Source organism: Pseudomonas sp. RT6P73 (assembly GCF_054897715.1).
This window is the reverse complement of the sequence record NZ_JBUBUV010000002.1, coordinates 228,023-285,693: the sequence shown is the minus strand read 5'-3', so window position 1 is coordinate 285,693 and position 57,671 is coordinate 228,023. Positions and strand designations below refer to the sequence as shown.

43 protein-coding genes, 1 other RNA gene and 4 pseudogenes (2 of these 48 running past the window's edge) are annotated in these 57,671 nt (G+C 58.6%); 25 read left to right on the top strand and 23 right to left on the bottom strand.

Annotated elements, in window-relative coordinates; genetic code table 11:
- The 3 genes from ssrA to ACYZT6_RS01480 form a co-directional block, all read left to right on the top strand.
- Positions 1-216, top strand: a transfer-messenger RNA (tmRNA) gene (gene ssrA / locus ACYZT6_RS01490); it begins 182 nt to the left of the window's first position.
- 115 nt (positions 217-331) lie between these two features.
- Positions 332-535 (top strand): hypothetical protein, encoded by a 204-nt coding sequence (locus ACYZT6_RS01485; RefSeq protein ID WP_462025436.1) that lies wholly within the window; start codon positions 332-334, stop codon positions 533-535.
- Positions 536-917: 382 nt separating this feature from the next.
- Complete coding sequence (locus tag ACYZT6_RS01480; protein WP_462025435.1) at positions 918-1,295, top strand: DUF6124 family protein; 378 nt, start codon at positions 918-920, stop codon at positions 1,293-1,295.
- A 119-nt stretch (positions 1,296-1,414) separates the two neighbouring features.
- Here the strand turns inward: ACYZT6_RS01480 and ACYZT6_RS01475 are convergent, their stop codons facing one another.
- From ACYZT6_RS01475 to ACYZT6_RS01435, 9 genes are all read right to left on the bottom strand, one after another.
- Complete coding sequence (locus ACYZT6_RS01475; protein ID WP_461979365.1) at positions 1,415-1,837, bottom strand: organic hydroperoxide resistance protein; 423 nt, start codon at positions 1,835-1,837, stop codon at positions 1,415-1,417.
- Positions 1,838-1,986: 149 nt separating this feature from the next.
- Positions 1,987-3,357 carry an exopolysaccharide Pel transporter PelG gene (gene pelG, locus ACYZT6_RS01470; RefSeq protein ID WP_462025434.1) on the bottom strand — a complete coding sequence of 457 codons (1,371 nt, stop codon included), beginning with the start codon at positions 3,355-3,357 and terminating at the stop codon, positions 1,987-1,989.
- Positions 3,358-4,872: a GT4 family glycosyltransferase PelF gene (gene pelF, locus ACYZT6_RS01465; RefSeq protein WP_462025433.1), complete on the bottom strand. Its 1,515-nt coding sequence runs from the start codon at positions 4,870-4,872 to the stop codon at positions 3,358-3,360.
- On the bottom strand, positions 4,869-5,858 hold the full coding sequence (locus ACYZT6_RS01460) for a HEAT repeat domain-containing protein (RefSeq protein WP_131060810.1): 990 nt from the start codon (positions 5,856-5,858) through the stop codon (positions 4,869-4,871). Before ACYZT6_RS01460 ends, pelF begins: the two co-directional genes overlap by 4 nt.
- Positions 5,836-7,203 carry a PelD GGDEF domain-containing protein gene (locus ACYZT6_RS01455; protein ID WP_462025432.1) on the bottom strand — a complete coding sequence of 456 codons (1,368 nt, stop codon included), beginning with the start codon at positions 7,201-7,203 and terminating at the stop codon, positions 5,836-5,838. The genes ACYZT6_RS01460 and ACYZT6_RS01455 overlap by 23 nt, the downstream gene beginning before the upstream one ends.
- Before the next feature lie 5 nt (positions 7,204-7,208).
- Positions 7,209-7,727: a penicillin-binding protein activator LpoB gene (locus tag ACYZT6_RS01450; RefSeq protein ID WP_462025431.1), complete on the bottom strand. Its 519-nt coding sequence runs from the start codon at positions 7,725-7,727 to the stop codon at positions 7,209-7,211.
- Positions 7,728-7,755: 28 nt separating this feature from the next.
- Positions 7,756-11,349 (bottom strand): tetratricopeptide repeat protein, encoded by a 3,594-nt coding sequence (locus tag ACYZT6_RS01445; RefSeq protein WP_462025430.1) that lies wholly within the window; start codon positions 11,347-11,349, stop codon positions 7,756-7,758.
- Positions 11,327-14,140, bottom strand: a complete 2,814-nt coding sequence (locus ACYZT6_RS01440; RefSeq protein WP_462025429.1) for a bifunctional glycoside hydrolase 114/ polysaccharide deacetylase family protein — start codon at positions 14,138-14,140, stop codon at positions 11,327-11,329. Before ACYZT6_RS01440 ends, ACYZT6_RS01445 begins: the two co-directional genes overlap by 23 nt.
- Positions 14,141-14,202: 62 nt before the next feature.
- On the bottom strand, positions 14,203-15,135 hold the full coding sequence (locus ACYZT6_RS01435) for an NAD-dependent epimerase/dehydratase family protein (protein WP_462025428.1): 933 nt from the start codon (positions 15,133-15,135) through the stop codon (positions 14,203-14,205).
- 307 nt (positions 15,136-15,442) lie between these two features.
- Between ACYZT6_RS01435 and ACYZT6_RS01430 the strand changes: the two are divergent.
- From ACYZT6_RS01430 to ACYZT6_RS01405, 6 genes and pseudogenes are all read left to right on the top strand, one after another.
- Positions 15,443-15,597 (top strand): annotated as a pseudogene (locus tag ACYZT6_RS01430) (hydrolase); the annotation flags it as partial.
- Positions 15,598-15,703: 106 nt separating this feature from the next.
- On the top strand, positions 15,704-16,627 hold the full coding sequence (locus ACYZT6_RS01425; RefSeq protein ID WP_462025427.1) for a hypothetical protein: 924 nt from the start codon (positions 15,704-15,706) through the stop codon (positions 16,625-16,627).
- A 592-nt stretch (positions 16,628-17,219) separates the two neighbouring features.
- Positions 17,220-17,603 (top strand): DUF6124 family protein, encoded by a 384-nt coding sequence (locus ACYZT6_RS01420; protein WP_462025426.1) that lies wholly within the window; start codon positions 17,220-17,222, stop codon positions 17,601-17,603.
- Between the two features lie 35 nt (positions 17,604-17,638).
- Positions 17,639-17,896 (top strand): hypothetical protein, encoded by a 258-nt coding sequence (locus ACYZT6_RS01415; RefSeq protein ID WP_208670081.1) that lies wholly within the window; start codon positions 17,639-17,641, stop codon positions 17,894-17,896.
- Positions 17,897-18,230: 334 nt separating this feature from the next.
- Positions 18,231-18,923 carry a DUF433 domain-containing protein gene (locus tag ACYZT6_RS01410; RefSeq protein WP_462025425.1) on the top strand — a complete coding sequence of 231 codons (693 nt, stop codon included), beginning with the start codon at positions 18,231-18,233 and terminating at the stop codon, positions 18,921-18,923.
- Positions 18,920-19,003 (top strand): annotated as a pseudogene (locus ACYZT6_RS01405) (PIN-like domain-containing protein); the annotation flags it as partial. The gene ACYZT6_RS01410 and the pseudogene ACYZT6_RS01405, both read left to right, overlap by 4 nt.
- A 76-nt stretch (positions 19,004-19,079) precedes the next feature.
- Here the strand turns inward: ACYZT6_RS01405 and istB are convergent.
- Entirely contained in the window at positions 19,080-19,868 is a 789-nt protein-coding gene (gene istB, locus ACYZT6_RS01400; protein WP_461987631.1) for an IS21-like element helper ATPase IstB, read from the bottom strand.
- Positions 19,865-20,887: an IS21 family transposase gene (gene istA / locus ACYZT6_RS01395; RefSeq protein ID WP_462025424.1), complete on the bottom strand. Its 1,023-nt coding sequence runs from the start codon at positions 20,885-20,887 to the stop codon at positions 19,865-19,867. Before istA ends, istB begins: the two co-directional genes overlap by 4 nt.
- 84 nt (positions 20,888-20,971) lie before the next feature.
- On the opposite strand from istA, the pseudogene ACYZT6_RS01390 reads away from it, so the two are divergent.
- Positions 20,972-21,297 (top strand): annotated as a pseudogene (locus ACYZT6_RS01390) (PIN-like domain-containing protein); the annotation flags it as partial.
- A gap of 85 nt (positions 21,298-21,382) precedes the next feature.
- On the opposite strand, the gene ACYZT6_RS01385 reads toward ACYZT6_RS01390, so the two are convergent.
- Positions 21,383-22,312 carry a YeeE/YedE thiosulfate transporter family protein gene (locus ACYZT6_RS01385; RefSeq protein ID WP_462025423.1) on the bottom strand — a complete coding sequence of 310 codons (930 nt, stop codon included), beginning with the start codon at positions 22,310-22,312 and terminating at the stop codon, positions 21,383-21,385.
- Between the two features lie 139 nt (positions 22,313-22,451).
- Between ACYZT6_RS01385 and ACYZT6_RS01380 the strand changes: the two genes are divergently transcribed.
- The 6 genes from ACYZT6_RS01380 (at position 22,452) to ACYZT6_RS01355 (ending at position 29,191) form a co-directional block, all read left to right on the top strand.
- Positions 22,452-23,858: a DUF2252 domain-containing protein gene (locus ACYZT6_RS01380; protein ID WP_462025422.1), complete on the top strand. Its 1,407-nt coding sequence runs from the start codon at positions 22,452-22,454 to the stop codon at positions 23,856-23,858.
- Positions 23,859-24,100: 242 nt separating this feature from the next.
- Positions 24,101-24,535: a hypothetical protein gene (locus ACYZT6_RS01375; protein WP_462025421.1), complete on the top strand. Its 435-nt coding sequence runs from the start codon at positions 24,101-24,103 to the stop codon at positions 24,533-24,535.
- Positions 24,532-25,989, top strand: a complete 1,458-nt coding sequence (locus ACYZT6_RS01370; RefSeq protein WP_462025420.1) for an ATPase domain-containing protein — start codon at positions 24,532-24,534, stop codon at positions 25,987-25,989. The genes ACYZT6_RS01375 and ACYZT6_RS01370 overlap by 4 nt, the downstream gene beginning before the upstream one ends.
- Positions 25,990-25,998: 9 nt before the next feature.
- Positions 25,999-27,021: an ATP-binding protein gene (locus ACYZT6_RS01365; protein ID WP_462025419.1), complete on the top strand. Its 1,023-nt coding sequence runs from the start codon at positions 25,999-26,001 to the stop codon at positions 27,019-27,021.
- Positions 27,022-27,078: 57 nt separating this feature from the next.
- On the top strand, positions 27,079-27,666 hold the full coding sequence (rimJ, locus tag ACYZT6_RS01360; RefSeq protein ID WP_462025418.1) for a ribosomal protein S5-alanine N-acetyltransferase: 588 nt from the start codon (positions 27,079-27,081) through the stop codon (positions 27,664-27,666).
- Between the two features lie 85 nt (positions 27,667-27,751).
- A complete protein-coding gene (locus tag ACYZT6_RS01355) occupies positions 27,752-29,191 on the top strand; it encodes an ArnT family glycosyltransferase (protein ID WP_462025417.1) in 1,440 nt (479 codons plus the stop codon).
- Here ACYZT6_RS01355 and ACYZT6_RS01350 read toward each other — a convergent pair.
- Together ACYZT6_RS01350 and pmrG are read right to left on the bottom strand one after the other, a co-directional pair.
- A complete protein-coding gene (locus ACYZT6_RS01350) occupies positions 29,142-30,005 on the bottom strand; it encodes a phosphatase PAP2 family protein (RefSeq protein ID WP_462025416.1) in 864 nt (287 codons plus the stop codon). The genes ACYZT6_RS01355 and ACYZT6_RS01350 overlap by 50 nt on opposite strands.
- Positions 30,006-30,031: 26 nt before the next feature.
- Positions 30,032-30,703, bottom strand: coding sequence for a lipopolysaccharide core heptose(II)-phosphate phosphatase PmrG (pmrG, locus tag ACYZT6_RS01345; RefSeq protein WP_462025415.1), 672 nt, complete (start codon positions 30,701-30,703; stop codon positions 30,032-30,034).
- Between the two features lie 260 nt (positions 30,704-30,963).
- On the opposite strand from pmrG, the pseudogene ACYZT6_RS01340 reads away from it, so the two are divergent.
- The 8 genes and pseudogenes from ACYZT6_RS01340 to ACYZT6_RS01305 all read left to right on the top strand — a co-directional run.
- Positions 30,964-32,025, top strand: a pseudogene (locus tag ACYZT6_RS01340) (methyl-accepting chemotaxis protein); the annotation flags it as partial.
- Entirely contained in the window at positions 32,020-32,883 is an 864-nt protein-coding gene (locus ACYZT6_RS01335; protein WP_462029895.1) for a methyl-accepting chemotaxis protein, read from the top strand. The pseudogene ACYZT6_RS01340 and the gene ACYZT6_RS01335, both read left to right, overlap by 6 nt.
- Before the next feature lie 55 nt (positions 32,884-32,938).
- Complete coding sequence (locus ACYZT6_RS01330; protein ID WP_462025414.1) at positions 32,939-33,370, top strand: hypothetical protein; 432 nt, start codon at positions 32,939-32,941, stop codon at positions 33,368-33,370.
- 71 nt (positions 33,371-33,441) lie between these two features.
- Positions 33,442-36,849, top strand: coding sequence for a Tc toxin subunit A (locus tag ACYZT6_RS01325; RefSeq protein WP_462025413.1), 3,408 nt, complete (start codon positions 33,442-33,444; stop codon positions 36,847-36,849).
- A gap of 27 nt (positions 36,850-36,876) precedes the next feature.
- Positions 36,877-39,081: a neuraminidase-like domain-containing protein gene (locus tag ACYZT6_RS01320; RefSeq protein WP_462025412.1), complete on the top strand. Its 2,205-nt coding sequence runs from the start codon at positions 36,877-36,879 to the stop codon at positions 39,079-39,081.
- Complete coding sequence (locus ACYZT6_RS01315) at positions 38,985-40,691, top strand: Tc toxin subunit A-related protein (protein ID WP_462025411.1); 1,707 nt, start codon at positions 38,985-38,987, stop codon at positions 40,689-40,691. The genes ACYZT6_RS01320 and ACYZT6_RS01315 overlap by 97 nt, the downstream gene beginning before the upstream one ends.
- Entirely contained in the window at positions 40,688-45,205 is a 4,518-nt protein-coding gene (locus ACYZT6_RS01310; RefSeq protein WP_462025410.1) for a SpvB/TcaC N-terminal domain-containing protein, read from the top strand. Before ACYZT6_RS01315 ends, ACYZT6_RS01310 begins: the two co-directional genes overlap by 4 nt.
- Positions 45,202-47,994: an RHS repeat-associated core domain-containing protein gene (locus ACYZT6_RS01305; protein ID WP_462025409.1), complete on the top strand. Its 2,793-nt coding sequence runs from the start codon at positions 45,202-45,204 to the stop codon at positions 47,992-47,994. Before ACYZT6_RS01310 ends, ACYZT6_RS01305 begins: the two co-directional genes overlap by 4 nt.
- Before the next feature lie 12 nt (positions 47,995-48,006).
- Here the strand turns inward: ACYZT6_RS01305 and ACYZT6_RS01300 are convergent, their stop codons facing one another.
- From ACYZT6_RS01300 to ACYZT6_RS01265, 8 genes are all read right to left on the bottom strand, one after another.
- Positions 48,007-48,375 (bottom strand): glyoxalase superfamily protein, encoded by a 369-nt coding sequence (locus tag ACYZT6_RS01300; RefSeq protein ID WP_461984060.1) that lies wholly within the window; start codon positions 48,373-48,375, stop codon positions 48,007-48,009.
- Positions 48,376-48,532: 157 nt separating this feature from the next.
- A complete protein-coding gene (locus ACYZT6_RS01295) occupies positions 48,533-50,008 on the bottom strand; it encodes an N-acyl-D-amino-acid deacylase family protein (protein ID WP_462025408.1) in 1,476 nt (491 codons plus the stop codon).
- A 1-nt stretch (position 50,009) separates the two neighbouring features.
- On the bottom strand, positions 50,010-50,870 hold the full coding sequence (locus ACYZT6_RS01290) for a MurR/RpiR family transcriptional regulator (protein ID WP_462025407.1): 861 nt from the start codon (positions 50,868-50,870) through the stop codon (positions 50,010-50,012).
- 15 nt (positions 50,871-50,885) lie between these two features.
- The gene (locus ACYZT6_RS01285; RefSeq protein ID WP_462025406.1) at positions 50,886-52,235 is read right to left on the bottom strand and encodes a GntT/GntP/DsdX family permease; all 1,350 of its coding nucleotides are present in this window, start codon (positions 52,233-52,235) and stop codon (positions 50,886-50,888) included.
- Positions 52,236-52,510: 275 nt separating this feature from the next.
- On the bottom strand, positions 52,511-53,956 hold the full coding sequence (locus tag ACYZT6_RS01280; protein WP_462025405.1) for a SulP family inorganic anion transporter: 1,446 nt from the start codon (positions 53,954-53,956) through the stop codon (positions 52,511-52,513).
- Between the two features lie 203 nt (positions 53,957-54,159).
- On the bottom strand, positions 54,160-55,053 hold the full coding sequence (locus ACYZT6_RS01275; RefSeq protein WP_462025404.1) for an NAD-dependent epimerase/dehydratase family protein: 894 nt from the start codon (positions 55,051-55,053) through the stop codon (positions 54,160-54,162).
- 103 nt (positions 55,054-55,156) lie between these two features.
- Positions 55,157-56,068, bottom strand: a complete 912-nt coding sequence (locus tag ACYZT6_RS01270) for a LysR substrate-binding domain-containing protein (protein WP_462025403.1) — start codon at positions 56,066-56,068, stop codon at positions 55,157-55,159.
- A gap of 240 nt (positions 56,069-56,308) precedes the next feature.
- Positions 56,309-56,899 (bottom strand): NAD(P)H-dependent oxidoreductase, encoded by a 591-nt coding sequence (locus tag ACYZT6_RS01265; RefSeq protein WP_462025402.1) that lies wholly within the window; start codon positions 56,897-56,899, stop codon positions 56,309-56,311.
- Positions 56,900-57,059: 160 nt separating this feature from the next.
- Between ACYZT6_RS01265 and ACYZT6_RS01260 the strand changes: the two genes are divergently transcribed.
- Positions 57,060-57,374: a putative quinol monooxygenase gene (locus ACYZT6_RS01260; RefSeq protein ID WP_462025401.1), complete on the top strand. Its 315-nt coding sequence runs from the start codon at positions 57,060-57,062 to the stop codon at positions 57,372-57,374.
- On the opposite strand, the gene ACYZT6_RS01255 is transcribed toward ACYZT6_RS01260, so the two are convergent.
- Positions 57,364-57,671 carry the end of a sulfite exporter TauE/SafE family protein gene (locus ACYZT6_RS01255; protein WP_462025400.1) on the bottom strand. The gene runs 457 nt beyond the window's last position, so only the last 308 of its 765 coding nucleotides appear in the window; its start codon lies off the right edge, out of view; it ends in the stop codon at positions 57,364-57,366. The two genes, ACYZT6_RS01260 and ACYZT6_RS01255, sit on opposite strands and share 11 nt — an antisense overlap.

Genomic DNA, 57,671 nt, shown 5'->3' with positions numbered 1-57,671 from the left:
AATCACCAGGGGATGTCTGTAAACCCAAAGTGATTGTCATATAGAACAGAATCGCCGTGCAGTACGTTGTGGACGAAGCGGCTAAAACTTACACAACTCGCCCAAAGCACCCTGCCCTTCGGGTCGCTGAGGGTTAACTTAATAGAAACGGCTACGCATGTAGTACCGACAGCGGAGTACTGGCGGACGGGGGTTCAAATCCCCCCGGCTCCACCAAATACGAAGCAAGACAAAACCCGCCAAGTGCGGGTTTTGTTGCATCTGGGGGTTGGTGATTTGTGGTTAAACACAACCAGACCTATGCTGGCGATCTACCCGCAAGGATGCCGTCATGAAATTCAAAGTATTGATTGCCGCGTTTACCCTTTCCCTGACGTCCGGTTGTGCGCACTACAACGACCGCACCACTGACACCAACAAGACCGGGCGGATTGCCTGCGATGCAGAGCCCAAAAATCAGGCTGGCTGCTATACGAAGCAGTCGAAGGACTGGAATTGGGGTGGGTTGAAGTTTGGGGTTGGGCCTTCGAACTAGGTTCGGGATTCGCAGAAACCGCTGACTTTGGAAGCATTTTTAAACAAAAAATCTCGCTCTGATCCTACAGACGCTGTGAATCTTGGGGATGTTTCCGACAGGTTCCGGCGGTTGTCGGGTAGGAAGATGAGTGGATAGGCTTTGTCGGTCGCTGCACATCAGCGACCGGGCCTGGAAACCCGAGGTATTGAAGGCGTTACAGCTCAACAAATGGGATACTGCGGCGATTTTTTGATCGCAGTTCTCCATTATGGCGGCTGTGCGTGGGAGACCTTCGGGTCTGCCGGGCTCCTTCTGCCTCGGTTTCCAGCCCGCGCATAGCTGCCACCCTTTCGCTTGGAACGAAAGATTGGTAGCTCCATCTCGCAGAAGGAATTACGCCATGATCAAAGAAACCCCAAACCCGCCCGCCCCGGACGACGTTTCCCCCTACGAATCCATCGATTCAAAAAAACTCCACGAAGCCGCCGACCGCGCGCTCGATCACTACCTCAACCCCTCCGCCCTGAAATCACCCGTTGCCCGCAAACCGAGCACGATGTTTCTCGTTGCACCGGACATCAAGGACGAAGACCTGCTCGCCCATACCTGTGAATCATTGGCCCAGGCCAGTGTGATGGCGAGTGATTTTGCGGGGTATCTGGAAGGGCCGCATCGACACACGGCGATGGCGATTCAGCAGATTGTGATGCTGGCGGAACTGGCTGCCAATCGAATGCTGGATAACGTTGTCGTGCCGAAATCTGCGCCACGTAGTTGATTCATTGTGGGAGCGGGCCTGCTCGCGAAGGCGGTGTGTCAGTCGACAAACCTGTTGAGTGAACAACCGCTATCGCGAGCAGGCTCGCTCCCACATTAGTTCGGTGTATGGCTGGGGGTTTAGAGGACTTTTAAATCCACCGACACATGCCCACGCGTCATCCGCGAATACGGGCAGATCTGGTGCGCAGCCTCGGCCAGTTCCCGTTTCACGCCCTCCTCCAACCCGGGAATGTTGACGTTCAACCTGACCGCCAGCTGAAAGTCCCCGCTACCGATCTTGCCCAAATCTACCTCGGCATCCACCGACGTGTCTTCCGGCAGTTTGATTTTCATCTTGCCCGCCACCACCTGGATCGCGCCGATGAAGCAGGCGGAATAACCCAGTGCAAACAGTTGCTCAGGATTGGTGCCGGGTTTACCCGATCCCGGCGAGCTGAATTTGACATCTAGCTCCCCATCGCTGGATTTGCCAGTGCCTGTACGGCCGCCGACGGTGTGGGTTTTTGCGGTGTATAGAACGGTTTCCAGTGCAGTGCTCATGATCGTGACTCCTGATGGGAAGCAACAGATGATGGGGCCGGGAGTTCAAGCCTAGCAGCGCAACCCAGACTGACAAGTGACGTCAGTCGGACGAAAAAAAGGCACTGAGCGATAACCGCCAGTGCCTTTTTTCACGTCTGAAAGAACGATCAGCGCGACAACATAAACGTGTCGTACTCCAGATCTTCCAGCGCCGTTGTAAGCCTGTGTAAACCCAGCAATACACAAATCAGCAACGACAACGTAAACCCGTACCCGAAGAAGCTTGGCCCGAGATACATGCTGAACAGCGTCAACATGGCGTTCAACACCGCGAACAGCACGCACAGTTCCAGCACCACCGTGCGCTTGTCGAGGTAGAAGAACACGTTGAGCAACGCCATGAACACCACTTGAATGCTCACACCGATCAGGTCGATGTAGAACAGCGGCAGGTAATAACTGGAGATGCCCAGCCATTCCAGCAGGCGTGGTGCGAACAGGAACAACAGCACCGCCGTCAGCCCCTGGACCTTGCAGATTTCCAGCAGACCCTGGCGGATCGACAAGATCATTTCGGTTTTCAGCTGCCCGATGTGTTGCAGGGTTTCGCCTTCGCGGATCGCCCGGAACAGGCGGTCGTACCACTCGGCAAAGTCGGTCTCGATGCGCACCAGAAACACCGCCATGCCGGGGATGATCGCCAGGTACGCGAGGAAGATCGGCAAGTCGTAAAGGATCGAGGCGCGCAGCGGGCCGACGATTTCGTTGGAGGTGCCGGGGTTGAACCAGAACAGGAACTTGTCGATCCAGATGCCCAGGTTGTAGAAAAAACCGGTGGCCAGCAGGCTGAGGAAAACGTTGCGCCGGTCGAGGAAATCGAAGGCGATCAGTTTCTCGGCGCGGTACTCGCGCAGGATGTCGTAGAGGAACAGAAACAGCAGCGTGCTGTGCCCGATCAACAGCGCCAACAGCAAGCCCGGCATCTGCAGAAAGCTCAGCACGTAGGCACTCGCGACCATCAGCGTGTAACCCACCAGCATCACCAGCAGGATACGGTTATAGGCCTTCATCCCTGAGAGGAAGATGATCACCAGCCACAAATTGCACAACACCACGAAGTTCGCCAACACCAGCACGCGGTAAATCAGCGGCTCGTCGAACAACAAGCCCAGCACCACAATGCCCAACAACCCGGCGCCGAGGGTGACCAGCAACAACACGCCCAACAGGTTGGGCAGGATTTGATCGTACTTGTGTTCGAACAAGCGGTCGGACACGAAGCGCGTGAAGAACAACTGCAAGCCACCCGTCAGGATCAACGAGGTGGCCATCAGGTACGTCACCGTCACCAGGAACTGTCCGACCAGCATGTTTGGCAGTAGCAGGCCGATGCTGATGATGCCCACCAGCATCACGCTGATGATCGACAACACCCACGGGCCGGAACTGATCAGCCCGGCGTAGACGTAGGCGTGCAAAGTCGCCGTGTAGGAATCGCGCGAAAGGATTTTTCGCAGTTCAAAGCCAATACCGGCCATTCAGCTGTTCTCCATGGCGGCTTGATACAGGTCGCGGTAACGCTGCAGCATCAAGGCTTCGGTGTAATAACGAGTGACCCGCAACAAGCCGCTGGCCTGGGCGGCCTGCCAGCGTCGCGGGCTGCGCAACAGTTCAAGGATCGCGGCGCTCGTGGCTTGTGGATCGGCAATCGCCACCACTTTGCCGGCGTGCCCGAGATCACGGTCTTCAGCGCTGCCGCCTTCGATCAATTCGCGGCACGAACCCACGTCGCTGCTGACCACCGGCGTACCGGCGGCCCAAGCTTCAAGGATCACCAGCGGCTGTGCTTCACTGATCGAGGTCAGCACCATCAGGCCGAGTTTCGGCAGGATGTCCTGAATGCGCTGGAAGCCAAGGAAATGCACCTTGCCCTCCAGACCCAGACTGGCCATTAAGCTACGGCATTCGCTGACGTATTCCGGGTCTTCCTCTTCGGGGCCGACGATCCAGCCTTCGGCGTGCGGCATGGCGCTGATCACGCCGCGCATCGCCCGCAGAAAGGTTTTCACGTCCTTGATCGGCACCACACGCCCGATCAAACCGACCACGGGCGCAATCCCGTGAGCGCGGGATTCCAGCGCCGCGGTCCACACCGGCAGGTCGATGCCGTTCGGAATGACTTGGGTGCGGGCCGCGAGGGCGCCGTCCTTGATCTGGCGCTGACGGTTGCCGTCGTAGAGGGCGATGATGTTGTCGGCGCTGTTGTACGTCAGCTGGCCGATGCGCTCGAAGAAACGCACCCACAACGTGCGGATGTAACCCGAGCCGGCGTCGAGGCTGCGGTTCAGCGCCTGGCCGGAACTCTCGGCGATCCAGCTGGCCTGGGCCAGGTCGATCTTGCGTTCCTTGGTGTAGATCCCGTGTTCGCTGAGCAGGTAAGTGCAGTTCCAGCGTTGCTTGAGGATGCAGCCCAGAAAGCCCGCATACCCGGTTGAAATCGAATGCAGCACCCGCGCTTTCGGCATCCGTTGCGCGGCTTCAGCCAACATCAACAACGGCGACTGCATCGCGCGCAGGGTCCAGAAATAATTGACGAAGGACGGGTCGGCGCAATGCTGACGATAGCCTTCGCTCAACGACTCCCAACTGGCGCGGCTGCGCAGTACGTCGTCGAGGGTCATGCGGCCCTGGGCGATGCAGTCGAGCAAGCGTTCGCCCAGTGCAGGGTCCGGCGCATCCGGGTGATGCAGGAAGCGATACAAATCCTGCAACTGCTGTTCGTCAGCCTTGCGTGGCTCCACCAGCCTGTCGGTCGGATGGGTCGCATCTTCGAGAAATACTTCTTCGATGTGCAGCACGTTCGCCGGCACTTCGTAACGCCGGGTCGGATAGGCCTGGCGCTGGCCGCCGATGAACATCACCGAAAAGGTCAGTTCCGGCAGGCCGAGAATCATCTGGTGAATCCAGCTGGAAACGCCGCCGCGCACGTAAGGCCAAGTGCCTTCGAGCAGCAGACAGATGTCGGCAACCGGTGCCTGTTCCTTGTGACTCATGTCCAGCTCCTGACCAATGCGGCGAACGGCGGCCGCTGACGGGTTTCCTCGGGAAGGCGTGCGAGCAGTGCGGGAATTTCGTGGTAACGACCGGCCTCGAACGCCAGCTCGGCGCGAAACGGCAGCACTTGCGCGGCGCCCATGCCGTTTTCCTGAGCCTGACTCAGCAACACCTCGGCACGCTCGACGTCACCACGCTCCAGCGCGATGCGCCCGGCCAGCAGCACCAGCTCACCGCCCTCGCCCGCGGCCAGGCCAAGCTCGGCATGTTCGCTGGCTTGATTGAGCACGTGGTCGAGCACGCTGCCTTGGGCCAGGCCCAGATACGCCAGCTCCCAATACCAACGCGCCAGCCTGCCGTGCAGCGCACCCGCCGCTTTGGCATTGGCGTCGACCAGTTCGCCAAGCGCGATCTGGATGTGCAGGTTGATGTCGCTTTCCTGCTTGTCGAGCATCGAATACGCCAGCAGCCGCACATCGTCACTCGGGTCACCGAGGGCCAGTTTGAGGATCGGCACCGCCTCTTTGCCGGGCATGCGCCGAGTGGCCAGCAGGGCGGCCAGACGTTGATCCGGATCCGGCGCATGACGCAACACGTCCTGCAAACCGCCATCGGCATAGATCGGCGAGTGCAGTTGCACCTGCGCCCGAAACGGCAGTTTCGGGATGCCCACCGCTTGCCACGCTTGCTTGTCGCGTTTGCGCGGCAGGTACAGCGCCGGGAAGATCGCCGCCACCACGCCGACCGCGCCGAGCACCGGCACGAAGAACGCCAGGCTGAAGATAAACAGCGGGCTCCACGGCAGCGGCGAACGGTAGCGCGCCGGCAGCAACAGCCACACGGCCGCACACAACATCACGCAGGCCAGGCCATGGCTGAGGGTGAACACCAGCAATTGTTGTAACTCGGGCGCCGCGAGCCACAAACTGGCCCAACTGCCCGCCTCTAACAACAAGGCTCCGCTAAACAGCCACTTGCTGATCATTCAGGCCACACTCGTTGAACAGGAAATTACGCAGCCCGTTGCGTTCACAGCCGGGCTCCAGGTTGAACGGCAACACGCGCACGCCGAGGCTGTCGAGGCTGCTTTCAATGCCAAAGTGTTCGTGCAGCATCAGGTTCATCCGCGCCAGATAGCCTTCGGTGCCTTGCGGACTGGTCAACGGCAACAGCACCAGCAACAGCTGATGATCGCGGTTGTTACGCAGCGGCAATTGCAGATCGAGGCCACGCTGGCTGCGTTCGAACAGTCGCGACAGCTCATCGTTGGGACGGGTGATTTCAAAGGCGAAAAGACCGGCCGCCAGTTTGTGCTGCTCGACGTCCACCAGCGAACGCTTGAGTTGCAGCGTGAACTGCTGTGCATCGGCGTCGGCCAATTGCAGCACTTGCGGGTCGCGGCGCAGCAGGTCGGCGATGTGCCCGGCGAGCAACGACAACAGGCTCAGCGTGCGATCCTGGAAAGCGAAGAACGGCATCTGCCGCACCGCCAGAATCGCCAACAAACGCCCTTCGGCATCGATCAGCGGAATGCAGGCCTGCAACGACGAGAACTGCGCCGAGCTGCCGGCATCAATCAGTTCCTGCCGCACGCTGACCAGTTCGCCACGTTCCAGGCACAGCTTGACCAGACCGTCTTCGGTGCCCAACGGCCCCATGACGCCGATGGTCGCCAAGGCCTCGGGCAACACGTTTTCTTCACGCTCATCGACGCGGTACAGCCCGGCCACGCGCAACGTGCCGTACTGGCCGAGCATGGTCACGATCGGATCGGCCAGCGCGGCCAGTGCATCGCCTTCGTCCGGCATCACTCGGAGTTTTTCGCGCAAGCCCAGCAACGAACTGCGCAAGCTCTGATCGCTGCCCGCCACGCGCTGCTCCAGCAGGTCGTGGGAGACCCGCAGAATCTGGTGCGCGCGGGTGAATTCGTCGAGTCGGTACTGGCGGTAATCGTTGGCCATCTGCAGCCGCTGCAAGCGCCGCTCCCACAGATCACGAACCTCGCCAACCAGCATGCCGCTGACCAGCACGCCGACAATGAAGGACGGATCGAGCTGGGCGTAGGCTTCATGCCCGATGTAACGCAGCGCAAACAGTGCCGCCACCAACAGACCGGCGCTGAGCAAGCCGCGCACGAAACCGTAGCGCACGCCTAACAACAACGGCGCCAACACTGGCCAGGGAAAACCGGCGTGCATTTGCAACGGGTCTTCGGGGGTCAGCCACAAGCCCAGGCCAATCGCCGCGCCGGTGACCAACAGCGTTTCCAGCCAAGACACCGGACCGCTGGCACGCGGCGCGAGGCTGTAATCCATGTGAGGAGAGTTCATTGCATTCACTCGAACCGAAGGGCGCCAACAAGTGTGTCGAGCACCGTTTGCGCGGTGCCGGCGAGGCTTTCACGGGACCAGCCCGCGCGCGCGCCGCTTTTGCTCCAGAGCACACGACCGCTGCTGGCTTCGAGCACGCGCAGGCTGATGCCCACCGCCGGCTCGCCGTCCAGACCGTTCTTGTACTGCCACTCTTCAACGCTGCCGGCGACCACGTAATCAAGCTTCTGATCCCGTGCCCAGTCGAGGGCGCCAGCCAGGCGTTCGTTGTCATCCATCAGCGCTTGTTCGCCCTGCGTGCTGACCGGGTAAACCCGTGGTTGCAGACCATGGCTGCTGAGCACGCTGAGCAGGATCTGCTCGGCGCGTTCACCGGCCTGCGGGGTTTGCGAATAGTTGATCATCGGCACGGTGCCCCACTTCGCAGTACGCGGAAGATTCGGGCTGGTGTCGCCGGTGAAGTTGGCGCAACCGGCGACGAACAGGACTGCCAGAGCCAGGCTCAGATTACGAATTGCTTGCATCAGTTTTTCTCCTGTAAACATTTCATGATCAGCGTCCGAATCGCACGCCGTAGCTCACACCCAGTGTGCCGCCTGCCTGACCGTCCCCGCCCTGTGGGGCGGATTGGTAGCCGACGGTGAGGGCCAATTCGTCACCGCCCAGCACTTCGACGCCGATCCCGGTGTTGATGCCGTAGTTGAAGGTTTGATCCAGCCATTGCCAGCCCGCCGTCACGTCCACTAGCCAGGTGTATTGCGGGCGAGTGCGCACCAGCGCGCCCGGCAAACCGCGACGCCAGGAGCTGCCGACATACAGTTGGCCGTAACGGCTTTGCAGTAGATCGTCGGCCGTCACGACCGTGGGGTCGTCCGAGTCATCAACGCTTTTCACCGGGCCGCCGTTGGCGCTGGACAGGTAATCCAGGGTGCGGTCCTTGACGTTGTTGTGCTGATAATCGACGCCGCTGCGCACGGTCCAGTTAGGCCCCGCAAATTCCAGCGTGTGGTTGTATTCCATCTTCAGCGCCTGGCCGTTGCCCAGAGAATCACCCGCCCGCGTGGAGAAAGATTTCTGTGCCACTTCCCAGCTGATCTGATCCCGCGCCGAGAGCCCGTGACGACCGCCGACCCACACACTGTCGTGCTGGCCGAAAGCGCGCATCAGGCCGCTGTCTTCGCTTTTGCGATGCCAGTCCAGGCCGGTCTCGATCTGATCACTGGCGCTCAACTGCCAGGTCCGGGACACGCCCAGGCCGGTGCGGTCATCGTCATCGCGCTGACTGGTGTCGGCGAACAGTTTGTAGCCGCCGTCCTCCACCGAACGTTGCAGGGTCAGCGCGGCATTGCGCTCATCACCCATGCGCGATTCGATCAGTTGATCGCTGTTGTACTTACCGTTCTCCAGTTCAAGATTGGCGTACCACTGAGCGCCAAGGTTGTGCGCAATTTGCAGACGCGGGGCGTTGAATTCCAGGCCACCGAAATCCTGCTGATGCCAGGACAGCTGCGCGCCTTGCGGTGTCAGTTCCTGGAGTTCCACGGCCTGACGGCGCAGTTGCTCGCGCACGGCGGCCGGCTGATCGTCACCCAGTGCCGATTGGCTGAGGTCGAGGGCTTCATCGAAGCGGCCGAGACGACTGAGGGCCTGAGCACGTTGCGCCGGGTTCAGATCGCTACTGGCCAACAGCGTTTCGACTTGCGCCTTGTTACGGCTGCGCAAGGCTTGCTGAATGTCTTCGTAACGCTGGACCTTCAAGCCCTGGCTCCGCGCCCACTCAAGCCATTGGTCTTTCTGCGATTCCTGGTTCGTTGCGTCGAGACGCGCCAGCAACCGCTCGAACCACAATTGCAGCATTGCCGGCGAGCCGTCCTTCCACTTCGCCACTTCCTGCTGCGCCTTGGCCGGCGAGTAACTGCTGGCCATCAAACGCAACCAGATTGCGTAACGCCGGGACGATGGCTGAATGTTTTCGCCTTCGGGGCTGCGCAGCAGCTTCAGGCGCAACCGTTGCGCCGCGTCCTGATAACCCGCACTTTCGAGGGCATCGGCATACGCCGCGCGCACCAGCCAATCCTGCGGACTGCTCTTGAGGTACAGGCGGTACCAGGCCAACGCTTCGGCATCGCGACCGAGCATCTGACTGGCACTGGCGAACGGCAGCCACAGGATTCGATCCTGACGCGCCTGGGGTTTCCATTCCGTCAGCAAGGGCTTGAGCGCGGCAGTGTTGCCTTGATCGACGTACAGCCACATCAGGCGCTCGCGGAACAGGTTGTCATCCGGGAAGCGCGACAAGCCCAAGAGGTACAGACGCTGAGCTTCGTCGACGTTGCCCTGCTGAACCGCCAAGGCACCGCGTACCGCCAGCACTTGTGCCTGTTCGTTGGCGTCCGGGTATTGCTCGGCGTCTTTGAGCAGTGCGACTACTTGCGGCCAGTCCTGCAATTCCTGGGCTTGCTGCAAGGATTCAACCAGACGCTGCGGATCACGACTGCGATTCCAACTGCCGACCATCATGGTCAGGGCACGCTTCGGATCGCTGCTGCGATACATCGTGATCAGCTGACTCTCGTCGCCACTGTTGAGCGAACCCTTGAGCGCGAGGAGTCTTTCCAGGGAAATCTGCAGCTCGTTGTCGAGCTCCAGGTCCCACGCCAAGGCAGCACGCAGGCGCCAGTAACCCTCATCGGTGATCTTGCGGTTATCGACCCGCAACACGTCCCACGCCGCCTGATTATCAAACAGCTTCAGGTCAGTATTGGCCCAGTCAATGCGCTCGGTCGTGGTCAGTGCGAAGCGTTTCGAGTAGCGCTTGTAGACTTCGGTTTTCTGCGCGAACTGCCCAGTGTTTTCGAGGTTTTGCAGCAGGCGCGTCCAGGCCAGACGATGCGCCGGGTACTTGCGCAAGTAAGCGCGCAACCAGGCTTCGGCTTGGGTCGGTGTGCCGCGGGATTCGTGACCGTAGATCAACGCATCGAGTTCGACGTCGGTCAGCGCGCGCTGCTCCATGATCTCGGCGAGCAGGGGAATCGACCGGTCAAAGTCGTACTGCTGACTCGCCAGACGCCAGGCGTGTTCACGGGTTTGCGGATCTTCGTGCAGTTTCAGCAGACGAATCCAATAGCCGAGGGCGGCCTGACTGTCGCCAAGCCATTCACCCAGATGCCCCATCTGCTCGAGCAACGTCAGGTCATCCGGGTGTTCAGCCACGAGCTGCTGACCACTGTCCCACGCACCGGACAGGTCGCCGAGGGCCAGGCGCATGCTGAATTCTTTCCGGAGGATTTGCGGGTTGTCCGGCTGCAATACGCGCCACTGATCAAGAAAACGCTGGGCCAGATCGAAGCGCTTGCTGCCGACAGCGACGTCGACACCCTGCTCCAGCCATGCCGAATCGGTTTGCGGATTCTTGAGCTGATCCAGCTCATCGGCCAGTACGCGCGCGGCTTGATCACCACGGCCGGCCGCCAACAGACTGTTGAACGCCAGTTGCGCGTATTCACGACGCTCAGACGCTTGTTGGCTGTCTTGCTTGAGCAGCAGATAAATGTCGGCGGCACGGCCAGGTTGCTCACCCGCCAGGTACCACTGCGCGGCGGACTTGAGCGCAGCGATGCGCTGAGCCGGATCGCGATCGGCGATTTCTTCGTAGACGCTGGCAGCGAACGCCGGCGCCTGTAACGTCAATGCCAACTTGGCCAGGTTTTGCAATTGCGGCAGCGGCAGCATACGGTGATCAAAGCTTTGCAGGCGTTCGATCAAGGCTTTCTGCGCAACCGGATCGTCGGCTTTCGCCGCTTCCAATGCATCGAGTTCCAGCCGGTAATAGGCCTGCAACTCGAGTTCTGGTTTCGGCCAGCTCTCAAGGTGCTGACGCGCCTTCGGGTAGTCGCCGAGACGGATCAACAGATCGACCAATTGCAAGCGCAGGTGATCGTCATCCGGGTGCGCCGCCAACAGCAATTCGGCGTAGTTGGCCGAGACCGCATCTGGCTCGCGGCCATCGGGCTGGAACACTTCTTCGCGCTGGAACGTTACCCACAGCAGGCCGCCCACGGCCACCGCCACCACCGCCAATGCCCAGGGATTGAGCAGGCGGCTGCCTTTAGTTGCCGAGGAGTTAGATGCAGTAGAGCTGACCATGACTCACCTGCTTCATTGGTAATTGAAAAACCCACAGGCCTGCGGATGCCTTGCCTGCAAATTGCTGCCCGTCCACTTCAACCCGGCAGCTGCTCGCCGAACGCACGGAGAAGGTCAGGTCGACCTGACCGGCAAACGAAAAGCTCACGTGCTTTTCGTCCACATATTTCCAGTCGACCAGCGGCAGATTGGCCTCCTCCAGTGCCGGCCGTTCATCCCGGTCGGGGCGCAACACCAGCAACGCCTGGTCGCTGCTCAACGCCACGTATCGGCCCTGCGGCAAGTCGCGAACACCGGCGACGCCTTGCGAACGCAGCAGATCCGGCCAGCCCATTTGCGGGTCGAGTCGCAGGGTGCGCAGCGCGTCCATCCCGCGAACCTGCCAGTCGCCTTCGGCGGTGCGCGCCAGACTGGCCTGATACAAACCGTGCACACGATCGAGGTAGTCGCTCATCCACAGCGACATCGGTTGCTGGTCCTTCATGTAGCCGTAGATCTCGTTCATCGCCTTGATCGAGGCCTGCTTGGTGCTCGAGTAGAAGTGGTAATACAGGTGCAGACCGCGCAAGCGCCGTGGGCTGTCGGTGAGTTCGAAGGTGTCGATCACATCGCGGAAGCCGTAATACGGCCCCTTCCACAAGTTGGTGTAGAGGTTCTCGTTGATGATCGGCGCGTAGTACTGCAAGCCGCCTTCGGTGGGGCGCAGTAACGGGTTGAGGCCGGTCAGCGACGGGTTGGCCTTGGTCAGCATGGTCTCGGCGCCGTTGACGTTTTTCAGACCCGCGTCGTAGGCCAGCTTCAGCGTGGCGGCCGAGGGCAAGGCATCGCCCGGCCAGAAGATCAGCTTCACCGGTTTTTCCGGGGTGGTGAGCTGCTGGTTGATGTAGTCGCGCGAGCCAAAAATCTCGCGGCGGAAATCGATTTTGTCGTAACCCGGGATGGCCATTTTCAAGCCATATTCCGGATTGAAATTCTCACGTTTCTGCGCCACTTCCGGCTGCATGAAAAACGGATGGCTGAAGGTGTGGCTGGCGACTTCGACTTTTGGATTGGCAAACAACTCGCGGGCGATGGGCTCCAGTTCGCGCGCCAGAAACGGGAACATGCCGCGCGGTGAAATCTCGCCTTCGACGATCGACACCGAGGTCAGGAACGGGTTGGGCCGAATGAAATCATCGAGCACCTGCTTGCCAGCATACGGCGTGCCGCGCACTTCGGCGCGCGAAGGGAATCCATCGCCGTCGATGTGCACGGTGGCGATGCGGCGGCCGTTTTCGGTGGTGGTGTCCGGACGCGGCTGCACCGGCAGGCGCAAGCTGGCCTGGAGGAAGGCGAACGGATCGAGAATCCAGCGGCTGCGCTCGTTGTTCGTTTCGAGAATGTACGGCGCCAGTGCTACACCGCCCCAATCAGCCGTCGCCACCGGGGCGAATGTCTGGCCGTCAGCAGTGGTCAGCAGCAACGCGGCTTTCGGACCTTTGGGCAGCAGGGAAATCGCGGTCAGGTCACGGGATCGGGGCTGCACCGGGGCTTCGAAGGCGCCGATCAGCGCCTTGTCCTGATAACTGATGGTCAACGCTTGAGTGCCGATCGGCGCCGAGCGATTCAGGCCCAGACGCTTGAGCAACAGCGGGTCTTGAATCGGCAGGCCGGAAAAAAACACCACCGGCACCTGTTCGTCCAGACGCTTGCCGATCCAGCTATTGAAAGCCGATGCGTCCTGCGGCGGGCCGCTGGTCATCCAGGTCACGATCCCGGCGTACAGACCGCTGAAACGGTGCTCCGGCAAGGAGCTGTCGACGGGCAGGTAGTCCACCCGGTAGCCGAGGTATTCGAGCAAACCGCCGAGCAAGGTGTGCCCGGCATTGCGCACCAAGTCACCTTCGCGCGGATCGTAAAGCAGCGCGATTCGGCGCGGCTGAACTTCAATGCTGCTGATGCCCATCGAGTCCAGCTCAGGCGTGCCGATGTAAGGAATGAAGCCCTCATCGCGCAGACGCTTGGCCAGTTTGCGCGCTTCGTCGCGACGCTCCGGCGGCAGGTAGTCGATCGCCACCAGAGGAATGCCTTTGACGCGCAACGGTTGGATCTGGGTTTCCAGCCACTCGCGATCGGCTTCAGGTACCGGGCGATAGCGCTTGGCGGAAGCGTCCCAACCGGCGTGAATCGATTCGATCGCCACCGCGGCAGCCACGCCATCGAGGTCGGGCAACACTTCAAATCCACGGTTGAAAAACAGCTTCAGGTTCGGCTGACGCTGGTGCAATTCCCGCAGGAAACCGGCGAGTGCCAGACGCTGTGTTTCTCTCGACGACTCCGGCAACAACTGGAAGCTGTCGAGGGTGTCGAGAAACAACCCGGCGTAGCCTTCGGCCTGCAACGCCTTGGCTCGTCCGAACAAATGTTCACGCCAGGCGGGTGCCGCGAGGTCCATGACCTGACTGTCCCACGCGCCATTGCGCACCGGACTGACCGCCCCCGAGAGAGATGCCTTGTCGAGTTCGGCCTTGCCACCGTGGAATTCGCCCACCGACAGATAAGCGAACGGCTGGCTGCCCAATTTGCGCAGGGTTTTGACGTCGCCCACGGTCATGTGCCCCGGCTCGACCACCGACCAGTCGAACTGAGCCAACTCGGAAATGGGCGGTTGATCGGCGTACCAAAAAACCACGCTGGCGGGTTGCGGCAATGCTGCGGCCTGGACGGCGGGCCCGCTCACGAACAACGCTAAAGCGGCGAGCAGCCGTTTAACGGCCGCGCGGACACGCGTCCTGCGAAAAACGATTTCCATAACTCACTCTTGAATTGACTGAACCGAAACTGCTTGGACGTCGGACAGTAGAACCGGCCGGGTTAGAGGCTGCGAATAAGCTGCGCCAGGCCTTTGCCGATGGCGGTCGGTTCCGGGAGCGTGAAACGCTCGAGCAGGCGGCTGTTGTTGGCGCGCGAATGGCGAATGTCGCCTTGACGTGGCGCGTGATGAATCACCTTCAGCGGGCTGCCGGTGACGGCGCCCAATTCAGTGATCAGGTCGTTGAGGCTGGTGGAACGACTCAGGCCAACGTTCACCGCGCCGGGGCTCGGTTCGCTGACTTCCAGGGACTGAACGAGGATGCTCACCAGGTCCTGGACATAGACGAAGTCGCGGGTCTGCGCACCGTCGCCGAAAATCGCCACCGACTGCTCCGCCATGGCCAGCTTGGTAAAGATGCTGATCACGCCGGAGTACGGCGATGAAGGATCCTGGCGTGGGCCGAAGATGTTGAAGAACCGAAAGATCATCGGTTCCAGACCATGCTCGCGGCGATAGAAATCGAGGTATTGCTCACTCGCCAGTTTGTCGCTGGCATACGGCGTGAGCGGGGATTTTGGCGTGTCTTCGTGAATCGCCGTGCCTTCGCCGTTGTTGCCGTAGATGGCGGCGCTGGAAGCGAATACCACGCGCTTGATCCCGGCCTTCACCATGCTTTCGCACACGTTGAGTGTGCCGACGAAGTTGCTTTGATGGGTGCTGACCGGATCATCCACCGACGCTTGCACCGAGGCCACCGCCGCCAGGTGAACGACAGCACCGCAATCGCGCATGGCCTGCGCCACCACGGCACCGTCTGCGACATCACCGATGACCAGGCTCAGATTGGCATTATCCATCGGCAGATTGCTGACCTTGCCGGTCGACAAATTATCCAGCACGCGGACTTTGTAGCCTTTACCAAGCAACGCTTCCACGAGGTGCGACCCAATGAAACCTGCACCGCCAGTCACCAGTATTCGCTCAACAAACATGAAATCTCTCCCTGAACAGTAGAGCGGATACGAGTGATTAAAGTCCGCCGATTTTATGGCGCAAGGCCACCAAAACGCGGCCGATAATGGGAGATCAAATAGCCACTGTCAATACTTTGTCTAATTTATCGCCGAGCGGTATTTCACCTTAAAAACCGCCACTTATTTGACGACATTTATTAGCTGCAGGCTGTCATGCAATTGCCATTTCAGACCGTCAAACTACGTTTTGACCGGAACTCTCGCCATGCCTCAAGCCCTCCTTATCATCGACGTCTAACCCAGCTTCGAGCCGCCAAAATGGCTCATCGATGGCATCCGGAAAATCCTCGGCAGCCAGCCCAGCGTCGCCGCCGTCGAACGCACGACGAATCAAAAACACTTTTTGAGAGACAACTTGGATGGCACCCTGCGCCGGACGATGACAGCTTGATCGAGGCGGATCGCATCTTTATCAAGCACTCGGATGGGGGCGTTGGGGGTGAAACTTTAGGAGCATCATTTCAAGCACACGATGAGGTCGGATGACCTGTAATCAACAGGGAGCGCCGCTCTAAGGAAAATAAATATGAACATCTGGATCACTGCCGCCCTTGCGGCCATGGTTTCCCTGTCTGTACACGCCGCGACCGAAGTCGCGCCCCGTGTCGAGCAGGTCCCTTTCGACAAGGGCACCGATGCCGTCGAGATCAAACAGTCCATCCAGGGCCGGCTCACTGCGCAATACCGTGTGAGTGCAAAGGCAGGCCAGATATTGACCGTCGACCTCAAGCCTTCCAACACATCTGCCTACTTCAACATCACCGCCAAAGGCGCGGACTACGCGCTGTTTAATGGCTCGATCATGGGCAACCACTTCATGGGGCCGTTGCCCGTCGATGGCGAATACACGGTTCAGGTGTACCTCATGCGCAACGCCGCACGGCGCAACGAGGTGGCGAACTACAACCTTTCATTGAACCTCAGCCCATCCGATACCTCGGACAGCACTCAGCCGTTTGACCAGACGCTTGAATTGCAGGGCATTCGTTTTCACGTGACGGGGAAATGGGTCGACGGGAACCCAGCAGTGCGCATCTCGCCTCAAGGGCTGGAGATAAATAATTCGGATATCACTCGGTCGCTGACCGGCAACATCGTCCGGGCGGAAGTCGCGGACCTTGATCAGGACGGTTCGCCGGAGATTTACGTCTTCGTCAGATCCCCTGGGCGTGGGTTGCCGGGGGAGCTGGTTGCGTATGCGGCCAATCGCAAGAAATCGCTGAGCGAGATTTATCTTCCGGTTGTTAGTGAAAATGCGAAAGCAGCAGAGGGGTACCAGGGGGAGGATGAGTTTGCGGTGATGGAGGGTTCGTTGGTGCGGCGGTTTCCGGTTTATGAGAGTGCGGATGATGGGGCGGGAAGGACGGGGAAGATGCGGCAGGTTCGTTATCGGTTGGTGGCTGGGGAGGCTGGGTGGGTTTTGCGGGGGGATGGGGTTACGGAGTATTGAGAAAAAATAGGCTCGCGCACATCACCAAAAATAGATCCGGCCTTTTCTCTTTTTCTCTGGGCGAAAAAAAGCCCAGGACTGCAGGGCGGATCTAACAATTGACTGCACGCTGTACTGAGCTAATGGACAAACTTTGACTCGTACCCTTCCTCACCGTCAACCGCCAGATCGCGTAGGAATTACGTCTCCGTAATCGTAGCTTGTTTCTGAGTGATCGATTTTCAGAGCGTTGCTCTTAGCAAAACCTTATCAATGATTCTTTAAGCGAGACGTAGTCCTCGTCCTAGGAAACTTCCCGCAACTCGTATCGACTTTCATGAACTGGCGGAAGGTGTTCTGCATCGATAGCCTTCAGGTGTCGCTGTAAACACAGCGAACGGCTTTGACAGGCTGAAAAGTGTACCCTTTCACTCCTCCCGATCAGGCGGCATGCTCACGCGCACGCTGTCTTGTTTATGGCGGCTGTGCGCGGGGCATCTTCGGATGCACCGGGTTCTCACACTTCCGGTCTGTCAACCCGCGTACGGCTGCCACCCAATCCTGTTTGACAGCAGGGGATGGCAGCTTCTCTCAATAGTGTGAGGAATTCGTCATGAAAAAAATCACCCCAAATCCGCCCGAATCTGCGGCACATTCAGATGCAGACACGCCCGATTTAAGCCAACTTTCCGAAACCACCGAACGCATCATCAGCGCCCGCCTCCGCAACCCAAACCACCCCGACCCCATCAGCCACGTTTTCACCATCCTCCCCGACGTCGACACGCCTACCTTGCTCGCTCACGCCTGCGAAACCCTGGCCTCACTCAACGTCATGACCACCGACCTCGCCTGCGAACTCGAAGGCTCACGCCGCAACGTGGCACTGGCGATTCAGCAGTTGGCCGTGCTGGCCGAACTGTTGGTAAACCGAGCACTGGACAACCTCGACCCGCCCGATGGCGTGTCCGAAGTTCCGCCCGCCAGCCACCACTGAGTGGTCGCGCTCTTTTACCCAATGGAGGTTTTGTCATGGATCGATACATGCCTGTCACCGGCATCGACTGCACCATCGCGTCGCTGCTGATCGACACCGAAGCACCGCTGGACGTACTGCATGAAACCGCGGCTTACCGTATCCGCACCGCGACTCAATTGCTGGAGAGCTTTGCTGTGAGCGAGGGTGTTCACAGTGAATTGGCGCGAGTGCTGGTGACATCGCTACGCGATGGCTGCGATTTGATGGATGTCGTCGGCCGACGATTGCAGGCGCAGGTTTCGTCGATGTAAAGACAAAACCATCGAATCTGCCCACAACAAAAAAGGCACCTGACGAGAATATCGCAGGTGCCTTTTGGGGCTTTGACTCAACAGAAGGTTTCATAAACTGTAACTTTCTGTCGACTCAATAGACTTCCCACTTCAAGCCGTCGCAGGAGCGAATTACAGGACAGGTTCTTCGGAAATTTCCTGCAAGCCATATCGACTCTGAGCTGATTGTGGTGATCACGCTTTAAATCTACGCTGAACCAACAAAACGGCTATTCGTCCCCGACTGGTTGCTTGAGCTCATCCTTACGACCAGAATCCCCTCGTCGAATCACCTGATGACAAGGAGGCCAACATGCAAAACATCAAACTGCCTAGCCGCCTTGTCGGTATTGGCTTATACACACCGGCTGAAGCCTCCCTTTACACGGGGATTCCAGCTGCCGATATCCGCCGGTGGCTTTTCGGATATACCGCGCACGGTGTTCAACACTCGGGGCTTTGGAGCTCGGAACTGGCCGACCTGGATGAGTGCGTACTAGGCTTTCATGACCTCCTGGAAATTCGTTTCGTCCATGCCTTCCGTCAGCACGGTGTAAGCCTGCAAGCCATCCGCAATGCCTCGCAGCAAGCAAAAGAGCTGTTCAATCAAGCGTATCCATTTACCTGCAAACGTTTTCAAACCGATGGTCGGCGCATTTTCGCCACGGTCATGAGCGAAACAGGGGATGAGTCCCTTCTCGACCTGATCAAGCGACAGTACGCGTTTGAGCAGGTCATCAAACCTTCGTTGTATGAAGGCATTGACTACACGGGATCAGATTCCGCTCAGCGCTGGTATCCGGTAAAACGCAGTAAAGCGATCGTTCTGGATCCCTCCCGGAACTTCGGCAAACCCGTTCTTGCAAACACGGGAATCGATACGGCGGCAATTTTTAGCGCCTACAAGACAGAAGGAGAAAACACCAAGCGTGTGGCACTTCTCTACGAGATTCCCGCCGCAGCAGTTGAAGCAGCGGTCAATTTTGAGCAAAGGAATGCCGCTTGAATTTCTTACTGGACAACAACCTCCCCCCCGCCCTGGCCCGCGCATTGAATGAGCTGAGTAAAGTGGAAGGCCATTCAGTATTTGTCAACACCGGTTGAAAACTGACCCACCCTACCGAAGTAAAACTGACCCACCCCGGCGGTGTTTGAGGTCTGTTTATTTTTGTGGCGAGGCCGTTTCTCTCGGCACCACCTGACCTGATTTCAGCTTGTCCTTCAGTCGATAACTTTGTCCGCTGACCTGGACGATATGCGCATGGTGCAGAAGCCGATCCAGCAGCGCAGCGGTCAGTGTTGAGTCGTCGGCGAAGGTCGTTGCCCACTGGCTGAACGGCAAGTTGCTGGTCAGCACCAAGCTGCCATGTTCGTACCGCTTGGCGATCACGTTGAAGAACAAGTTGGCTTCGTCACGGCCAAAAGGCAAATAGCCGATCTCATCAATCACCAGCAGTTTCGAGCGTTGAACAACGCGACTGAAATACTGGGCCAGGCGCCCTTGATGGTGCGCGGCGACGAGTTGCAAAGTCAGGTCGGCGGCAGAGATAAATCGGGTGGAAATGCCTGCCATTATCGCCCGATGAGCCAGAGCGCTGGCCAAGTGTGTTTTGCCAACGCCCGAAGGCCCCAGCAGTACGACGTTTTCCTTACGCTCGATGAAGGCCAGCCCGGCCAGTTCCAGGATCTGGCTTTGCGGCGCGCCGCTGGCGAATTTGAAGTCGTATTGTTCAACCGTTTTCACCGCCGGCAGCCCGGACTGTTGCAGCAGCGCTTGCCGCCGACGCTCGTTTCGAGCGCGATCCTCGCTCAGCAGAAGCTGTTCCAGGAAGTCGGCATAGCTCGTTTCTTTTTCGGCCGCTTGCTGGGCCAGAGCCGGCCAGTCCGTCGCAAAAGTGTCCAGCTTGAACTGTTGGCAAAGAGACTCGATGCGCAGATGTTGAAGGTTCATGGACGCACCTCAAGCAGTGCCTGATAGACAGAGAGCGGATGCTGCAAGCTTTCCACCGGCATGGGTTGGACGACCGAAATCATGCTGCTCGCAACCCCTTGGATCTCTGGCAGGGGCAACAAGTGGTGCACTTCGGTATCCAGTCGGTGTTGCGGTATTTCGCCCGTCGTCGCATGTGTTCGGGCGTTGGCGACCTCCATCAACCAAGGGCCAATCTTGCTGTTCGCGACTTCAACGTCCAACAGCAAGCTGACCTGGTTAAGTGACGCGGCCAGTGGCACTACGAAGCTGTTTTTCAGGTAGTGGTTGAAGCGCTCGACCTTGCCCTTGGTCTGCGCCCGATAAGGCCGGCAGACTTTCGGTGTGAAGCCATAGCGCTCTGCCAAATTCAATAGCGCGGGATTCCAGCGGTGCTGACCGGGGCCATAAACATCGCGTTCCTGGATAATAGTTTTGGCGTTGTCGAAGAGTAGCTTTCGCGGCGTACCGCCGAAGAAACGCAGCGCCTTTTCGATACCGGAACACCAGGCTGCGGAGTCTTCGCGACGGGAGAAAACGACGTAGGTCGCACGGCTCCAGCCCAACGTTGCAACGAATGCCAACAACGGATCGCGGCCACGCCGAATGACGGTGAAGTCCACCTGCATCTGCTCACCGGGCTCGGTTTCAAAGCGAACGACGGCTTCGTTTGCCTTGGATTTCAAGGTCAGCAGAAAGCTGGTGAGGATTGAGTATCCGCCTTCGTAACCCTGCTCGCGGATCTCCCTCAACAGCACGATGGCGGGAATCCAATGGGGTCGAGCGGCTTCTACGCGCTGACGCAGATAGGCCTCGAAAGGCACAAGCTTGCCCACGCGCTGCGCGCGCGGGCCATAGACGACGGGCTGGCGCTGGGCCTGTAATTTGAGGTGGCGTCGAATGGTATTGCGAGAGCAGCCCATCTGCCGGGCGATGGCCCGAATAGACAAACCCTGACGAATAAGAACACTGATTTCCACGTGTTGCTCCTGGGACAGCATGGGCAGCTCGCAAAAGCTGCATTTTGCCCAAGTGGGTCAGTTTTCAACCGGTAGGGTGGGTCAGTTTTGCATCGGTACTGACAAGTATTGCCACTGAGAGACAAATTCCCGCAAGAGACTTCCGATGTTCATTGGATTTCAGTCCTGAGTAACGAAGGCGGCTGGGCGGTAATCTCACAAGATAAATTCACAAAAGGTGATATTGAAAAACGAGCATTCCGCGAATGTGGACTACCCGTGTTTGCCTGGCTAAGCACTGGGGAAACGAATCCTATTGGAACAAAGCCTATAATCTGGTGCGTTGGTGGCCCGCCATCACGACTCAAGCAAACCTGATCAGAGGCGGAGCAGCCTTTCGCGTGCCATGGACGCTTCCCGCACACGGGAAATTTGAGCAGATAAAGATTTAACGCTCGCCATTCACTTAAGTTGTTGCCTTTGAGTTACCGCAACACTGATAGCCAAACGTGATATCCAAACAACATTACATCCACTTCAGACTCTGCTTTCACGAATCCGCCCCCTCACCCGCCTCACCCCAATCCCCACCAATATCCCCACTACAATCGCCCCCAACGGCACCGCTCCCACCCAAGTCATCGTCGGAAACACCAGCAAAATCTGCGAATCATTTCCACCCAGCATCATTGATGCACCAATCCCCATCATCACCCCCGCCAGTAAATGCTTCATCGCTGCCCTCCATTCAAACCGCTGATAGCTGAAAGTCCGTCGATACAGCGAGTAACTGAGCATCCCCACCAGGAGCATGACGAACACCGCCACGCGCTGGCTGGTCAGCGAGTTTTCGCCCGAGGCCCAGAACATTTGCGAGAGGTTGTAAAAGAACACGCTCGGGGTCCACAGCGGTTCGAAGGTATAGAGAGCGCTGGTCAAAGCGCCCAGGAGCATGCTGGACAGCACCAGGCGTTTGTCGCCGTGAACGCGGACCAGGAAGAGTAGTGCCATCAGCACGATGCCGATGGTCAGCCAGTATTGGTGGCTGGAGATCGTCGGCATTTGCAGGGTTTTGTGTTCGGTCAGCATGTTCAGGTGATACCAGAGGACGATCCCCACCACCCAGCCAACAATCGTGAAGGCTTTGCTGAGGTTGCCGCTGGCGAGCTTGGTGAGGGTACCGACGCTGCACCCGTCGTTGAGCACCGAGGCGATGCCGAACAGCAACCCGCCCCCGACCAGCGACACGTAGCCAACATCAGGAATGAACAACGGCTGACTGACGCCAAACAGCCGATAAAACGGTGCCAGTAACAGGCCGAACAGACCGCAAGAGATGAGCGACACAAACAGCGTCGGTCGGCGCCTGAGCAACAACCCGGTGGCATTGACCAGGCACATGCCCATGCGCTGGGATACCCAACCGATAAGGAAGGCCAGCAGCAGCGAAATCGGCAGTGAAAGCACAGGCCTCCTTGTTTCCGGACCCGGACATCGAACAGGTTCCTGAAGGATAGATCAGCCGCAGCCCAAACTTCGGGTGAACCCGCGAAGGCCTTCTACACTAAAACCGCATACACCCCACAACACGACCAAACGAGCCCCCATGACCACCCTCAAAGACCGCTTGAAGCAAGGCAAGGATGCTCGCAAGAACTGCCCCCGCAATGCTCAAGCCTCAACGGGGAAAACAACCCGCGACCCGCTCCCGCTGATCAAAGCGTCCAGTAGAGGCCGGATCAAATCCCTGGTCGACTTACGCTACGGACGAATGCTCGTTTCCCCCTTCACCTTCTATCGCGGCAACGCGCTTTTGCAGGCCCACGATCTGGCCACCACGCCGAACATGGGGCTGACATCGCCCATCTGCGGCGATTGCCACCTGATGAACTTCGGCGGTTTCGCCACGCCCGAACGTAATTTGTTGTTCGGCGTCCACGACTTCGACGAGGTCCACCCCGGCCCTTGGGAGTGGGACGTTAAACGGCTGGTGACGAGTATCGTGGTGGCCGCTCGCGACTTGCGTCATAGCGAAACAGTCGAGGAAACCGTCTGCCGCGAAGCGGTCGGCGCCTACCGGGAAACCATGCTTGAGTGCGCCGAACAAAGCGCTCTGGAAACCTGGTACGAGTCCATCCGTTACGACGACCTGCGCATGCAGGCGAACAAAAAAACGCTCGATCATATCGAACACGCCATCGAAAAAGCCGAGGGTCGCTCCCACGCCGAACTGCTGCCGAAAATCAGCGAGCGTGACGCCCATGGCCGTCTGATCATTCGTGATGACCTGCCGGAAATTTTCCATCTGCACAAAAACACCACGCTGCTGGATGCCGACGATGACTGGCTGCGCCACTCGGATTGGCGGCCGATCTACGACGCCTTCATGCGCAAGTATCCCGGCACGCTGCAAGCTGACCGACGAGCGTTGTTTTCACGTTTTCATGTCCAGGACATGGCCTTCAAAGTCGTAGGTGTGGGCAGCGTCGGTACTCGGTGCCTGGTGGCTCTGCTGACCGATGATCAGGAGTTCCCGCTGTTTCTGCAGTTCAAGGAAGCACGGCGCTCGGTGCTCGCCAGTTACGTGAAGACAAAATCAAAAGAGCGGCACAACGGTCAGCGGGTGGTCGATGGTCAACGGTTGATGCAGGCGGCCAGTGATCTTTTCCTCGGTTGGACCACCGGCCCCAGCGCTCGACACTTCTACGTGCGGCAGTTGCGCGACATGAAAATCTCGGCCGAACTCGAGACCTTCGATGCGGACACCTTCGCGGCGTATGGACGCGTCTGTGGTCGCGCCCTCGCCCGCGCCCATGCCAAATCATCCGGGCAGGCCGCGCAGATCAGCGGCTACATCGGCAAGAGTGATGCGCTGGCCGACGCGCTGTTCAAGTATGCCAATAGCTATGCTGCACAGAATGAACGCGACTTCGAACGCTTCCAGCAGGCCTGCCACGAGGGACGGTTGCGGGCACGATCGGAGGCGGACTTTGCGGCAGATCATTTGCCGTAAGCGCTAACTCGGGGGACTCCCTCCACATAAATTTTTCTTCACCCCACCGCCCCTCTCCAACCGTTAAAGTGCGCTCGCTCATTCAAGAAACTACGGTTTGCCCGCCCTCCCGCGGGCTTTTTTTTGCCTTTTGATTGATTAGCGGCAAGTTGCCATCCAAAACCCCGCGCCCTGATGCAAATCACACCCGGCCGCTTTATTGGGTGTAGCATGGATGTCTATCCATCAGATATCAGTTAGCCATGTCCACGCTAAGCGAAGAGAGCCGCCAGATCGTAGCTTCTCTGGCGCACCGTGTTGGCCCCAATGCTGACATCGCAAGGATCGCCCAAGCGATCATTTCAACCTTGCGGGATATGGATGTAGCCCTCACGCCCATCATCGGCCCCCAGGGAGTTGCCGCGCTTTATCGCCGCAGCCTCCACCTGTGCGCCTCTACTCATCCGCGTTTAGCCGGCATCTATGACAAAGTGCCGCCCGGCATGGACCTGACTGCCCTCAAGTCCGTAATCGTTGAGCAAAACGACACCGATGCGCTGTTTTTTGGTGAAGTGTTGCTGACTACCTTTTACGAGCTGCTGACCACGCTCATCGGGCCCTCGCTTACCGAACGCTTGCTTCGTGGCATGTGGGAACCTTCTTTGAGCGACACCCCTTCGCAGGAAAATTCGCCATGAGCACCAAAGTGACTATCAACCGCCTGGCCACCGGCGTGCCAGGACTGGACGAGGTGCTGGGCGGGGGATTACCGGAGTTTTCGTTCAACCTGATCGCCGGCCCGCCTGGCTGTGGCAAGACCACCCTCGCGCATCAGATGATGTTCGCCCTGGCGACACCTGAGCGCCCGGCCCTGTTCTTTACCGTGCTGGGAGAGCCGCCGCTGAAGATGCTGCGCTATCAGCAGCAATTCGATTTTTTCGACAGCGAAGCGATCAACCATTCGATTCGCTACATCAACCTGGCCGACGACACCCTGGCGGGGAATCTGGACGAGGTGCTGCGGCGCATCGTCAGCGAGGTGGAGGCTCACTCACCTGGGCTGGTGTTTGTCGATTCGTTCCGCTCCGTGGTGCTGGCCAGCCAGACCCAGGACAACCCCAATAACAACCTGCCGCAGTTCGTTCAGCAATTGGGCATGTTGATGACCACCTGGCAGGCGACGACCTTCCTGATTGGCGAATATTTCACCGAAACCGACACCAACCCGATTTTCACCGTGGCCGATGGCCTGATCTGGCTGCGCCAGAGCGTTCAGCGCAACTCGATGGTGCGCAAGATGGAAATCATGAAGATGCGCGGCCAGCCAACGCTGCCGGGGCTGCATACCTTCCGTATTGCGACGTCGGGGATCAAGGTCTTTGCACCCGCCTCCGCCAACCCGGTTGAAGCACCGCTGGAACTCCCGAGAAAACGCCTGAAAATGGGCGTGCCGCAACTCGATGAAATGCTCGGCGGCGGCCTGCCCCGGGGTTATTCCCTGTTGGTGGCCGGTCCGTCGGGTTCGGGCAAAAGCATTCTGGCGTCAACCTTCCTCGCCGAAGGCGCGCGCAATGGCGAAACCGGCGTGATCGCGGTGTTTGAACAGCGGCCGAATCACTCCCAGAACACCACTCTGGCGGGGCTGATTGAGAGTGGACAAGTCGGCTTGGTCGACAGCCGTGCGCCGGACCTATCCATCGACGAAATCGTGCATTTACTGCTCAGCGAGATCAGCCGACTCAAAGCCACCCGTGTGGTGATCGATTCGTTGTCGGGCTTCGAACTGGCGCTGGCGCCGACCTTCCGCGAAGACTTTCGTGAATCGCTGTCGCGCATGGTCACGGCACTGACCAGCATCGGTGTCAGTGTGTTGCTGACCTCGGAACTGGAAGACCGCTACACCGACCTGCGCTTCAGCCCTTACGGCACGGCGTTTCTCACCGACGCAATCATCGTCCAGCGCTATATTGAAGTGCAGAGCCGCTTGTTGCGCATCATGGCGGTGGTCAAGGTGCGGGCCAGCGCCCACTCCGATGAATTGCGCCTGTATCGCATCGACAATAACGGCTTGCAGATCGGCGAAATGTTACCGGATCAGGAAGGATTACTGGGGGGCCGGCCAACCCGGCAGCTCACCAAGGACGAGGGGTAAACAGGGACTATGACTGAGGCCAATGGCACGAACGCGCAAACGATGGCCTCGGCCGCTCGCGAGTTGTTCCTGATCGGCCAGAAAACCGTCGAAGCCCGTGCGGTGCTGGCGGCGCTGAAAAAAGAATTGAGCGATACCAACAACCAGCTGGTAGACGCCCAGCAAATCGAACAACTGGTCGAAGCCAATCAGCAATTGGTGCTGGCCATTCTGCTGGCGCAATCGGATGCGGAAAAACCCCAGCGTACGCAAGAAGAGCAGCGCCTGTTTCTGGAAATGCGCGAGGCCAACGCGCAATTGGTGATTGCGGCCCTCAGCGCGCAAAACCTGCAAGCCTCGGCAGAACATATGCTGGCGCAGCAACGCAACCTCCTCACACTGGTTGCCCATGAACTGCGCAACCCGCTGACGCCCATCAGCATGATCGCCGGCCGACTGGTGCGGGCGCCCAGTGAAGAGCTGCCGCGCATGCAGGCATTGATCGAGGGCCAGGTGCGGCATATGACCCGGCTGGTGGATGACTTGCTTGACGTGTCCCGCGCCAGCACCGGCAAACTGCGCCTCGATTGCCGGATCGTCGACATGGTGCAGATCATCCATGAGGCCATCGAGGTGTGCCGCCCGGTGATGAATACCCGACAGCTGCATTTCACCGCCGAGCTGCCCGCGTGCACACTGTCGGTGGACGGCGACCCAGTGCGGCTGACGCAGATTCTCGGCAACCTGCTGGGCAACGCGGCCAAGTACACACCTACGGGGGGCCATGTCACGCTGGCGGTCACCACCAGGGACAACGTACTGGAGATGAGCATCTGCGATGACGGCATCGGTATTTCCGCTCAAGCCCTGCCGTTTATCTTCGAACCGTTTGTGCAAGACGTTCACGCCGTCGGTTTCAACGGTGCAGGCCTTGGCATTGGCCTGACGGTGGTTCGCGAATTGGTGGAAGCCCATGGCGGCACGGTGATCGGCAAGAGCGACGGCGACGGCAAAGGCAGCACCTTTATCGTGACATTGCCGCTGGCGGTTTGAGTTTTTCCGTTGGCCACGTAATGCTTGCGCGACGATCCCCACGAACCGGAGCGCCCTATGCCGCTGTTGTCCCTGCCCTGTAAACGCTTGACGCTGGCGGTGCTCGACCCTGAACAAGCGACACTGGAAAGCGACTTCTACCGACGCAACCAAAGGCATCTCGCCCGGTGGTCGCCAATTCGCCCCACCGACTACCACAGCCCTGAAAACATCCGCCCGCGCCTTGAAGTGCAAGCCAGCGCTTTCCAGGCCGGCCTGGCGGTGCATTTCGCGCTGCTGGCCCCGGACAACGGCCAGATGATCGGCGCGTGCAACTTCAGCGGCATCACTCGCGGGGCGTTTCAGGCGTGCTATCTCGGTTACCACATCGACGAATCCTATCAAGGCCAGGGCTTGATGCAGGAAGCATTGGAAGCGGGCATCGGCTACATGTTCGATGAGCAGAAACTGCACCGGATTATGGCCAATTACATCCCCGGCAATGAACGCAGTGCGCGGCTGCTGGAGCGTCTGGGTTTTGAACGTGAAGGCTACGCCAAAGCCTACCTGAGTATCGCCGGGCGCTGGCAGGATCACGTGTTGACCGCGCTGATCAATGATCGCTTTGAAACCCCGGAACAGCGCTGGTCCAGACGTCTCTCGTAATACTTCGCAGGCCGTTCACAATTCGTTAAGCATTCGCCCCGTATGCTCGAGCTTCCCGGTCCACCTCCTCGGTAGCCAGAGGTCTATGTCGCGTCCTGCCACTTCACTGTTTCTGCTTGCCGCTGTGCTGTTTTTCTTTGCCTTGGGCAATCATCAACTGCAAGGTTCCACGGAGGCCCGGGTGGCCGGGATCGCCATGCAAATGCACCTGGATAACGACTGGGTGACGCCCCGTTTGTTCGGCGAACCGTTTCTGGAAAAACCGCCCTTGAGCTTGTGGCTGGATGCCGGCGCCATCCGTGCATTCGGCGGCACGCCGTGGGCGGTGCGATTGGCATCGGCGTTCGCCGGGTTGTTCAGCGTGATGCTGTTGTACGCGATGCTGCGCCGGTTCGGCCGGCCCAAGGCGATTGCCTGGACGGCGGGCATTCTGCTCGCGACCATGGCCAGTTACTGGAGCAACGTGCGCGGCGTCGGTGAAGACGCGTTGCTCGCTCTCGGCGTGACCATGGCGTTGCTGGCGTTCTTTCAGGGGCAACGACAGTCGACGCTCGGCAACGCATTGCTGTTTGCCTCGGGAATCGCTATCGCCACCTTGAGCAAAGGCGTGCTGGGCCTGGCGATGCCGGGCGTGGTGATTTTCGCGTATCTGCTGGCCGAGACCTTGATGGACAAGCGCCTGAAACTCTCGGACTGGCTACGCCCTGGTTTACTGACGCTTGCGGGATTGATCCCGCTGATGATCTGGCTCGCCGTGTTGTATCAGCGCGGTGGCGCGCAGGCCGTGGGGGAAGTGCTGCTGACCAACAGCGTCGGACGCTTCAGCGGTTCCTTCGTCGAGGCCGGTCATTACGAACCGTTCTATTACTACCTGGCCAAGCTGCCCCAAGCGTTTCTGCCGTGGAATATTCTGGTGTACCTGGGGTTGTGGCATTTTCGAAAAAGCCTGATGGCCAATCGTTACTTACTGTTTTTCACGCTGTGGATCGTGGCGCAGTTTGTGATGCTGACGCTAGCGTCGAGCAAGCGCACGGTGTATCTCATGTCGATGACGCCAGCGGCGGCGGTAATTGCCGCGGAGTATGCGAGCGTTCTGTACGAGCGGCTGAAGTTGCGCGAAGAGGCCTCGAACCTGTTGGGGAACATGGCACGGCATCGTCGCGGCGTGGCCATTGGCGTGATCGGGCTGGTGATCGGCAGCTACCTGGTCGCCGCACAATGGGCATTGCCCCATGCCGATCGCAAACTGTCCTTCCTGCCGTTGACCGCACAGATTCAGACGATGCAGGCCAACGGGCAACACGTCGCCCTGTTCCAGGCCAACGAACGGGTGGGCGGCGCCAGCGTGTTCTACACCCAGCGAGTGCTCAAGGGCCTGGACACCGAGGCGCAACTGCATGAATTTCTGGCGGCCTCGCCCTCCAACGTGGCGGTCATGTCCGGTGAAAACGAACCAGCCGCTCCATTGAAAGTCCTCAAGACCATGAAGGTGGGGCGTCAGGCTTACTACTTTGTAAACCAGTAAGCGGCTCAACCGTCGGCAATTCAAACTTTTGCAGCACCGGCCTCTCCAGCCGCGCTCGCCCGTAAAACGCCAACGCCGTCAGCAAACACGCCAGCCACACGAAGATTCCGGCCCAGAAGGTGTGGGACATGTAGTGCCAGCCTTGCAGAACCCGCGTCGTGCCGTAGACGAAACCGAGCAGAAACGCGCCATACATCAGCGCTTTGGAATAACGCCAACGGTAACGGCGAGCCACGAAGTACAGGGCCAGCATGGTGAAGCCGCCGGAAGCATGCCCGCCCGGCCAGCAACGGCCATCACCGGCTTCCTTGAACAGCTGGAAGTTGTTGTACCACTCCACATGGGCCATTTTCCCACCGTAGAGGGTCGTTTCAATCGGGCAGTACACGCTGGTGTGCGACTTGAGGAAATGGATCACGCCGGTGCAAATGGCAAACGCGAAGACCACAAACAGAAAATCCCGACGATGTTCATAGGCAAATCGGAGCACCGCCGCCGCTTTGCTGCGTTCCAGAAAGCGGCCGAGACGCGGATGCTTTTGCGTGTTGGCCAGCGGCCAGACAAACGACAGCATCGCGCCGATCAAGGCAATCTCGCCAGTCCAGTTCGGAATGATGCGCGCCCACTTGTGGGTGAGCTTCTCGAAGAAGTGAACCTTGTCGAGCGGAAAGATCTGGGTGACGGGATCAAACAGCAGATTACTGAAGCTGATGTCGATATTGGTCATGTCGAACATCAGGAAAACCACTGCCGCGCAGACCAGCGGGATACCGAAATTCACCCAGTAAAACCGGTGGCGGGAAGACGTCAGCATGGTGTGTCCTGATCCGGAAGGAATACTCATTCGGAGGTCACCGAGCGCCAATCAGCGGCTTCAATGAAACCGAGCATGCGCGGGGCTTTATGGGTTTTGGCAGAGATAAACAGAGAAGCACCGTAACCGAGCGTGGAGGTCGACAAGTTCAGGTCTTTTTCCAGTTGCGCCATGCATTCGCTATGGGTCACCAGAATCAGATTGCGACCCGCCACTTTGTGCGCCAGGGCATCACGCAGCATCGTGCCCCTGCAGCTGATCAGCCAGTCCTCGCCCACACCGACCTTGTTGAACATGTAGCTGGCCGTCTGTGACGTACGCATCATGGGGCTATTGTAGATATCGGCCTTTTCCAGCCCCAATTGTTCGAACTGCGCACCGACACTCACCGCGACGCTGCGCGAACGATCGGTAATGCCATCGTTGCCGCTCAGGCACGCGGCTTTCGAGTGATCACAGCGTTCGACATGGCGTACCAGCACGATCACATCGCCTTTGGCCCAACCCTTGGCCAATGCTCGTGCGCCCGCCACATTGCCATGCGCCAGGTCCGGCACTGCGGCCGGCTGCAACAGCCAAATGGTCAATGGAATGACCAGCAGCGCCGAGGCCAGCACCACCGCGGTAGTTCGATAACGGGCCAAAACACTCAGATTGATCGAGCGTTTGATCCCGAACAGATTCAGTCTCAATTCCACATCAAACGGCCTCACCCGCATGCATCTTTGTCATTCGATGACACGAGGGTAGAGAGGCGCGCGTCGGCAGCCAGTGAAACCCATGTGAAAAAAAGCTTAAGCCGCCGACAAAAACCTTGTTACAGATCTGTCCGACAAAATCCTTTCAGCTCTCGCGATTGCTGCCGATACAGACCTGCTACACACCCTTGCTGGCACTTAAAAACAACAATCTTCCAGCCAACCGACGATCGAAAGCGCAACGTTCCTGGAGGAATTTGATGAATAGCTGGTTCGGCAACATCAGCGTGAACATGAAACTGGGCCTGGGGTTCGGCCTGGTTCTGGCATTGACCTGCGTACTGGCCTTGACCGGCTGGACCAGCCTGGGCGGGTTGATTGACCGCAGTAACTGGATGAGCGACATCACTCAGCTCAACTCCGGCCTGACCAAGCTTCGTGTGGTTCGCCTGCAATACATGCTGACCAACGGCGATGAAACCGCCGCTCAGAACGTACAGACCACCCTTGACGCCTTTTCCGCCCAGCAACAGTCGCTGTTGTCGAAGTTCAAGAGCCCGGAAAACCTCAAGCTGCTCAAAGAGCAGGGCTCTTACATCGACGCCTACAAGACGTCGCTGAACAAAATGCGCAGCGCTTACCGCACTGGCAATAGTGCCCGCGATGTCATGGTCGCCAATGCTGAAACGGCCAGCACGCTGATCGACGCCATCAGCACCCGCGTGCAACAAATGCCCATGAGCGATCAGCGTTTTGAACAATTCCAGGCCGTCACCGCTGCCAAGGAAGCGTTCATCCTGGCCCGCTACGAAGTGCGCGGCTACACCGCCACCACCAATGCCGAGACCGAGCAAAAGGCCGTTGTCCAACTGGATACGGCGATTGCCAGCCTGAAACCGCTCAACGCGCAGTTTGCCGAGACCCAGCAAGACGCCCTGCGTCAGCTGGAAACCGCACTCGGCAACTACCGCAGCGCGTTGCTCGCCTATAAAGCGGCCAACACCGATGCCGTGCAGGCGCGCAAGGAAATGACCGACCAGGGCGCGGCCATCGTGACCCTGAGCGATCAGCTGTATCAGATCCAGCTCGATCGTCGTGACGTCGAAAGCGCCCAGGCGCGCACGCTGCAGCTGATCAGCACGTTGCTGGCGTTGTTGGTGGGCATCATTGCTGCCGTGATCATCACCCGTCAGATCACCGGCCCGTTGCGCGACACCCTGGCCGTGGTCGAACGCATCGCCAGCGGCGACCTGTCCCAGGACGTCAAAGTGACGCGTCGCGATGAACTCGGCGTGTTGCAGCAAGGCATTGCGCGCATGGGCGTGACCCTGCGTGACTTGATCAGCGGCATCCGCGACGGCGTCACTCAGATCGCCAGCGCCGCTGAAGAATTGTCCGCCGTCACCGAGCAAACCAGCGCCGGCGTCAATAGCCAGAAGATCGAGACCGATCAAGTGGCCACCGCCATGCATGAGATGACCGCCACCGTTCAGGAAGTCGCGCGTAACGCCGAAGAAGCCTCCCAGGCTGCAGCTGCCGCAGATGGCGAAGCTCGCGAAGGCGACAAAGTGGTCAACGAAGCCATCGCCCAGATCGAACGTCTGGCCAGCGAAGTGGCGCGCTCCACCGAAGCCATGAGCGTGCTGCAACAGGAAAGCGACAAGATCGGCAGCGTCATGGACGTGATCAAAGCCGTCGCCGAACAGACCAACTTGCTGGCCCTCAACGCCGCGATTGAAGCCGCGCGTGCCGGCGAAGCCGGTCGTGGTTTTGCGGTGGTGGCCGACGAAGTCCGCGGCCTGGCCCAGCGCACACAGAAGTCCACCGAAGAAATCGAAGGTCTGGTGGCCGGCCTGCAGAATGGCACCAAACAAGTGTCGACCGTGATGAACAACAGCCGCGCCCTGACCGACAGCAGCGTCGCCCTGACCCGCAAGGCTGGCGTATCGCTGGAAAACATCACCCGCACGGTGTCCAACATCCAGTCGATGAACCAGCAGATCGCTGCCGCTGCCGAGCAACAAAGCGCCGTGGCCGAAGAAATCAGCCGCAGCATCATCAACGTGCGCGACGTGTCAGAACAGACCGCCGCCGCGAGTGATGAAACGGCTGCGTCCAGTGTTGAACTGGCGCGGTTGGGGAATCAGTTGCAGCAGATGGTGAGTCACTTCCGCGTCTGACATTCAATTTGCGGTGAATCGGATCGTTCCCACGCTCCCGCGTGGGAATGCCTCAATGGACGCTCAGCGTCCGCTCCAGCATCGATCACTCAGAGAAGTCCACCGCTTTCGCTTTCTCGTGACGCGAAGGAAGATCGAGTTCTATCCCACCCGTGATGCTGAATCTGTTGTGGACTCGGCTTCCAAGTCCTTCGGCACGCTCATCGGTGGTCAAATCTCCCCCTTGCTTCTTCCTCAATCGAGCGCCCGTTTGGGGGGCTGCGACACGCAACTGCTCCATAGATTGATCGTCCTGGTTTCTAATCGTAATGCTGACCATGATGCCTCCTGCAATCCAACGAAATCATTGATTGAAGCTAACACTCCCTTTCCTAAAAGTATTTCGACCCTGCCAACCCGTCGTGTCATTCGCCGTAAAAAAGAATCCTACAGCCTTCCCGGCATTGTTCCCCTGCCTGGTGGTGAAACTTCCAGTTCCGCTGATTGATACAGCTGACAGCGTTCCCACTAGCTACTCCGTAATGTCGATGCCCAACCCTTCATCGGAAACGCATCGGCATGGACGACACCTCCTCAAGTGAGAATTCAACTCAACCCTTACTCGATACATTGATCGAGGCCTTCGCTCCCGAGGGCAAATCGTCAGCATTTGAAACACTCTTCAAAGAAAAGCTGAACATCACTTCGGTATTCGACATCACCGGGATGACCGCGGCCGAGTTCAAGGATCGTCTGGATACCGCGATCAACAATGACGAGAGCCTCAAAACGCAGGCCGCCAGCATCGACACCGGAGTGCTCTACAACGACGCCAGATGTTATGCCGCGCAGATCAACCACCTTTACCGGGAGCACCGGACATCGGACGGAACGGCACAGCACCACTGGCATCCCCCGGGTATTCGCGCTGTCGAGAAACAGGGCCCCACCTACTCCCATCTGTTCAAAGAGAACTGGGACGACGCGTGTAAGAACGACTCGATCGCCGCCATCGATTCACCGGTCGCCTACCTCAGAGCGCTGTACCGGTTTGCCCTGCAACTGGAATCCAGCGCCTCGTCCACAGAGGGAGAAAAAGCCAACCGGATCACGTTGGCAAAACGTCGTCCAGATCTTGCTGACCTGTCGATTGACCAGCAAAGCACCTTCACCGCGCAACCGATGCTCGGGATCGTCAATGCGATCCTGGGCCAGAATATCCTGGACGCGCTGAAGACCACCGACGACAGAGGTAAATCGACCTATGACGTTTTAGCGCAAAGAAATTACCCCTTTGCCCTTCCGTACGAGTTTTTCCATCATCAGTGCCTGCTGGGTCTAAGCGCGGACAAACCAACGCTCGGGGAACTGAATTACCTCGTCAGCGAATACCTGCCTGTCACGCAATACTACGGTTCTCGTTTCGGTACGATACAGAACGCCTCCTCCGCTAACGCTCAGAGGCTGATGTCCGGGCTGGGCCCAAAACAGCAAGCGTTGCTGACAGAACAGCCATGGGCTGAAAAGATCCTGACAAATACGGCGTTCGCCAGACTCTCCCCCGACGAACAGAGCAAGCAAAAAAACAATTACTGGGAAAAGATCTACGGCACTGCATCCATTTCCGATCTGAAACAAATACACCGCTTCCTTGAGCGAACCGAACTCAAAGCCGAGCAACTGGAGGCCTTGCTGGCGCAAGGCAAACACGCGCCCAACACTTCTGCGCATTACTTATTGTCGGCACCTTACACCCAGCCCTACGGCGCACGTTACGTAAACGGCCCTCTCGCACCCCCTGAGAAAAGCATGTCGCTGGACAGAGAGAAAAGCCTCGGGGAAATCGCCAATGCGACCGAGGACCAACTCGAACGCCTGCATCGAATGATTCGCCTCCAGCGTTGGCTCGACATTCCTTTCACAGAGCTGGACAGTCTGCTGTGCAGCGCATTTGAATTGAAGCGGCCACGTAATGCCCAGATGCAGCTCGACTGCCATGCCATCCGTGCCCTTGGTGTTTATCGATACCTGAATCGCAAGTACTCAATCACCGCTGAAGAGTTTGGCGCGCTGCTGCACCAGGTATTACCCTGCGCGACCGGCGATAACATCACGCTGTTCGATAAGGTGTTCAATCAGGCCCGGGTATTTGACGCACCGCTGAAGCTCGATGGCCGTGTCTTTCGGGCGGAGAATTCGGATCCAGCCTCTCACACCATTCTCCAACACCTGAGCATCAGTCTTGGCTTGCCTCTGACAGAGGACTCGCTATTGCAGGTCGTCAGAAATACGCAAAAACACCTGGGCTCGCTCAAGTGTGATTTGCCCACGCTGTCGTCCATCTATCGCCAGGCGCGCATCGCGCGGATGTTCGGTCTCTCGATCAGCGAAAGTTCGACGCTGGCCAATTTGCTGGGAGGGGAAAACATTTCCAGGTGCCTGGCAACGGGTAACAACGGCATGCGGACACTTCGAATAAATGGCGAAAACGGAAGGCAGTATTTTGAGCTGATCGCACATTTTCTGCTTCCGGAACAGGGCGGCCCGGGCGAAGCCACCCTCCTTGCGGGGTCAAGACTGAGGACCAACACGTCATGGTTCGCAAACAACACAACGGACAAAAGGCTTGACCTGAGCTTTACCAAAGAATCAGGCGAGATAGATGAGCCGTCGATCTACATCAAGCAGACTCCAACCACTGGTTCGACAGGTATCTCTTCGCTGGAGGGCCAGAACATCAAATGGAGTGGTGCTGGTTTCGATGAATTTACCCACCGGAAAAATCCGCGTCTGATACTGCAATCCATTTATCAGGGAGGGGGCTTAACCTCGATTGGCACCTTGACTGGCGAAATAACTGAAGTGCTTTTGAGTAATGAAGCCCCCCAGGGCGTTTTTGCATTCGACCTCCTCGACGTCCTGATGCAATTGGACTGGATAACTCGCTGGATCAAAGAATCCGCCTACGACATCCCCATGCTGCAACGTGTTCTTGAATTGCCAACCAGCGCCGATTATCCGTTGGGGAATTTGCAGCAGAACCTCACCAAATTCATCGCCGACACGCGCGCGAGTGTGGTCACCGCACAAGAGTGGGCGGTGTTGGCATTGCCGGGGAAAGCTGATTGGAGGGCGAAACTGGCGAATACCCTGTTAGATGACAAAGGGCTGGTAAAAAATGTCGCCCCCACGATCAAACACGATGTATCGCAGACGTTGACCGCCGCTCTGAACAAAATCGTCGATGACGACTCCATCAAACTGGACGACGATCACGAAAAAAACCGCAAGCTCAAAGACGAGAGCAAGCAGAAACTCAAGAATTTTCTCTTGCTGGCCCATGATCGTCAGCAGCATCTGATCGAAGCATTTTTGCAGGAAACATTCCTGCTGCCCATGAACTGTGCAAAAGACGTCGTGATATGGGCGAGCACTTCAGTCCATCAGATTCTCACCGCGGCCCTTGTGTCTAAAGACTCACATGAGCTCGCGCGCACCTTGCATCCGCTGCTGCGCCACACCGAGGCCGCTGTCCGGTTGCAGTTGAGCAACAAGGCCCTGCGCGCACTTCTGAGCACTGCCCGCTGGCTGGACATGCCGGATGGACAACTGAGGCTCTCGTTCAAAACCTTGTACCTGTTCGATCGCTTTAACCACTTCATGAGCACTTACCAGCAGCCGGAAGAAAACCTGCTGAGCTACCTGGAGTTCGCCGATTTCAATGGTGGCGAGACAAGCGCTGTCAACGAGCGTCTGGCCCAACTCCTGAACTGGACAGCGGCAGAAGTCACCGTGCTTACCTCGCAGTTGCCGTTCAGGAGGGCCCAAACCATAAAGGACATCGATTGGGTCATGCGTTGTCACAGCGCCTGTAAAGTCACCGGCCTTGGCACGAACGCGTTGCTCGGTGCTGCTGCTCTCAACGAAAACAGTTCGACTGCCCAATGGAAAACGGTCGGTGAAACGATCATGGCGGCCAGTCACTAAATCTCAATACATGCTCAAGGAATGAACATGTCTGTTGCTATTGAAAAACAACTGAACGAAAGCCTGCGTGATGCGCAGCTCGGGCTCTATCTGACGGCGATTGTTGCGCAAGACAAGAAGCTGCAAGACTTGAAGATAGCCGAGCACCTCAAGACGGCCGATGACCTATACCACTATTGGCTGCTTGATGTACTGGTCAGCCAGGATGTGCCGACCAGCCCGGTAGCCTGCGTAATTGCCAGTCTTCAGCAGTACATCATCAGCATTCTGGCCAACATGGAACCGGGGTATCACACCGCGCAGATTCCCACTGACCAGGTCGACACCTGGCGCACCGTCATGCATCACTATCAGGACTGGGCCACCAATCAGCGCCTGTACTATTTTCCGGCGACTTACCTTGATCCGACGCTGCGCAAGACCCGCACCGCAAGCTTCGAGCAGCTGGAAAACGATCTGAACCGAAACCAGCTCACTGCCGAGTCCGTGCAAACAGCGGTGCTGGCTTATCTGACCAGGCTGGAGGAAGTGGCCAACCTGCAAATCGTCAACGGTTACATCGACGGCAGCGATTTCGCCAACAGCACTTATCACTTCATTGCCAAATCCCGTGCTGCCAATACCTGGTATTGGCGCTCGCTGGACATGTCATGTCGCCCCTTCGTGGCTGGCTCCCGGACTGCCAAATATGATGCTCCGGAGCCGCAAGCGTGGTCCGACTGGCACCGCATCAACTTGCCCGTTTCGGACAGCACCCTTGAACACACCATCCGTCCAGTCATGTTCAACAATCGTTTGTATGTGATCTGGGCGGAATGCATCTTTCAGGATCAGGCGAGCAAAGAAGATAACAAGAACAAAGCCTTTCCCTTGTTTCGTCTGAATCTGTGCTTCAAGAAATACGACGGCAGCTGGAGTACGCCGCAGACATGCATTCAACATTACTGGTCGGCCGAATCGATTGAAGACATGGACCTGGCAAAATTGAAGGCAAACACGAGAACCATTGCCACCTGTCATCCCGCCTCCTCATCCCTGTTCGTCGCCTTGTATGTCAATAAATTAGGTCGAGAAGAGTTTGGTATTTATCTCGACTTCTGCCTGTCAATCGTCATCGACAAAGACGCCGTTATCCAGTCGACCGTTCACCTCAAAACACTCGATAAAGATAAAGACAAAACACTCATTGAGCTGATGGAGAAGTGGCCACCTTCCAACCCTAGAATGCTCCAGTGCAGTCACTCGTCAACCTTGTCGCAAACACCCAGTATCGAATCACGTCTGGACAACGCATTAGGTACAACAGAATTCATCGACTTTTCAAAGTCCGAAATAAAGAACAGCGATACTCCGAAAACCCCGCCTCGCCAACCCATCCGAATGAACATCACCTTCGCCCGGCACCTGATCGAGCGCGCAGAAACCAGCATGGAAACGTTGCTGAGCTGGTCCTCTCAGCACCTGCAAGAGCCCTCCTTCGAGAGCGGTAAACCGCCGGAGCCACTGGATTTCTACGGTGCCTACGGTCGCTACTTCGTCGAGTTGTTCCTTTACCTGCCCTGGCTGGTGGCGCACCGCTTTAACCAGGAGCGCCAATACGGTGAAGCCGAACGCTGGTTGCAGTACCTGTTCAATCCCGCCCGAAAAGCAGTCAGTGGCAGCAATCCTGATTACTGGAACGCGGTGCCTCTGATCACCGGCACACCCAAGCCCGGCCAACCCAGCTATGCCCTACAGGGACCACAGGATCCGCACCAGATTGCACTGAGTCATCCCGTGCACTTTCGCAAAGCCCTGTACATGCTCTACCTCGATATTCTGCTCAATCGTGGCGACACCGCTTACCGACAACTGTCTCCCGACAGTCTGACCGAGGCGAAACTCTGGTACCTGCGCGCACAGGATCTGTTGGGCCCGCGACCGGATATCAGGCAAACCGATCTTTGGGCAAAGATCACATTGAAAGCGTTCAGCGAGGAGCCCAATAGAAAACTGCGTGACTTTGAAAAAGCCTTGGGAGAACAAGGCAAGCAACTCAAGACAACTGCCGCTCCAGAGCAGGTCCCTCAAGTGTGTGTGTCCGTCCGTACGTCCACTCACATTCTGCCCATGCGATTGACGCGCCGCATTCGCGCTTGCCCTTCAACCCCGTGTTGCTCCCACGCTGGGAAAAGCTCGAAAGCCGCCTGCACAACCTTCGGCATAACCTCGACATTGTGGGCCGCCCCCTGAGGCTGGCGCTCTTCGCAGCTCCAGCCGCTTCAAACAGACAGCTCGGTGCCAATCCTTCTCGCGCTGCGGAGCCCGGCCTGGCCCAGCGTCTGGGCACCGAGATTCCGCCTTACCGTTTCAGTGCCCTGCATGCCCATGCCATGAGTGCGGTAGACACGGTGATCCAGTTCGGCGAAACGCTGATGTCGTTCATCGAGCGCAGCGAGCAGGCCAGCTATCAGGAACTTCAGCAGCAGCACCTCTGGGATATCGCCACCATGGCGGTAGATCTGCAGACCCAGGCCCTGAAGATCGATCAGAAAACCCGGGAAGCGTTACTGGCCAGTAAAGCCCTCGTCGAAAGCCGCCGCGATTACTACAGTCAGCGGGTCAACGAGGTCGTCAATCTGGAAGAAGTGACGGCTGCCGCGTTCCATCTGGAGGGGCGTATCGCTGAAGCCGGCGCCCATGCGGCGCATGCCGGAGGTCAGGGCCTGAAAGTGGTTCCCAACATTTTTGGTCTGGCGGACGGCGGGGCTCGCCTTGAGGGCGGCGCGCTTGCCATGATGGCCATGCAACAAGGGGTGGCAACCGCAGCCTACGGCGCGGGCGAAGCCCTGGAGCGTGCCGCGCAGTATCGACGCCGCCATCAGGATTGGACCCTCGCCCGCGACCAGGCAAAGCTCGAAATCGCCCAGATCGATGCACAGCTTGCGGTGGAGATTGAACGAGAGACTGCTTCGCGACTGCTTCTGCAACAGACTCAAACGTCGCTGGCTCACGCCCGGACCTCTTACGATTTTCTTAGCCAGCGCTTCACCAACTCACAGCTTTACCAGTGGTTCACCCACCAACTCTCCAGCTTCTACTACCAGGTGTATGACTCGACGTTCTCTTTATGCCAGTTCACCGAACGGAGCTGGCGTTACGAGACGGCCGACAGCACCACTCAACCGTTCTTCCAGAACCAGACCTGGAACAGCACCTACCGTGGGCTCGGCCCTGGCGAGCGCATGAAGCTGGGTTTGATGAAGATGAAGAATGCCTGGCTGCTGGGCAACGAGCGCGAACTGGAAATCCGCAAGACCGTGTCGTTAAGCAAGCTCCACCTGAAGGAAAACATCACGCCGTCGATCAACAAACCCTGGGACGGAACGCTCGCAGCAGACAAGACACTCATCAAAGGAATGAAGGCCATCCTGCTGGATACAGGCTCATGCGAGTTTGAATTAACGCAGGCCCTGTTTGATAACGACTACCCGGGGCACTGCCTGCGCCGGATCAAGACCATCAGCATTTCCCTGCCGGCCGTCCTCGGCCCTTATGACGATATCCGCGCCACGCTGACCCAGACCGACAGCGAAGTCGTCATGCCCGGCGCCGACAAGACCGTCATGAAAAGTCTGCGCGCCAATCAGCAAATTGCCCTGTCGACAGGCATCGACGACAGCGGTCTGTTCACGCTGAGCTTTCAGGATGATCGCTACCTGCCCTTCGAATACACCGGAGCGGTATCGAAATGGCAACTGTCATTTCCCAACCATACCGCCCAAAAAAGCATGCTTGAATCCCTGACCGACATCATCGTGCACGTGCAGTACACCGCCAGGGCAAATGGAGGTGCGCAATGAGCGAACACGCCGCCCTCCCTGTCACCCCTCCTGCCTTGCCCAAGGGTGGGGGGGCGATTCAAAGCATCGGTAACGGCCTCGGTGCAATCGGCTCAAGCGGGAGCGCTTCCTGCGAGATTCCGCTGCCCATTTCACCCGGTCGCGGATACGCCCCGGCCCTTGCCTTACGCTACAGCAGTGCTCAGGGCAACGGGGTGTTCGGCCTCGGCTGGACACTGTCTCTGCCAACCGTCACACGACGCACCCACGTGGGCGTTCCGTCCTACACCCGTGATGATTTGTTCATCGGCCCCGACGGCGAGGTGTTGATGCCTGAGCGGAACCGGACCACCGGCGTGATCGAATCCAGCCAAAAGCTTTGCAGCGACGGCATTCGGCAGGTGGAACACACGGTCGTGCGCTATCGACCGCGCATCGAAACGGCGTTCAATCTGATCGAACATTGGTCCAGCGCGATAGGCGAACCGGGCTTCTGGCTGATACACAACGCCGACGGCACCCGGCATCTGTTTGGAAAAACGCCATCGGCACGCCGTGCGGATCACGATGCACTATCGCACGTGGGCGAGTGGTTGCTTGAAGAGAGCATGAACCCTCATGGCGAGCATATTGTGTATGAGTACAACGCGGACCCGGTCTCGACGCAGGACCCTGCCGACACTCGTGCCCAGCGATACCTTGGGCGGGTGCGCTATGGCAATTTTGAAGCTGACGCTCAGCTGTACTTAGGCAAAATCGGGGGGCTCAAGGACGTACGTTGGCACTTCGAAGTGTGCTTCGACTACGGTGAACGCAGCACCGCACTGGATGAAAAACCCGCGCATCGGACAACAAAAACGCCGCCGCTACGGAGCGATCCCTTCTCGGATTTTTCCTATGGGTTCGAGCTGAGAACTCAACGTTTATGCCAGCAAATTCTGATGTTTCATTACTTCCCTGATGAACCATCAATGGGGTCCGAGCCGGTACTGGTTCGCCGCACCGTGATCCAGTACCTGACCAGCCCTCATTCCTATAGCTGCCTGAGCGCAGCGCTGGACCAGGCCTATGGCGAAAGTACTGATGAACTCCATCCTCCCCTCGAATTCACCTACACCGACTTCACGCTGGAACCTGAGATTCAACGCTTCAAACCGTTCGAGGCGTTGTCCGGGCTCAATCATCAACAGCGCTTTCAGTTCGTCGATCTGCTGGGAGAAGGACTGCCCGGCGTGCTGCACCGCACCGACAAAAGCTGGCGCTATAGCCAACCGGTACGCGATGAGCTGGGAGGCGACCATGTCACCTATGAAGCGTTGAGCGACCTGCCACATCTGCCGTTATCCGACAGCCGCAAACCCATCCGACAGTTTCTCGGTAACCTCAATGCAAACGGACGCCCGGACTGGATCGTGGCGCAACCGGGGCTCAGTGGCTTCTTCACGCTGAAACCCAACGGCACCTGGTCGAACTTCACCCCGCTTGACGCCGTACCGACTGAGTTCTTCCATCCTCAAGGACAATTGGCCAATCTGATGGGTGCCGGGCTCAACGATCTGGTGATGCTGGGCCCGCGCAGTGTTCGACTGTATGCCAACCACAAAGGCGCCGGCTTCGCTGCGGCAACCGAAATGGATCGCGGGGCTGATGAGGATGACCTGCCACTGCCCGGCAATTCATCCAGCGAACTGGTGGCCTTCAGCGACATTCTGGGCAGCGGGCAACAGCATCTGGTTCGTATCCGTCGCAACGAAGTGAAATGCTGGCCCAACCTCGGTCGCGGACGCTTCGGCAAAGGCCGGGTGATCGCCACACCGGAACTTTCATTGGAAGAATTCGACGCATCGCGTCTTTTGCTGGCCGACCTGGACGGCTCTGGAAGCGCCGACCTTATTTATCTGGAACCCCACTGCGCGCGGATTTTCATGAACCGGTGCGGCAATGGCCTGAGCCCGGCGATCGACATGCCATGGCCCGCAGGTTTTCGCTATGACCGGTTCTGCCAGGTCAGTGTCACCGACCTGCAAGGACTCGGCTGCTCCAGCCTGGTTTTCAGCGTACCGGGGGCAACGCCACGGCATTGGCGATGCGACTTCATCCGCACCAAACCCTATTTGCTGCAATCGACCAATAACAACATGGGCGCCAGCGGCACCCTCAGCTACCGCAGTTCGGCACAAGAGTGGCTGGACGAAAAAAAACAGGTGCTCAAAAATAAGAAAACGGCGGTTTCACGCTTGCCGTTTCCGCTGTTTCTGGTCAAGCAGCAGACTCGATTCGATGAAATCACCGGGAATGTTCTAACCCAGAAATTCAAGTATCGGCGCGGCTTTTACGACGGCGCCGAACGCGAATTCCGGGGTTTCGGCCTGCTCGTGAAAACTGACACGGGTAGTAATAAAGCAACTAATCCGCAAACCGTACCGACATTGAGCAAAACCTGGTTCCATGTCGGCAATGAAGTTGATCTGATCATCCATGATCGAGATTACAGCGACGAAAAAGCCGTGCAGCTCAAAGGCACCATTCAGAACCTGGGCGAAAGCTGGACGCCGCGCAGCGACCGACATATTCCGGCCAACACCTGGTCCAGAGCTCGCCGGCGTGAAATCGCCCGGGCGCTCAACGGACGTATCTTGCGGGTGGAGGTTTACGGCCCGGATCAGGGCGATAAGTCAAAGCTTCCGTACTCGGTGCAACAACACCGCTACAGGGTCAACGAGCTCAAGGGCATGGGCAAGCACAGCCCTTACTCGATCCTGCACCCGGTGCTCGTGGAGTCGATTCATTATCAATACGAGCGCTTCCCGCAAGATCCGCGCTGTACCCACACGATCAATCTGAACTGGGACGCCCGCGGTTACCTGACCCACCATCTTGAGATCAGCTATGCCCGGCGCACAACAGCCGTCGATGCCTGCCCTTTCAGCGATCCCTGGAAGAAAAAATGGTGGCTCGACGCCCATGACGAGGCCCAGCAGTTCTACTACGTGACCGAACATAAAGCCCAATTCATCCACATCATGACCCCGCAGAGCAGACGACTGGGCTTGCCTTATCTGCAACGCACGAATGCTCTGAAACTGCCAAAAGCACCTCTGGCCGAGGGCCTGTCGCCTTCTGGCATCAACCATGAGGCACTGCTGATCCTGAGCGCTTCGGCGGCATGGAAAACGCTACAGGTCATGACCGGTCTGTCTTTACAGCGTTATGGAAAGCCTGATGCCAGTGGTCCCTATGCGGACGGAGAAGCCAGTGTCGAAGCGTTGGTCGATCACACGGAAACAGCCGAACTCAATGAGTTGGCGTTGAAGGTTTACGACGTACTCAAAACGCAGGCGCCGTCCTTTGATTTGACTCAACGACTCAAGGATGAAGGCTACAAAAAAATGCCCATCGCCTTACCGGGCGACGCTGAGTGGGATAAGCAGGACAAACTCTGGTCGGTACGACGCAGCTTCGTCACGTACAAAAAACTGGAGGGTTTTTTCAAACCGTCGAGTTTTAAACAGAGCCCGCAACAGGGTCAAACCACCTTCACCCATGACCCATATTTCTGCCTGACAACCAGCATCAAACTGCCGGACAACTGCACGACCACCGCCTCCAGTATTGATTACCGAATGCTCCAACCCACCCGGATCACCGACTCAAACAACGTTATTCAGGAAGCGTCGTACGATGCTTTCGGCCACGTTCACGCCATCAGCCATTACAAAAGCAGCGCCGATCACAACATCAGTTTCTCGCCGTTCTCCACCCATACCCGTCGCTATCACGGCCGGCCTGACCTTGCGATCGAAAACCCGGAGCAGGCATTACAGCAAGTCGCCAGCGCTTACTTCTACGATTCGTTCAGCTGGATGGGACACATCGTGGCCACCACTCAGCAGGAACAGGAATGGTGTAAGGAGGCCGTCGCCATGGGCGATCTTTTGCCCGATGGTCACATCCGCGCCAGCGCTCGTGCGCGTCTGGCCCGCCACGCAATCAAAGAAACACCTTACGAACGAACACTCCACGCGAAGGTCGCCAGCGTGCAGCGCGAACCGGTTTACTGCGCCACGCTACAGGCAGATCGATACCCCAACGATTCTGAAAACACACAAATCCGAATCGTTGCCGCTAGCTGGGATGGCTTTGGCCGGCCGTTGCAAAGCAAACACAAAGCCGGGCGAGGAACAGCTTTAGCGGTCAACGAAGACGGTGCATTGACGTGGGTCGGCGACAAACCGCAAGAACACGAAGTCAGCGTTCGCTGGCGTGTAAGCGAGCGCACTGAATACGACAACAAGGGCCTGGTGACTCGTACCTGGCGGCCGTACTTCAGTGACCGGCACCGCTACATCAATGATGAATCCCTGCGCAGATCAGGCCTTTGTGATCGATATTTCCATGACCCCATGGGCCGTCTCATACGTGTCATCAATGCCAAGGGTGACGAACGCCATCACACCTTGCATCCCTGGTATTCCATCACCGAAGACGAAAACGACACCCAGCCCGAGCTCCCGGCGCAAGGAGGTGCGCAATGAGCGTCAATGTTCATCGCCACACCCCGACCCTGAACGTCATCGACGGCCGTGGCCTTGCGCTGCGCGAAGTCCGTTACTTGTGCAACGAATCGATCAAGACACCAGCAACCCGTATCACGCGTAACCGGCATGACATCAGCGGACAGATCATCGAGCACTACTCGCCCGCAGTCTTGACTGACTTGAACACCGCAGACTCAAGGCAAGTCCGCAGCCTGTCGGGCGCCACACTCCTGATCGACAGCATCGATGCCGGCTGGCGTCTGGCGTTTTTTGGAGAGGCCGGGCAGGCGCTGGACACGTGGGACTCGCGCGGTAGCCATTGGCAAACCGACTATGACAACCAGCTGCGCCCACTGGCGATTCACGAAGAATCCGCCCAGCAATCCCTTCAGGTCATCGAGCGTTTCACTTACGCAGCCAGCTCCACCGACGATGCACAAACCAACCGGTGCGGACGGTTGATTCGCCACGATGATCCGGCGGGCAGCGTGCTTTTTTCCGGGTATGACCTGACGGGAAAACTGCTCAGCCAAACGCGCCATCTGCTGAAAGATCAGCACGCAGCCCATTGGCCGGAAGACCTCGACGAGCGCAAGGGATTGCTTGAAAGCGGTTCAGGCCATACCACCACTTGGCGACACGCGCCGACCGGCGAAGTCCTCGAACAGACAGATGCCAAAGGACATACCCAACGCTTCTGGTTCGATGTCGCCGGTCAGCTGGAGAAAGTCACCCTGCAACTCAGTGGCACGACTCAACAGAAGCTGATTCTCGATCAAGTCAGCTACAACGCGCAGGGTCAAATCGAATCCCAGGTGCTGGGAGACAAGGTCACCAGCGCGGCGATGTATGCGCCCGAAAACGGCCGCATGATCCAGCGAAGCCTTTCGCGTGCGACTACCCACGTTCTTCAGAAACTGCACTACGCCTACGACGCTGTCGGCAACGTGTTGAGTGTCGAAGACCACAGCAAACCCGAGCAGCACAACGCCAATCAACGCGTAACGCCGCGCAGCACTTATGACTACGACAGCCTGTATCAGCTGGTCAAGGCGACGGGCCGGGAAGAGCAGGCAGCGGACATCCGCGCAGCGCTTCCTGTCTGGCGATCAAGCCCGAGTGATCGCAGCCGACTGCTCAATTTCACTCAGCATTACACCTATGACGAACGCGCCAACCTGATCAAACTGCAGCATCAGCGCGAGGGCAATAATTACACCCGCGAGATGCGCATCGCCCCCGACAGCAATCGTGGGCTGTCATGGAAAACCGGTGATCCGTCCCCCGACTTTGCAACCGGCTTCGATGCCAACGGCAATCTGCAGGCCCTGCAAACCGGGCAACCGCTGCTGTGGAACGCGCGCAACCAATTGCAAAGCGTGACCCTGGTGGAGCATGCAGAGCAGGAAGCGGATACGGAAAGTTACCTCTACGACGGCAGCGGCCAGCGCGTTCGTAAACGGCAAAACCAAAACGCCCACGCATTCACCCGCTGCCGCGACGTCTTGTATTTGCCTGGCCTGGAGATACGCGAAAGCACGACGGAAAAACTCGAGGTCATCACCGTTCAGGCGGGAACCTGCAACGTTCGCTGCCTGCACTGGAGCCTGGGAACACCTTCCGGTATCACCAACGACGCGTTGCGCTTCGGTTTCGACGATCACTTGGGGTCCAACACCATGGAGCTGGATGGCGAAGGCAACCTGATCAGCGAGGAAGGTTATTACCCCTTTGGCGGCACGGCGTGGAGAGCGGCGCGTAACGCGCTGGAAGCGAAATACAGAACCGTCCGTTACTCGGGCAAGGAACGTGATGCCAGCGGGCTGTACTACTACGGCCAGCGGTATTACGCGCCATGGTTGCAACGCTGGATCAGCCCGGACCCGACGGGCACGGCTGACGGGTTGAACCTGTATTGCATGGTGGGGAACAACCCGGTGCGATTTGCCGATTCGCAGGGGCTGGTGCGCGATGATCTGGTCAACGTCCCCATCGTGCTCAACTACTACAAACAGTTTTCAGAAAAAACCGTTTCGATGACAGACGCTCCAAGGTTGTTGGCAGAAGCAAAGGACGGAAAACTGGCCGCGCTGAAAGCTCAATTTCCCAATCGGACGAATCCTTTGACACCCAAGGAAATCGCCGGGGTCGAAGCCACTTACCCAGCGTTCAAGGCCTATACGAAAAAGAAACTGAATGAGTACACCGCACACGCAGCGGTCACGACGGTGGACGGTAGCTTTTCGTCCATGGAGCATTTCAACTTCCCTGAACAGTTGGGGGACAGGACCTATCCCGGGATCGCCCTCTTTCGCAATCCTTTCCCCTCGACAAGCGGGCCGGGGGACTTGGGGATCTTTGAAGTCACCCAGCCAGAAACCTACATGGCTCAAGTTGAACGCGATTACGCCAACCAGAATGACATAGCCCTCCACCCGGCGCTGGCCAGGGACATCCGCGACCATTTAGGTCATTCCGGACATTTGTTCCCTATCCAGTCCGGCACACCTGGGCGTCATGCAGAAGTGCGGAGCAGGAACGCATTGCTCAATCACTCGTCGAGTGCAAGCGTCCCACTGAACAACATATTTGTGATGACTCAACGACTCAAAGGGGTTTCCGATTCCCGGCAAGCTACCGATTTCCCCACCTGCATGAACTGCAATGCCCTGATCCCCAGGGACATCAACATCCCCACCGGCCGACTGCCGTCCATTGACTACGCCGCGCATGTGCAATCGATGCGCTCATCCAGAACCCAATACCTGCGAGCCGCCAATCCGTAAACCGGTGTTGATTTACATGCAGATCGCGTTGGTAAACACCAACCGGTTCCCGAACGGATCACTGATGGTCATGTCCTGGCTTCCCCAGGGCATGGCCTGAATCTGTGGGTGGGAAAACGGATATTCCTTCGCCAGCAATTGCTGCTGGAACGCCTCGAGCTCGTCGGTCTCGATCCGCAACGCCGAACCCGGCGTGCTGTCGCCATGGTGTTCGGACAGGTGCAGCACGCATTCGCCCCGGGAGACTTGCAGGTACAGCGGAAAATTCGCTTCGAAACGGTGTTGCCAGTCGACGGTGAACCCCAGGAAGTCGACGTAGAACTCCAATGCCTTGGTCTCGTCGAAAATCCGCAGGATCGGGGTGGTTTTGCCAAAGCTCATTGGGTTGCTCCCTGACTGAAAAGACACCCATTGTAGTTGGGCTGCATGTCAGCGCTTCGGCTTCGCGATGGCTTTCTTTAATTGCAATGTGCCACTACGAGAAGCAGTTCAAAATTTTTGTCGACTGGCTGATCGCTTTCGCCGGCAAGCCTGGCTCCTACACGGGAATGTGGATGCTCTGAAAACCCGCGCGCAGGTCCCCTTCCCGTGCGAGAAATCGCCCTTCCCGTTTGCCGTTCGCCTGGCCTTCGCTGTAACTCAACACCCCGTTGATCCACACACCCTCAATCCCCTCCGCCGCCCGTTGCGGGTCACTGAAGTCCGCCACGTCGCGAATGGTCAGCGGATCGAACAACACCAGATCCGCCCAATGTCCTTCACGGATTTCACCCCGTTCCTTCAAGCCAAAGCGCGCCGCTGACAACCCGGTCATTTTGTGCACGGCGGTGTGCAGCGGAAACAGCCCGACGTCGCGACTGAAATGCCCGAGCACACGTGGGAAAGCGCCCCACAAGCGCGGATGCGGGAACGGATCTTCCGGCAAGCCGTCAGACCCGACCATCGACAACGGATGAGCGAGGATTCTTCGTACATCGGACTCGTCCATTCCGTAGTACACCGCGCCGGCCGGCTGCAGTCGGCGGGCCGCTTCGAGCAGCGGCACGTTCCATTCGGCGGCGATGTCCATCAGGTCGCGACCGCCCAGCTCCGGGTGCGGTGTGGACCAGGTGATGGTGATGCGATGGGCGTCGGTGACTTGCTTGAGGTCCAGCGTCGAAGAACTCGCCGCGTAGGGATAACAATCGCAGCCCACCGGATGGGTTTTCGCAGCCTCCTCAAGCGAGGCCAGCAGTTGCGGACTACGCCCCCAGTTGCCAGCCCCCGCGCATTTGAGGTGGGAAATGATCACCGGGGATTTTGCATGCCGGCCGATCTGGAAGGCCTCGTCCATGGCCTCCAGCACCGGTTCGAATTCGCTGCGCAAATGGGTGGTGTACACCGCACCGAATGCCGTCAGTTCTTCGGTCAGTTGCATCACTTCATCGGTGGACGCCGAGAACGCGCTGGCGTAGGCCAGACCGGTGGATAAACCCAAGGCGCCGGCCTCGAGACTTTCGCGCAGTTGCTCGCGCATCGCGCTGATTTCATCCGCCGTGGCGGTGCGAAACAGGTCGTCGAGGTGGTTGCTGCGCAACGCGGTATGGCCCACCAGTGCGGCGACGTTCAGCGTGGTGTTCGCCGCTTCGACCGCCGCGCGGTAATCACTGAATGTCGGGTAAACAAAAGCTGCCGAGGTGCCGAGCAGGTTCATCGGGTCCGGCGGATCGCCGCGCAAACTCACCGGTGATGCGCTGATCCCGCAGTTGCCGACAATCACCGTGGTCACGCCCTGGCTGAGCTTGGGCAGCATCTGCGGCTGACGAATCACCACCGTGTCGTCGTGGGTGTGCACGTCGATAAAACCAGGCGCCAGCACACGGCCGGCGGCGTCGATTTCTTCGTTGGCCGTGGCATCGTGCAAGTCGCCGATGCGCTCTATGCGGCCGTTCAGAATCGCCACATCGGCGGGGTAACCCGGGCTGTTGCTGCCGTCGATGACCAGGGCGTTGCGAATCAGCGTGTCGTACATCATGTCAGTCTCCCAGCGGCAAGTGATCGTCGCCGCCGCGGTAATCGTCGAGGGCGAGTTTGATCCGCCGCAGACGTTCTTGATTGTCTTCAGGACTGGCCAGCGCCAGCTCGGTGGCAAGCACGTCGATGGCCAGCAGCATGCCGTAGCGCGCCGCCGTGGGTTTGTAGATAAACGAGGTCTCGACGCCTTGCAGCGGCAGCAGCACATCCGCCAATTGCGCCAGCGGCGAATCGGCGCGGGTGATGGCGATAATCCGTGCGCCGTAGTTGCGGGCCAGTTCGACGGCTTCGATGAGTTCGGGGGTGATGCCGGTCAGCGAGCAGGCAATCACGGCGCGTTCGGCATCGAGGCTGGCGGCGGTGACGCGCATCATGACCGGGTCGTGGCACGCCGAAATCGGGTAGCCGAATCGCACCAGCCGCACTTGCAATTCATCGCTGCACAAGGTCGAGCAGCCGCCCATGCCGAACGCATGAATCATCCGCGCCTTGCCCAGCAGTTTCACCGCATCGGCGAAACGTGACTCGTCGAACGCCGACAAGTGCTGGCGCAAGGTCGACTCGATATCGCCGACGATCTGCCCGTAAAACGCCGACTGATCCGGCGTGCCCGCCGGGTCGAGGAAACGGCTGCCGACGCCGCTGGCCTGGGCCAGTTGCAGGCGCAGATCGCGCAGGTCGCGACAGCCCACCGTGCGGGCAAACCGCGACAGCGTGGCGGTGCTGACTTCCGCTCGCTGCGCCAGCTCATCGAGGCTGGCGGCGGAGGCAAAGCCTACGTCGTCGAGCATCAGCCGCGCGATGCGTCCTTCACCGGCACTGAAGGAATCCTGGCGGGCGCGGATCTGGTAGAGGATGTCCATGGCAGGCGGCTCCGGTTAAATCAGGTAAGAAAGACCCACTGTCAGCGCAAAAGCGACCACCGAAATAATGGTCTCGAGCACGGTCCAGGTCTTGAAGGTCTGGGCGACGGTCATGTTGAAGTATTCCTTGATCAACCAGAAGCCGCCGTCGTTGACGTGGGAAAAGATAACCGACCCGGCACCGGTCGCCAGCACCAGCAGCTCCGGATGCGGATAACCCAGACCAATGGCCACTGGCGCCACGATCCCCGACGCGGTGGTCATCGCCACGGTGGCAGAACCGGTGGCGATCCGCATCAACGCAGCGAATAGCCAGCCCATGATCAGCGGCGACAGGTGGAATTCGTCGGCCAGGCTGACGATCTGGTTGGTGACGCCGGCATCCACCAGAATCCGGTTCAAACCACCGCCGGCACCGACCAGCAAGGTGATGCTGGCGGTTGGTGCCAGGCATTCGTTGGTGAACTTGAGGATCGATTCGCGGTTGAAGCCCTGGGCGATGCCGAGGGTCCAGAAACTCAGCAAGGTCGCCAGCAGCAAGGCGATCACCGAGTTGCCAATGAACAACAGAAACTGGTTAAAACCGCTGCCCGGCGTGGAGATCAGGTTGGCCCAGCCGCCGATCAGCATCAGCACCACCGGCAACAGAATGGTCGCCATGGTGATGCCGAACCCCGGCAGGCTGTCGCGCGGCTCGCGGTCGAGGAACTGCCGTTCCAGCGGGTTTTCCGCCGGCAGTTGGATGCGCGGCACGATGAATTTGGCGTACAGCGGGCCGGCAATGATCGCGGTCGGAATGCCGATCAGAATCGCATACATCAACGTTTGCCCCACCGACGCCTGATACACCTGCACCGCCAGCATCGCCGCCGGGTGCGGCGGCACCAGCGCATGCACCACCGACAGTCCGGCGACCATCGGCAAGCCGACCATCAGAATCGACACGCCGACCCGCCGCGCCACGGTAAAGGCGATCGGCACCAGCAACACAAAACCGACCTCGAAGAACAGCGGCAGCCCGACCAGGAAAGCGATGCAGACCATCGCCCAATGCGCATTCTTCTCGCCGAACCGGTCGATTAAGGTCCGCGCCACCTGCTCGGCACCGCCAGACTCGGCCATCATCTTGCCGAGCATCGTGCCCAGCGCCACCACCAGCGCGATGTGCCCCAGCGTCTTGCCGACCCCGGCCTCATACGCGCCGACCACGCCGGACGGCGGCATGCCCGCCAGCAGCGCGAGGCCGATGGACACCAGGGTGATCACAATGAAGGGATTAAGTCGGTAGCGGGCGATCAGAACGATCAACGCAATGATGGCGATGGCGGCATACACCAGCAGCCAATAGCCGAAGGACAGGGTCATGCGGTACTCCTCGAAAGGGTCACGTCGAAAGTTTTGTGAAACTCTTAAAACATTTCGAAGCATGGTTTTCAAACGAGGTGAAAGTTATTTTCGTACAGAGGTAAGGGATGTCGCACAGAGGTATGCGGGGTCGGCGGATATGAAAATCAGGCAGGCAGATTTACATCCGCTTCCCTGTGGGAGCGAGCCTGCTCGCGATAAGGGAGTGTCAGTCACCAATGATGTGGCTGATACACCGCTATCGCGAGCAGGCTCAATCCCACAGGATGAGGACCTCAGTCGTGACTCACGCGCGCGCGTTTAAGCAACTTCTTGCAGCGCTCGGACAAGTGCAGCACGCGCAAATGCTTGCCGGCCTTGGCGTAGCGCTCACGCAGCGTCTTGAGCGCTGCAATGGCCGAATAGTCGACGAAGCTCAAATGGCGGCAGTCGATGGTCACGACAGGCGGATCGTTGGCGGGATCAAATTGATTGAGAAAAGGCGTGGTCGAGGCAAAGAACAGCGTGCCATGCAGGTGATAGAGCTTGCTGCCATCGGCGTCGATATGAGCGTCGGCATACAACTCGCGGGCCTGCTGCCAGGCAAAGTTGAGCGCGGCAATGATGATCCCGCACAGCACGGCGGTGGCCAGATCGGTGAATACCGTGATGACCGTGACCGCAACAATCACCAATACATCGTTCAGCGGCACCTTGTTCACCACCCGCAACGAAGCCCAGGCGAACGTCTGTTGCGACACCACAAACATCACGCCGACCAGTGCGGCCAACGGGATGCGCTCGATCAGTGGTGACAGAAACAGAATGAACAGCAGAACCAGCACCCCGGCCACCACCCCGGACAACCGTCCACGACCACCGGAACTGAGGTTAATGACGGTCTGGCCAATCATCGCGCAGCCACCCATGCCACCAAACACACCCGAGACCATATTGGCCGCACCCAACGCCACGCACTCGCGATCCGGAAAGCCACGGCTCTCGGTGATCTCGTCGGTGAGGTTCAGGGTCAGCAGGGTTTCCAGCAGGCCGACCAGCGCCATCAATATCGCGTAGGGGGCGATGATGCGCAGGGTGTCCAGGTTCCACGCAATGTCTGGCAGCGCAAACGTCGGTAAGCCGCCCGCGATGTGCGCCATGTCGCCCAAGGTGCGCGTCGGCAGACCGAGCAGATACACCGCCAGCCCGACGCTCAGGATCGCCACCAGCGCCGGCGGCACGGCACGCGTCAGGCGCGGCAGCAGGTAAACGATCGCCATCGTCAGCACCACCAACCCGGTCATCAGGTACAACGGCATGCCGCTGAGCCAGTCGTCACCGCTTTTGAAGTGTTCGAGCTGCGCCAGCGCAATGATGATCGCCAGGCCATTGACGAAGCCGAGCATCACCGGATGCGGCACCATCCGCACCAGTTTGCCCAGCCTCAGCAACCCGAACGCCAGCATGATCAGGCCACCGAGCAACACGGTTGCGAGCAAATACTGAACACCGTGCTGCACCACCAGCGCGACGATCACCACCGCCATCGAACCGGCAGCACCGGACACCATCCCCGGCCGCCCGCCGAAGAGCGCGGTCAGGGTGCAAATGATGAAAGCGCCGTAAAGCCCCATCAGCGGATTGAGGTGAGCCACCAGCGCGAAGGCAATGCATTCGGGGAGAAGAGCGAAAGAGGTGGTGAGTCCGGCCAGGACATCGGCGCGCAGACGTTTTGGTTTCATGGAGGATCGGACACAACAGGGAAAGAGGGAGCGGATGTTACGGAATTGGGGGCGGCCCGGCCAGTTGTCGGGTTGCCGAAAACGCAATCGCGGGCAAGCCACGCTCCCACAGGATTTGTGTCGTTCGCCAGTTTCGGGGACGACATAAATCCTGTGGGAGCGTGGCTTTCCCGCGATGAACGATGACGCGGTCTAAAGCGAACTCAAACCATCTCGTCCCGAATCCATTCAACCACCGACGTCCGCTTAGGCACCCAACCCAGCAATTCACGCGCATGCTTGCCGCGAACCCGGCTGTTGGAACCCAAACCATAGTTGGCCATTTCATAACCCCATTCGGCTTCGGCCTCTTTCAACGGCCAGTCTTGCGCCTTGCCGAGTTTCAGGGCTTCAGCCATGGCTGTGGTCATGTCAATGAACGACGCCTCACCGCTTTCAACGAAGTAGAACGTGCCCGGTACGTTTTTGCTCAGCGCCAACAAATAGAGGGACACCACGTCTTCAATGTGTACGTTGGACCAAATGTTCTGCCCCGTACCGACATGTCGAACCACACCGCTTTTACGCGCCTGTTTCAGCAAACGCGGCAGCTGCACGCTGTCGCGATTGACGCCCAGGCTGTGGCCGTAAATCAGAGTGTTGCAGATAACGCCCGAGTTCACGCCGTCCTTCGCCGCCGCGAGGATCAGGTTGTCGATGGCCACGCGGGCAGCTTTGTCGACGGTCGGTTCCGGCAGGTTGTCTTCAAAGTAGATAACGTCGCTGGATTTGCCGCCCGACGCATCGCCGACGATGCTCGAACCGCTGGTGTGCAGGAACACTTTGTTGGCGCCGCGCAAGGCATTGAGCAACGCTTCCACCGCGCCGCGATGGTCGCTGCTGGCGGCGTTGATCACGGCATCGGAAGCGCGGGCCTGTTCGGCCAATAGTGCGCTGTCGTCAAGAGTGCCGATTACCGGGGTGATGCCCAGTGCGCTCAGTTCAATGGCTTGTTCGGCGTTGCGCACCAGGCCGGTGACCTTATGGCCTGCCCGGACTAGGCCGGTGGCGATGGAGCCGCCGATGAAACCAGCAGCGCCGGTAACGAATACGTTCATGGAGAAACTCCCTGCGTGAATAAATGATGCATTGAGTATCGAGGACCGTCCCGTGGCGAAACAGACCCGCTGACCCAAATCACTCTTGCGCAGGAGTCACGAATCAGCCTTTGAAGTCCGCATTGGCGTAAGCCGCCAATTTGCCCTGGATGAAGTCCAGGAAGCACTGAATCCGTAGGGCAAGTTGCGAGTTTCGGTAGTACACCGCGTTGATCGGCTGTCGATAGCCACTGTTGAAATCCGCCAGCAGCACCTGCAATCGCCCGGCACGAATATCGTCGATCGTCATGAAGTGCGACAGGCAGGCAATGCCCTGACCTTCCAGCGCCAGGTGCCGGATCGTCTCGCCGCTGGAAGCGCTGATTGATGCCTGAATCGGCCACCGATCACCGTGCACATACCGCAGCGGCCACTGGTTGAGGCCTTCGTTCTGGGTAAAGCCCAACAACGCATGGCCGGTCAGGTCCGCAACAGCCGCCGGCGTGCCGTGTCGCTCAAGGTACGCCGGGCTGGCGACGATGTGCAGCGGGCTGCAACCCAGCGAGCGCGCATGCAGGGTCGAGTCGGCCAGTGTGCCGATGCGGATGGCGATGTCGGTGCTTTGTTCGAGCAAGTCGATGATCAGGTCGTTGCTGTTGAGTTCGAGCTGGATGTCCGGGTAGAGGCGGCGGAACTCGTCGATGTACGGCACGATGGCGTGCAACATGAACGGCGACGCGGCGTTGATCCGCAGACGCCCGGACGGGGTTTGCTGGCGTGAGGTCAGGCGTTCTTCGAGCTCGTCCATCTGATCGAGAATCAGCTTGGCGTGTTCAAAGAAATACTTGCCCTCCTCCGTCAGGTCCATGCGCCGCGTGGTGCGGTTGATCAGGGTGGTATCGAGTTTCGCTTCCAGCCGCGACAGTGTGCGGCTGACCGCCGAAGGCGTCTGCCCGACCTGTTCGGCCGCAGCGGAAATCGACCCGCACTCAATCACGCAGACGAAAATCTGCAACTCATCGGATCTGGCTTTCACGGGCGTCCCTTATCGATAATTCAGCGCAGCTCTACTGTACAGAGGAAATCCCTTGTGGCGAGGGGGCTTGCCCCCGTTGGTGCGCGAAGCGGACCCAAAACCGTCAAATGCGGTGTTTCAGGCAGCCCGTGTTGACAGACTACACGACGGCTTCGCCGCCGAACGGGGGCAAGCCCCCTCGCCACAAAAGCTATCTCGCCACAGGTTCGTGCCTAGTCAGCTTTCGATAGTAGTCGAGCCTTAAGCCTTGAGGCCAAACACCTCGGTCAAATGCTGTTCATAGCGCGCCACATCACCCTCGATATCCGGACGCTTCATCACATCAACCGCCAGGAAGGTCGGCAAGCCGGTCAAGCCGAGGAATTCGTTGGCCTTGTGAAACGGGAAGTACACCGCGTCCACGCCCTTGCCTTCGAAGAAGTCGGTCGGGTCGTCGAAGGCTTGCTGCGGCGCGTTCCAGGTCAGCGACAACATGTATTGCTTGCCGTGCACCAAACCACCGCTGCCGTACTTTTGCGAGGCGTCGGAACGGGTGCGACCGTCGCTGGCATAGAGGCTTCCGTGGCCTTCGGTGAAGACTTCGTCGATGTACTTCTTCACGGTCCACGGTGCACCCATCCACCAGCCGGGCATCTGATAAATGATCACGTCGGCCCAGAGGAATTTGGCGACTTCTTCAGCAACGTCGTAACCCTCGTCGATGAAGGTGGCTTTGACATCGACGCCGCCGCGATCCAGCACGCTCAGCGCGGCTTCATGCAGGGTGGTGTTGTAGCGGCCATCGGAGTGGGCGAACTTTTTGCCGCCATTGAGCAACAGGACTTTTTTCATGGGAATCTCGGAAGTTTGGAATTCGATGGCGGCAGAGTAACGACCTGCCTCGCGCGGAATAAGCGTTGAATTCGCAAAATTCATTTGACCAATACGCACGAATCGACACGCGATTGTTGCCATAAACTTGCGCCGATTCTGAACTTGAGGAGGTTTTCTGATGAGTGAAATTCAAGGCTTCATCCTGCACGCCAAGACCCGCCCGGAAAAATCCGACGCCTTCGAAGCGTTTTTCAGCGGCTATGTAGAAGCCAGTCGCGCCGAGCCCGGCTGCATCGAGTACCACATGCTGCGCGACAAACAGGACCCGACGCTGTTTATCTTCTACGAGATCTGGCAATCCCAGGCCCACCTCGACGTGCACTCGAACCTGCCGCACATGCAGCAGTTCCGTGACATGCGCATGGAATACCTGGAGCGGGACTTTGATATCCGCGCCATCGAGATGCTCAGCCCGTCTTCCGCTACCCGCTGATCAGCAAGTGGCCGCCGAGCACGCCGAGGCCGATGAAGAACACGCGCTTGAACAGCACGGCGCTGATCCGCTGACGCAACCATTGGCCAAGCAACATGCCGAGCACTGCCGGAATCAGCGCCAGCAGCGATGCACTCAACTCTCCACCGCCGAGGGCACCGCGCCATAACAGGCCGGCGGCCAGGGCGAGGGTCGAGACGGTGAACGACAGGCCCAGCGCCTGCACCAGTTCATCTTTGCTCAAGCCCAAAGCTTGCAGGTACGGCACCGCCGGAATCACGAAGACGCCGGTGGCTG

What these genes read in the sequence shown, in the direction of transcription:
- ACYZT6_RS01285 (WP_462025406.1), bottom strand. Translation starts at nt 52,235, where the DNA reads ATGACCCTGTCCTTCGGCTATTGGCTGCTGGTGTATGCCGCCATCGCC.
- ACYZT6_RS01350 (WP_462025416.1), bottom strand. Translation starts at nt 30,005, where the DNA reads ATGCTGACGTCTTCCCGCCACCGGTTTTACTGGGTGAATTTCGGTATC.
- ACYZT6_RS01275 (WP_462025404.1), bottom strand. Translation starts at nt 55,053, where the DNA reads ATGAACGTATTCGTTACCGGCGCTGCTGGTTTCATCGGCGGCTCCATC.
- ACYZT6_RS01410 (WP_462025425.1), top strand. Translation starts at nt 18,231, where the DNA reads ATGCAAAACATCAAACTGCCTAGCCGCCTTGTCGGTATTGGCTTATAC.
- rimJ (WP_462025418.1), top strand. Translation starts at nt 27,079, where the DNA reads ATGCCGCTGTTGTCCCTGCCCTGTAAACGCTTGACGCTGGCGGTGCTC.
- ACYZT6_RS01290 (WP_462025407.1), bottom strand. Translation starts at nt 50,870, where the DNA reads ATGGACATCCTCTACCAGATCCGCGCCCGCCAGGATTCCTTCAGTGCC.
- ACYZT6_RS01305 (WP_462025409.1), top strand. Translation starts at nt 45,202, where the DNA reads ATGAGCGTCAATGTTCATCGCCACACCCCGACCCTGAACGTCATCGAC.
- ACYZT6_RS01365 (WP_462025419.1), top strand. Translation starts at nt 25,999, where the DNA reads ATGACTGAGGCCAATGGCACGAACGCGCAAACGATGGCCTCGGCCGCT.
- pelF (WP_462025433.1), bottom strand. Translation starts at nt 4,872, where the DNA reads ATGAGTCACAAGGAACAGGCACCGGTTGCCGACATCTGTCTGCTGCTC.
- ACYZT6_RS01480 (WP_462025435.1), top strand. Translation starts at nt 918, where the DNA reads ATGATCAAAGAAACCCCAAACCCGCCCGCCCCGGACGACGTTTCCCCC.
- ACYZT6_RS01380 (WP_462025422.1), top strand. Translation starts at nt 22,452, where the DNA reads ATGACCACCCTCAAAGACCGCTTGAAGCAAGGCAAGGATGCTCGCAAG.
- ACYZT6_RS01265 (WP_462025402.1), bottom strand. Translation starts at nt 56,899, where the DNA reads ATGAAAAAAGTCCTGTTGCTCAATGGCGGCAAAAAGTTCGCCCACTCC.
- ACYZT6_RS01485 (WP_462025436.1), top strand. Translation starts at nt 332, where the DNA reads ATGAAATTCAAAGTATTGATTGCCGCGTTTACCCTTTCCCTGACGTCC.
- ACYZT6_RS01460 (WP_131060810.1), bottom strand. Translation starts at nt 5,858, where the DNA reads ATGATCAGCAAGTGGCTGTTTAGCGGAGCCTTGTTGTTAGAGGCGGGC.
- ACYZT6_RS01300 (WP_461984060.1), bottom strand. Translation starts at nt 48,375, where the DNA reads ATGAGCTTTGGCAAAACCACCCCGATCCTGCGGATTTTCGACGAGACC.
- ACYZT6_RS01370 (WP_462025420.1), top strand. Translation starts at nt 24,532, where the DNA reads ATGAGCACCAAAGTGACTATCAACCGCCTGGCCACCGGCGTGCCAGGA.
- ACYZT6_RS01325 (WP_462025413.1), top strand. Translation starts at nt 33,442, where the DNA reads ATGGACGACACCTCCTCAAGTGAGAATTCAACTCAACCCTTACTCGAT.
- ACYZT6_RS01435 (WP_462025428.1), bottom strand. Translation starts at nt 15,135, where the DNA reads ATGTTTGTTGAGCGAATACTGGTGACTGGCGGTGCAGGTTTCATTGGG.
- pelG (WP_462025434.1), bottom strand. Translation starts at nt 3,357, where the DNA reads ATGGCCGGTATTGGCTTTGAACTGCGAAAAATCCTTTCGCGCGATTCC.
- ACYZT6_RS01375 (WP_462025421.1), top strand. Translation starts at nt 24,101, where the DNA reads ATGTCCACGCTAAGCGAAGAGAGCCGCCAGATCGTAGCTTCTCTGGCG.
- ACYZT6_RS01455 (WP_462025432.1), bottom strand. Translation starts at nt 7,203, where the DNA reads ATGAACTCTCCTCACATGGATTACAGCCTCGCGCCGCGTGCCAGCGGT.
- ACYZT6_RS01450 (WP_462025431.1), bottom strand. Translation starts at nt 7,727, where the DNA reads ATGCAAGCAATTCGTAATCTGAGCCTGGCTCTGGCAGTCCTGTTCGTC.
- ACYZT6_RS01280 (WP_462025405.1), bottom strand. Translation starts at nt 53,956, where the DNA reads ATGAAACCAAAACGTCTGCGCGCCGATGTCCTGGCCGGACTCACCACC.
- ACYZT6_RS01335 (WP_462029895.1), top strand. Translation starts at nt 32,020, where the DNA reads ATGGGCGTGACCCTGCGTGACTTGATCAGCGGCATCCGCGACGGCGTC.
- ACYZT6_RS01415 (WP_208670081.1), top strand. Translation starts at nt 17,639, where the DNA reads ATGGATCGATACATGCCTGTCACCGGCATCGACTGCACCATCGCGTCG.
- ACYZT6_RS01425 (WP_462025427.1), top strand. Translation starts at nt 15,704, where the DNA reads ATGAACATCTGGATCACTGCCGCCCTTGCGGCCATGGTTTCCCTGTCT.
- ACYZT6_RS01320 (WP_462025412.1), top strand. Translation starts at nt 36,877, where the DNA reads ATGTCTGTTGCTATTGAAAAACAACTGAACGAAAGCCTGCGTGATGCG.
- ACYZT6_RS01420 (WP_462025426.1), top strand. Translation starts at nt 17,220, where the DNA reads ATGAAAAAAATCACCCCAAATCCGCCCGAATCTGCGGCACATTCAGAT.
- ACYZT6_RS01355 (WP_462025417.1), top strand. Translation starts at nt 27,752, where the DNA reads ATGTCGCGTCCTGCCACTTCACTGTTTCTGCTTGCCGCTGTGCTGTTT.
- ACYZT6_RS01295 (WP_462025408.1), bottom strand. Translation starts at nt 50,008, where the DNA reads ATGATGTACGACACGCTGATTCGCAACGCCCTGGTCATCGACGGCAGC.
- ACYZT6_RS01310 (WP_462025410.1), top strand. Translation starts at nt 40,688, where the DNA reads ATGAGCGAACACGCCGCCCTCCCTGTCACCCCTCCTGCCTTGCCCAAG.
- ACYZT6_RS01440 (WP_462025429.1), bottom strand. Translation starts at nt 14,140, where the DNA reads ATGGAAATCGTTTTTCGCAGGACGCGTGTCCGCGCGGCCGTTAAACGG.
- ACYZT6_RS01475 (WP_461979365.1), bottom strand. Translation starts at nt 1,837, where the DNA reads ATGAGCACTGCACTGGAAACCGTTCTATACACCGCAAAAACCCACACC.
- ACYZT6_RS01260 (WP_462025401.1), top strand. Translation starts at nt 57,060, where the DNA reads ATGAGTGAAATTCAAGGCTTCATCCTGCACGCCAAGACCCGCCCGGAA.
- istB (WP_461987631.1), bottom strand. Translation starts at nt 19,868, where the DNA reads ATGAACCTTCAACATCTGCGCATCGAGTCTCTTTGCCAACAGTTCAAG.
- ACYZT6_RS01445 (WP_462025430.1), bottom strand. Translation starts at nt 11,349, where the DNA reads ATGGTCAGCTCTACTGCATCTAACTCCTCGGCAACTAAAGGCAGCCGC.
- ACYZT6_RS01330 (WP_462025414.1), top strand. Translation starts at nt 32,939, where the DNA reads ATGGACGCTCAGCGTCCGCTCCAGCATCGATCACTCAGAGAAGTCCAC.
- istA (WP_462025424.1), bottom strand. Translation starts at nt 20,887, where the DNA reads ATGCTGTCCCAGGAGCAACACGTGGAAATCAGTGTTCTTATTCGTCAG.